Genomic DNA, 56870 nt, shown 5'->3' with positions numbered 1-56870 from the left:
GCCCGAACCGAGCGCAGCGAGGGAGGACGTCGAGACCACCCCCACCGACGCACCCGCCGACACCGAGCTCATCGCCCCCGCCGACGACACGCGCGTCCTACCCCCGACCGAGGCGAGCGCTGAGGACGACGACACCCCGGCCCCGCCCGAGGCCGCCGCCCCCGAGTCCTCCGAGCCCCGGCCGACCCTCGCCGGCCACTTCCGGCGGCGGCGCTCGAAGCAGCGCGCGGCGGACCCGGCTCCCGACCCGACCCCGGACGCCGACCTGGACGCCGACCCCGCGATCTGGGAGCCGAGCGGCCGGGCCACGGAGGAGCCGGCACCGAGCGAGGCAGACGTACGCCGCCCCTCGCCGCTGCAGCGCCTCGCCGACGTACGCCTCCCGGCGCTGCCCGGTCACCTCGCGGCCGCGATCACCGGCGCGGTCACGGGCCTGGTCGGCGTGCTCCTCGTGATCCTCGCGCAGGTGCTGACCGAGGCGATCCGCGGCACCGACAACGCCGGCGCGGCGGGGATCTTCCTGGTGATCGGGATCATCGCGCTGAGCGTCGCCGTCGGCGCAGCCGTGCTGCGCGCCTGGGGTCAGACCGAGACGCTGAGCATGTCGTTCCTCGGCGTCGGGCTGGTCGTCGTGGTCGTCATGCTGTTCCTGCTGCCGGTGATCTTCAGCTGGGTGATGATCCCGGTGGTCCCGGTGCTCGGCGCCGGCACCTTCGCGCTGAGCTGGTGGGTGAGCAACCGGATGGGGCCGGAGGCGAACCGGATCAACGACGAGCGGTGGCCGGAGACGCACCGCTGAGGCGGCGCTCCCCTAGAGCTTCGCCGCCACCAGCTCCGCGATCTGGACCGTGTTCAGCGCGGCCCCCTTGCGCAGGTTGTCGTTGCTGATGAACAGCGCCAGGCCGCGGTCGTCGGGCACGCCGGGGTCGGTACGCAGGCGGCCGACGTACGACGGGTCCTTCCCGGCGGCCTGCTGCGGCGTCGGGATGTCGGCGAGCTCGACACCGGGGGCACCGCCGAGGATCTCCCGTGCCCGCTGCGGCGTCATCGCCTCGGCGAACTCCGCGTTGATCGCCAGCGAGTGACCGGTGAAGACCGGGACCCGCACGCAGATCCCGCTGACCGCCAGCTCGGGCAGGCCGAGGATCTTGCGCGACTCGTTGCGCAGCTTGTGCTCCTCGTCGGTCTCGTCGAGGCCGTCGGGGACGATCGACCCGGCGAGCGGGACGACGTTGTACGCGATGGGGCGCTGGTACTTCACCGGCTCCGGGAAGGCGATCGCCTCACCGTCGTACGCCAGCTCGCGCGCCTTGTCGCCCGCCGCGGCCACCTGGCCGGCCAGCTCGTCGACGCCGGCGACGCCCGACCCGGACACCGCCTGGTAGGTCGAGGCGATCAGCCGGGTGAGACCGGCGGCGTCGTGCAGCGGCTTGAGGACCGGCATCGCCGCCATGGTGGTGCAGTTCGGGTTGGCGATGATCCGCCTGCCCGACAGGGCGAGGTCGATGGCGTCGGGGTTCACCTCGCTGACCACCAGCGGGACCTCGGGGTCCATCCGCCAGGCCGAGGAGTTGTCGACCACCACGACGCCGGCCTCGGCGAAGCGCGGCGCGAGCGCCTTCGACGCGGTCGCACCGGCGGAGAACACGGCGATGTCCAGGCCGCTCGGGTCGGCGGTCTCGGAGTCCTCGACGGTGACCTCGCGGTCGCCGAACGGCAGCACGGTCCCGGCGGACCGGGCCGAGGCGAAGAACCGGATCTCCTCGACGGGGAACTCGCGCTCGACCAGGATCTGGCGCATCGCGACACCGACCTGCCCGGTGGCACCGACGACACCCAGACGTACGCCGCTCATCGGCCGGACCCGCCGTACACGACCGCCTCGACCTCGGAGGAGTCCAGGTCGAAGGCGGTGTGGGCCGCGGCGACCGCGGCGTCGACGTCGGCCTCGTCCACGATGACCGAGATCCGGATCTCCGAGGTCGAGATCATCCCGATGTTGACGCCAGCGGCGGCGATCGAGGAGAAGAACTTGGCGGTCACGCCCGGGTGCGAGCGCATGCCCGCCCCGACGAGGGAGACCTTGCCGACCTGGTCGTCGTAGAGCAGCGACTCGAAGCCGATCTCCTCGCGCAGCTCGGCCAGGGCCTGCATCGCCGCCTGCCCGTCGCTGCGCGGGAGGGTGAAGGAGATGTCGGTACGGCTGGTCGCGACCGCGGAGACGTTCTGCACCACCATGTCGAGGTTGATCTGGGCCCCGGCCAGCGCCTCGAAGACACGGGCGGCGAAGCCGATCTTGTCCGGCACCCCGGTCAGGGTCACCTTGGCCTCGGAGCGGTCGTGGGCGACCCCGGCGATGATCGGTGCTTCCATGCTGGCCTCCTGGTGGGCCTCGTCGGTGATGCTGCCCGCGACGACAGTGCCCTCGAGGCGGCTGAACGACGAGCGGACGTGGATGGGGATGTCGTAGCGGCGGGCGTACTCGACGCAGCGCAGGTGCAGGATCTTGGCGCCACAGGCGGCCATCTCCAGCATCTCCTCGTACGTCACGCGGTCGAGCTTGCGCGCGGACGGCACGATCCGAGGGTCGGCGGTGAAGACCCCGTCGACGTCGGTGTAGATCTCGCACACCTCGGCGTCCAGCGCCGCCGCCAGCGCGACGGCGGTCGTGTCGGTGCCGCCGCGCCCGAGGGTGGTGATCTCCTTGGTGTCCTGGCTGACCCCCTGGAAGCCGGCCACGATCACGATGTGGCCCTCGTCGATCGCCTTGGAGATGCGCCCCGGCGTGACGTCGATGATCTTGGCCTTGCCGTGGACGGCGTCGGTGATGACGCCGGCCTGGGAGCCGGTGAAGGACTGAGCGGTGAAGCCGAGGTCGGCGATCGCCATCGCGACCAGTGCCATCGAGATCCGCTCACCGGCGGTGAGGAGCATGTCCAGCTCACGCGCCGGTGGCAGGGGGCTCACGCCCTCGGCCAGGTCGAGCAGCTCGTCGGTCGTGTCGCCCATCGCCGAGACCGCGACGACGACGTCGTGCCCCGCCTTGCGGGTCTCCACGATCCGCTGCGCGACGCGCTTGACGGCGGCGGCGTCGGCGACGGAGGAGCCGCCGTACTTCTGCACCACGATGCCCACGGGTGGACCAGCCTTCTCGACTCGGGGTTCTGCTGTGACCGCGGTCGATTCTACGAGGGGGTCAGCGGGAGGGCGGTGCGCTGTCCAGAACCGAGGACGCCACGTCGACCAGCTCGTCCTCACCCTCGATCTCGGCGTCCAGCGCCGAGTGCGAGACGACCGAGAGCAGCGCGTTGAGCGCGGCTCCGGCGAGGTTGCCCCACGAGCTGACGTAGGAGAACTGCCACCACCACAGCGCCTCGCCCACGTCGCCGTTGCGGTAGTGCCGCAGCCCGTTCTCCAGGTCGGCGACCATCGTCGCGAGGTCGTCGGAGAGCTGGCTCTCCACGATCTCGGGCTCGTAGGGCTCGAAGACGAAGCTGTACGTGTCCACGTCGCCCAGCAGCTCGGCCAGCCGCAGCCGCAGGTCGTCGACGTCCGCCTCGGGCCCCACGTCGGGCTGGAAGCGCTGGCGCGGCGTGAACTCGCGCTGCGCCCCCAGCCGAGCGCCCGTCAGCAGGACCTGGCTGATCTCGACCAGCAGCAGCGGGACCGCCGTGCCCGGGGTCGCCTCGCGGGCGATCGCTCGCAGCGCCTGGAGGAAGTCCGCCACCGAGGCGGCGACCTCCTCGGCCAGCTGGCGCGACTCCGCGTCCAGCGCCGTCTCCCCTTGCGTCACCGTGTCCTCCTCGCCGCGTCGCTCACTGGGCTGCCCGACGTCCCGCGAACGCTCGGCCGAGCGTCACCTCGTCGGCGTACTCGAGGTCGCCGCCCACCGGCAGTCCACTGGCCAGTCGGGTCACCGTCAACCCCATCGGGTCCAGCATCCTTCGGAGGTACGTCGCGGTGGCGTCGCCCTCGATGTTCGGGTCCATCGCCAAGATGATCTCCTGCACCACCGAGTCGTTCAGCCGTGCGAGGAGCTCGCGGATCCGCAGCTGGTCGGGGCCGATGCCCTCCATCGGCGAGATCGCCCCGCCCAGCACGTGGTAGCGGCCGCGGAACTCGCGCGTGCGCTCCACCGCGACGACGTCCTTCGCCTCCTCGACCACGCAGATCACCGCGTCGTCACGGCGCGGGTCCCGACAGATCCGGCACTGCTCGTCCTCGGAGACGTTGCCGCAGATGCTGCAGAAGCGCGCCTTCTCCTTGACCACGAGCATCGTCTCGGCGAGGCGGCGCACGTCGACCGGGTCGCTGGCCAGCAGGTGGAAGGCCAGCCGCTGGGCGCTCTTCGGCCCGACCCCGGGCAGCCGCCCGAGCTCGTCGATGAGGTCCTGCAGGGCGCCTTCGTACAACCTAGAAGCCGATCCTGGGTCCGCCACCGCCGGGCAGCTCGCCCGGCGCGGCACCCGGGCCGGCGTCGCCGAGGCCGCCCGTGACGTCGCCGAGCCCGCCGGCCAGCGGTCCGAGCTTCTCCTGGGCCAGCGCGTCCGCCCGCGCCTTGGCGTCGCGGTAGGCGGCGACCACCAGGTCAGAGAGGTCCTCGAGGCTCTCGGCGTCGGAGCCGTCGAACGTGCCGGGGGTCAGGCGTACGCCGGTCAGCTCGCCGGTGCCCTTGACCGTCACCGCCACGCCGCCGCTGCTGCCCTCGACCTCCGCCTCGGCCAGCTCCGCCTGCGCCTGCGCCAGGGCCTCCTGCATCTGCTGGGCCTGAGCCATGAGGGCGTTGAGGTCGAAGCCCTCGCCGAACGGGTTGCCAGTGTCGGTCATGGTGCCTTCCGGTGCTGATCGGGACAGGTGCGTCCCGGGTCGGGGTCTGGTCGAGTGTGGCTCATTCGTGCGGGATCTCCTCGATCACCGTCGCACCCAGCTCCCGGGCCAGCAGCTCGGCCCCGCTGACCGAGCTGTCGTCGGCCGCCGGGTCGGAGGGGTCCCAGTCGGAGTCGGCAGGGCCGTCGTCCTCGCGCTCGCCCGGCGCGGGGCGATCGCCGTCCGGCCGTCTCGTCGGCTGGATGCCGGCCCGGGCCTGCTCGGCCGCGGGCGACGCCGGCGGCGCCGACGTCGGCACCGGCCTCGGTGCTGCTGTCGACGGCTGAGTCGGATCTGCGGGTGGCTCGCGGTCGCCGACCGAGGGCCGGGTGACCACCGGGGCCGGCTCGGCCCCGGGCTGGACGGAGGGGTCGGTGACCCCCTCGACCTTCCAGTCCGCGCCGACCTCGTCGATCAGTGCCTGGCGGAGCAGCTCGTCGTTGCCGCCGTCGAAGAACCGGTCGTGCGCCCCCGCGCTGCGGAACCCGAGCGTCAGCGTCGTCCCCTCGACCCCCACGACCTGGGCGTTCTGGCTGAGCAGGATCCAGGTGAAGCGCCGGGCCTCGGCGACCCGGTCCAGCAGCGCGGGCCAGATCCGGCGTACGTCGGCCAGCGTCAGGCCGGGGGCAGCGACCGTCGTGGTCTCGGCAGGCTCGACCTCCGGGGGTGGCGGGCTCGGGTCAGCCGGCGGGCTGCTGGTCTCGACGGGCTCGACCGCCGTGGGCCGCGGCCCACGGTCGGGCTCCGTGGGGTGCGAGCTGCTGGTCTCGACAGACTCGACCTCCGGGGACTGCGGACCGGGGTCAGCCTCCGCGGCTCGCGGCTCGCGGTCGGCTGCTGGGGGACGCTCGACGTCGGGGCGCCGCTCGGGCTCGGGTCGGCCCTCGCCCCAGGGGCGCGGGTCGGGCCCGTCCTCCTCCGGCGCCTCGTCGGCGAGGATCGGGGCCGGGTCGGGCTCGGCGGCGGGCGTACCGGCAGGACCCTGGGCCGCCACCACCGGGGGCGGCTCGGCGGCGCGGGCGGGCTCCATCGCCGCACGAGCGGCCGCGGCACCGGACGGGGCGGGCATGCCGCCCGGGCTGACCCGCCGCTCCAGCCGGTCCAACCGGGCCGCGAGCCCCTCGGACCCGTGGTCGGCGCCCGGCAGCAGGACACGGGCGCAGATCAGCTCCAGCAGCAACCGCGGTGCGGTGGCGCCGCGCATCTCGGTCAGCCCGGCGGCCACGAGGTCGGCGGCGCGCACCAGCTCGGCCGCGCCGAACCGCGCGGCCTGGTCGACCAGACGCTGGGTGGAGTCCTCCGGACCGTCGATCAGGCCCGAGGAGGCCGCCTCGGGCACCTGGGCCACCACGACGAGGTCGCGCAGCCGGCGCAGCAGGTCCTCGGTGAACCGTCTCGGGTCCTGCCCGGCCTCGATCACCTTGTCCACCACGCCGAAGACCGTGCCGCCGTCGGCCGCGGCGAACGCGTCGACGACCTCGTCGAGCAGGTTGTCGGGCGTGTAGCCGAGCAGCCCGGTCGCCAGCTCGGTGGTCACCCCGTCGGGACCGGCGCCGCCGAGCAGCTGGTCGAGCACCGAGAGCGTGTCCCGGGCCGAGCCGGCGCCGGAGCGCACCACCAGCGGCAGCGCGGCGGCGTCGATGCGTACCCCCTCCTGCTCGCAGAGCGTGGCGAGGTACGCCGACAGGGTGCGCGGCGGGATCAGCCGGAACGGGTAGTGGTGGGTGCGCGACCGGATGGTCGGGAGCACCTTCTCGGGCTCGGTGGTCGCGAAGATGAACTTGAGGTGCGGCGGCGGCTCCTCGACCAGCTTCAGCAGAGCGTTGAACGCCGCCGAGGTGACCATGTGCGCCTCGTCGATGATGTAGACCTTGTAGCGGTCGCGCACCGGAGCGAAGTAGGCCTTCTCCCTCAGGTCGCGCGCGTCGTCGACACCGTTGTGCGTCGCCGCGTCCATCTCGATCACGTCGATCGACCCCGGCCCGCCGCGCGCGAGGTCGCGGCAGGACCGGCACTCCCCGCACGGGTCGGGGACCGGCGCTCTCTCGCAGTTCAGCGCACGCGCGAGGATCCGCGCACTGGTGGTCTTGCCGCAGCCGCGCGGGCCGGAGAAGAGGTACGCGTGGTTGACCCGGTTGGCCGCCAGCGCCGCCCGCAGCGGCTCGGTGACGTGGTCCTGGCCGATCACCTCGGCGAAGGTCTCCGGCCGGTAGCGGCGGTAGAGCGCGAGGGAGGGTTCCACGATCTGCACACTAGTCATGACCACCGACAACCAGCAGGGGGAGGAACCGATGGGCTCCATGACACGGAGGACCGCGCTGCTCGGCTCCGGAGGGGTCGCCACGGCGCTCGCCGCCGGGCTCGCCGGCACCGCCCGGGCCGGCGCCGCCGTACCGACCACAGCCGCGGAGCTGGAGGCGACGTACGACGTCACGCTCGGCCTGTGGGCCGAGCGCCTCGGGTCAGGGCGCCGGCTGACGCACCGGCCCGACCGGCGCTTCCCGATGCTCTCCACCTTCAAGGTGCTGGCCGCCGCGGCCGTGCTGCGCACCGGGACCGACCTCGACGAGGTCGTGCGCTACTCCGACGCCGACGTCGTCGAGAACTCGCCGGTCACCGGCGAGCGGCGCCGGATCTCGTACGCAGACGCGATCGACGCCGGCCTGCGCTACAGCGACAACACCGCCGGCAACATCATGCTGGACCGGATCGGCGGCCCCGCCGGGCTCACCCGCTTCCTGCGCGACACCGGCGACCGCACCAGCCGGCTGGACCGCACCGAGCCGACCCTGAACGAGGCGCTGCCCGGCGACGAGCGCGACACCAGCACGCCCCGGGCGATCGCGGCGTCGTACGCGCGCCTCCTGCTGCGCGACACGCTCTCGGATCGGGACCGCTACCTGCTGCGCGCCGTGATGCAGGGGAGCACCACCAGCGTCACGAAGCTGCGCGCGGACCTGCCGACCGGCTGGTGGGCGGCCGACAAGACGGGCGGCGGGGCGTACGCCACGCAGAACGACGTCGGTGTGCTGTTCACCCCCGCCGGGGACCGGATCGTCTTCGCCGTCCTGACCCGGACCGACGACCCGGACCGCACCGCCGACCCGGCGCTGATGGTCGACGCCGGCCGGCTGATCGCGTCCCGACTCGGCTGAGGCGTCCGGGCAGAAGAAGGCCCCCCGCGCACCCGACAGAGCTTGGTTGCCCTTGCTGCCTTCCGGCCCTGGGGGAGTTCGCCTAGGTGTCGCCGCACGGGGGGTTGGCACGAGTGTAGGGAGCGTGCGCGGCGAGGGCCAACCAGCCACGATTCGGCGCGGGGCCGCCCGTGCCGGTAGCCTCTCCGGCGGAGGATTCGCCTAGTGGCCTATGGCGCTCGCTTGGAAAGCGGGTTGGGTTAACGCCCTCGCGGGTTCGAATCCCGCATCCTCCGCCATGCGGCCGCGGTTTCCCGCGACCGCGCGACGCCTGCTTGACCCTGACGCAGCGTCAGGGCCGCACGCTGCGGGCATGACCACCACCGCGGCCGTCGAGATCACCGGCCTGACGAAGGCGTACGGCCAGCACCAGGTGCTGACCGGCGTCGACCTGACCGTGCGTGCCGGCACCGTGCACGCCCTCCTCGGCGCCAACGGCGCCGGCAAGACCACGCTGGTGAGGATCCTCGCCACGCTGCTGCGCGCGGACGACGGTCACGTCGTCGTCGCGGGCCACGACGTCGCGACGCACCCGCGGCTCGTGCGCGAGACGATCAGCCTGACCGGGCAGTTCGCCGCCGTCGACGAGATCCTCACCGGCCGCGAGAACGTGTCGCTGGTCGCCCGGCTGCGCCACCTCCCCACCCCGGGGGCCGTCGCCGACGAGCTGCTCACGACGTTCGGCCTCGTCGAGGCCGGCGGTCGTCGGGCGTCCACGTACTCGGGCGGGATGCGCCGCCGGCTCGACATCGCGATGAGCCTGGTCGGTCGACCGGAGGTCCTGGTCCTCGACGAGCCGACCACCGGGCTGGACCCGCAGGCCAGGCACGAGGTGTGGCGGACCGTCCGTGAGCTGGCGGAGACCGGTACGACGGTGCTGCTGACCACGCAGTACCTCGAGGAGGCCGAGCAGCTGGCGGACCGCGTGTCGATCCTGCACCAGGGCACCGTGGCGGCCGAGGGCACCGTCGCCGACCTCAAGGCGCTGCTGCCGCCGGCCGAGGTGACGTACGTCGAGAAGCAGCCGAGCCTCGAAGAGGTGTTCCTGGCCGTCGTCGGCACGGCCAGGGCGGGGGCAGAGCGATGAGCGCGGCGTACGCCCTCGGTGACGTCGTCACGCTCACCGGCCGCTCGCTGCGCCACGTCACGCGCAGCCTGGACACGATCATCACCACTACGGTCATGCCGGTCGCGTTCCTGCTGCTGTTCGTCTACGTCTTCGGAGGGGCCGTGGAGGCCGGGTCGGCGACCGGGTCGTACGTCGACTACCTGCTGCCCGGCATCCTGCTGATCACGGTGGCGACGGGGGTGTCGTACACCGCGTTCCGACTCTTCGTCGACGTCAAGGGCGGGATCGTCGAGCGGTTCGCGTCCATGCCGGTCTCGCGCGCGGCGGTGCTGTGGGCGCACGTCCTCACCTCGCTCGTCGCCAACGCGCTCTCGCTCGTGATCGTGCTGGTCGTCGCGCTCGCCATCGGCTTCCGCAGCGGTGCCGGCGCCCTCGCGTGGCTGGCGGTCGCCGGGATGCTGCTGGTGTTCACCCTCGCGCTGACCTGGGTGGCGGTGATCCCCGGGCTGACCGCGTCGTCCCTCGACGGCGCCACGGCGTTCTCGTACCCGCTGATCTTCCTGCCCTTCCTCAGCTCGGCGTTCGTGCCGACCTCCGGCATGCCGGGACCGGTCCGCTGGTTCGCCGAGCACCAGCCCGTGACCTCGATCGTCGACACCCTGCGTGCACTGCTCGCCGAGCAGCCCGTCGGCGACGACGTCTGGGTGGCGCTGGCCTGGTGCGCCGCGCTGCTCGTGGTCGCGTACGTCGTCGCCGTGCGGCTGTTCACGCGGAAGCTGGGCTGACCAGTGCGGTCGGAGCAGGATGGTCCGGTGCTGAGCATCGGGCAGCTGGCGACGTACGCCGGCACGACCGTGCGCGCGGTGCGGCACTACCACGCCGTCGGGCTGCTGCCCGAGCCACCACGGGACCACTCCGGCTACCGGACGTACGACGCGGCGACGGTCGTCCAGCTGGTGCGGATCCGCACCCTCGCCGAGGCCGGCGTACCCCTCGCTCGGGTGCGAGAGGTGCTCGACGCCGGTCCGGCCGAGTTCGCGCGCGCGATCGACGGCGTCGACCGCCGGCTGCGAGCAGAGATCGAGGAGCGGCGGCAGCACCGCCGGCGCATCGCCGCTCTCACACCGGGCGACGGTCTCGCCCTCCCGGCCGAGGCCACGGCGTACGTCGAGCGGCTTCGCGGCCTCGGCTTCTCCGAGGCCTTCGTGGACGGCCAGCGAGACGCCTGGGTGCTGATCGCTGCACGGATGCCCGAGCAGATGCCGGTGTACATGAGGCTGAAGGACGCCCAGCTCGACGAGCCCCGGACCCTGGAGCTGTTCCGCCTGCTCGATGCCGCGATCGACGCCGACCCGGCCGACGGCGACGCCGACCTGCGCCGGATCGCCGACGAGCTCGTGTCCCTCTCCGAGGAGGACGACGCCCACCCGCCCCTCGACGGGCCCGACGTGATGCCCGAGGAGCTGGCCCGTCTGATCGACGCCTTCATGGTCAAGAGCATGCCGCGGGGCCGGCGACTCCTCGAGCTGATCGAGGCGCGGGGCTGGAGCGGGGTCAGCCAGATGGAGCGCACCCCTGACGCTCAGGGCTGAGGCGTCCGCTCCCGGGCCTCCTCGACCCATCCCTTCGGCTCCGGCTCGGCACCGTGCCGCTCCTGCTCGCGCGGCGAGGGGTCGAAGAAGATCCGGATCCGCTCGAAGCCCTTGTGCCGCTGGGCCTTGGCGTACGCGGTGTACGCCCGCTTGTCGGCGTCGGTGAGCTCGACGGAGTCGGTGAACGGCGTCAGCAGTGCGCGCGGCCACAGCCGCTTGGCCAGGACGACGTTGATCTGGACGCCGATCACCGCCATCACCGCGGCGATGTAGATCAGCGCCAGCAGCCCCAGGGTCAGGGCGAACACCTTGTTGACGTCGCTGGCGCGGTTGATCACGTGGGTGACGTACGCGCTGCCGCCGCGCTGGAGCACCTGCCAGAGGACCGCGGTGACCAGCGCGCCGGGGACGAGCTGGAGCCAACCCAGCCGCTGCGGTGTCGCGACGTTGGTCAGCACGGCGAAGACCGCGGCGATCAGCACGACCGCGACCAGGTCGAAGAGCACCCGGACGCCGACGTTGAAGTTTACGCCGAAGACGTCGGCGTTCGCCGCGACGCTGCCCAGTGAGGCCACCGCGATCACGACGAGGCCGGCGAGCATGAACAGCCAGGTGCTGTGCAGCCGGGCCAGGAACGGGTTGGGCCGCGAGTTGCGCGGGACGGCCCACGCGACGTAGATCGCGTTCTGCGCCGCCTGCCCGAGACCGAGCACGCCGTACAGCGAGGTGAAGGAGCCGATGACGACCGCGACCGTGCTGCCGGAGAGGCCCTCCGGCGTGCCGAGCTGGGTGCCGACGATCGGGAACTGGCTCAGCGTGGAGTCCAGCACCTGCTTCTGCAGGTCGGGGTTGCCCTGCAGCACGAAGCCGAGGATCTGCGACGAGATCAGCAGCAGCGGGAAGATCGCGGCGAAGGTGTAGTACGTGATCGTCGCGGCGAGGTAGTTGCTCTGGTCGTCGAAGAACTTGTACGTCACCGCGAGCGGGAACCCGATCACCGTGTGGCGGCGCTGGAAGCCGTCGAGACTGTCAGCGACTCCGGCCACGCACCCAGCCTAGGCCGTGACGCACGACACCAGCGTCTTTAACCTCTCGTTCACATTCGGTAACGCTGGCGCAAGACAGAAGAGGTCGACTACCGGTCGACGGGTCGGAACACCGCCCCGGCTCCCCGGGCCCACGAGGCCCTGCCCTGGAGGAGACACCATGACCGAGCTCGCCATGATCCGTTCCGCTGCCCGAGGCCCCGAGGGCGCGGACCGCCCCGACCGCACCATCGCCGCCCGCGAGCGCGCCAACCGCACCATGTTCGGCCTGCACCAGCTGCTCCTCACGCGCCCCGAGCTGCGAGGCGTGCACGCCCCCGCGGACTTCGCCGCCGACGCGATCCGCTGGTCGGTCTGAGGGTCGGGTCGCGTCGATTGCGGTGGGTGGCTACCTCACCGGGTCTCGACGTCCTCCCTCGCTAGCGCTCGGTCGGGCTCGACCACCGGTGGTTGTCAGCGGCGCCCGGTCTTGAACAGACCGCGCACGACCTCGCGGGCCGCGGTCCGCATCGCCTGCTTGAACGCCGTCGACCCGACGACCTGCTCGACGACGCTCTTGTCCTTGCGGGGGTGACCGGAGCGGCCAGAGGGCCGGGGCGCCGTGCGCGCGGCCTCCTTGGCGCGCTCGGCCTCCGCCTTGGCCTCGGCGGCGGTGTCGGCGTCGGCCTTCTCGGCGGCCGCGGCGGCGTCCAGCTTCTTGCCCAGCAGCTCGCGGGCGGACTCCCGGTCGACGGGCTCGGCGTACTTGCTCCACAGCGGCGAGCCCTTGACGGCCGCCTCCATCGTCTCGGGCGGCGCGGCCGCCATCAGCGACTCGGGCGCGCGCAGCCGGGTCCAGGCCACGGGAGTGGGAGCACCGCGCTCGTCCATCACCGTCACCACGGCCTCGCCGATGCCGAGCCCGGTGATGACAGCGCCGAGGTCGTCGTACGACGAGGTGGGGTAGGTGTTCACGGTCGCCTTCAGCGCCTTGGCGTCGTTCGGCGTGTGCGCGCGCAGCTGGTGCTGCACGCGCGAGCCGAGCTGGGCGAGCACCTCGTCGGGGACGTCGGTCGGCGACTGCGTCACGAAGAACACCCCGACACCCTTCGAGCGGATCAGCCGGACGGTCTGCGCGATCGAGTCCAGGAACGCCGACGAGGCGTCCTTGAACAGCAGGTGCGCCTCGTCGAAGAAGAACACCAGCTTCGGCTTGTCCACGTCGCCGACCTCGGGCAGGTCGTGGAACAGGTCGGCCAGCAGCCACATGAGGAAGGTCGAGAACACCGCAGGGCGGTCCTGCAGCGCCGGCAGCTCGACCAGCGAGACCACGCCGCGACCGTCGTCGGCGGTCCGCAGGAAGTCGGCGGTCTCCAGCTCGGGCTCGCCGAAGAACGCGTCCGCGCCCTGGTCGGAGAACGCGATCAGCTCGCGCAGCAGGACACCGGCGGTCGCCGCCGACAGCCCGCCCAGCTCCTTGAGGTCGGCCTTGCCGTCGTCGGAGGTGAGGTACGAGATCACTGCCCGCACGTCCGCGAGGTCGAGCAGGGCCAGGCCGTTGGCGTCGGCGTAGTGGAAGACCAGGCCCAGCGAGCTCTCCTGGGTGTCGTTGAGGCCGAGCACCTTCGAGAGCAGCGTGGGACCGAAGGCGGACATCGTCACCCGCAGCGGCACCCCGGTGCCCTGCCCCCCGAGCGCGAAGAACTCGACCGGGAACGCCGTCGGGGTCCACTCCTGACCCACCGACGCGGTGCGCGCGGTCAGCTTCTCGCTGGGCTCGCCCGGCCGCGAGACGCCCGACAGGTCGCCCTTGACGTCGGCGGCGAAGACCGGCACGCCCTGGGCGGAGAGCTGCTCGACGAGCATCTGCAGGGTCTTGGTCTTGCCCGTACCTGTCGCGCCCGCGACGAGACCGTGCCGGTTGAGCATCGCGAGCGGGATGCGCACCCGCGCGGAGGACGGCTCGTCGGCGGTGAGCATGAGCCCCCCGAGCTCGAGGGCGGCGCCCTCGAAGGTGTAACCCTTCTCGACCTGGTTCACGACGTCGGCACCGGCGGAGGTGGGATCGCTCATGGGCGAGAGCCTAGGACCAGCGGCGGCGGACGGCTCCGACCTGCTCATGGTTCGTCCCTATGATGGCGCGGTGATCTTCAAGAGCGTGGGGGACCGACGCCCCTATCCGGCGCACGCCCTGGACGCCAAGGACTGGGCCGCGCTCCCGCCTCGCCCGGTCCGGCTCGACGAGCTGATCACGACCAAGGACACGCTGCAGCTGGACGCCCTGCTCGACGAGGACTCGACGTACTACGGCGACCTGTTCGCCCACGTCGTGTCCTGGGACGGCGACCTCTACCTCGAGGACGGGCTGCACCGTGCGCTGCGAGCGGCCCTGCAGCAGCGCAACGTCCTGCACGCCCGCGTCCACCAGATCGCGGGGTGAGCGCGACGATGAAGGCTCAAGGTCGTACGGCGGTGGCGCTCGGCGCCGGCCTCGTGCTGTTCGTGCTGATGGCCGTCTTCGGCTGGCAGCGGCTGACCGCGCCGCTCCCCGGTGCGGCGGAGACCGCGCAGGCGCCCTGCCAGGTCTACAAGACCAAGAAGAAGGTCGTTCGCAAGGAGGTCACGGTCAGCGTCTACAACGGCACACGGAAAAGCGGCCTGGCCGACGACACGATGGCGGTCTTCGAGCGTCGCAACTTCGTCGTCGGTGCCGTGGGCAACGCCCCTGACGACGCGGCCGACATTCAGGGGGTCCAGGTCCGCACCACCGTCGACGACGACCCGCGCGCCGAGCTCGTCGCCGAGCAGTTCACCCCGAAGGCCCAGATCGAGACCGTCGGCGAGGCGCTCGGACCGGGCATCGACGTCATCCTCGGCCCGGACTTCACGAAGCTGAAGAAGAAGGCGCCGACGACGTACGTCCTCCCCGACCCCGAGCGCACCTGCGTCGACCGCGCCACGCCGACCGCGCAGCCGACGGCCTGACCTGCCTCAGCCCCTCGGAGCGGACCGCGGCCGTTCCTCGGCGGACCAGCGCGCCAGCCGCCCGTGCAGCGAGACGGTCCGCAGCCGCTTCTCGGTGGTCTCGCGCTCACGCCGGGTGGTGACGACGAGGATGTCGTCGCCGCGCTTGAGGACCGTGCGTCGCTCGGGCACCAGGGTCGTCCCGTCCCGCACCACCAGCGAGACCGACGACCCCCGGGGCAGCCGGAGCTCCCCCACCTCGACGCCGTGCATCCGCGACTTCGCGGAGATGGTGATCTGCAGCAGGTCCGCGGCGATCCGCTCCAGCGGCGCGGCCTCGACCTCCAGCTCACGCGGCTCGCTGCGCTGGGCGACCCCGAGCAGCCGAGCCACGAGCGGCAGGGTCGGACCGGTGACCAGCGTGTAGACGACGGCCAGCACGAACACGATGTTGAACAGCCGCCCCGACCCCTCCACGTCCTCCGAGAGCGGGATCGTGCACAGCACGATGGGGACGGCTCCGCGCAGACCGGCCCAGCTGAGGAAGGCCAGCTCGCGCACCGGCATCGGCTGGACCACCGAGACGAGGAAGACCGAGACCGGGCGGGCGACGAAGGTCAGCACCAGTCCGGCAACGACGGCCAGCAGCACCGTCCGGAGGTCGATGGCGCCCGGCGAGACGAGGAGCCCCAGCATCACGAAGAGCCCGATCTGCGCGATCCAGGCCAGGCCCTCGGAGAAGGAGCGGGTCGCGACCCGGTGGGGCAGGTCTGCGTTGCCCAGGACCAGCGCGGCGACGTACACCGCGGCGAAGCCCGACGTGTGCAGCGTGGACGCACCGGCGTACGCGAGGACGGCGAAGGACAGCACCGCCAGCGGGTAGAGCCCCGACGAGGGCAGCGCGACCCGGCGCATCATCCACACGCCAGCGAAGCCGACGACCAGCCCGATCACCACGCCGACGCTCAGCTCGGCGACGATCAGGCCGAGGAACCCCCAGACCGAGTGGCTGCCGCCGACCGAGATCGCCGAGACCAGGACGACGGTCGGGGCGTCGTTGAGGCCGGACTCGGCCTCCAGCGTCCCGGTCAGCCGGCCCGGCAGCGGGACCCGGCGGAGCACCGAGAAGACCGCCGCCGCGTCGGTCGGTGAGGTCACCGCGCCGAGCAGCACCGAGATCTCCCACGACATCGAGAGGACGTAGTGGGCGAACAGCGCCACCACCAGCACGCTGACCCCGATCCCCACCGTGGCCAGCGCGATCCCCATCCGCAGGACCGGCCGGATCTTCGTCCACGGGGTCGTCAGACCGCCCTCGGCGAGGATCACCACGAGCGCCGCGAACCCGAGCGCGTGGGCGAGCTCGGCGTCCTCGAACCTCAGCCCGAAGCCCGCGTCACCGAGGGCGACGCCGATGCCGAGGTAGAGCAGCAGGCTCGGCAGCCCGACACCGACCGAGACCCGGATCGCGGCCAGCGCGATCAGCAGGACGCCCGCGCCGACCAGCAGGAACTGGTCGAGGGTGTGGACGTCGAGTGTCACGGGCAGGGCACCTCGGCGGTCGTCTGTCAGGACCTCCAGTCTAGTAGGGGTCCCGTGCCCTCGTGACCGCCCGGCGTCACGTGGGACGCACGACCCTCAGCTCTCGGCGACCCGCTGAGCGAGCTCGGCCACGACCTGGTGGCTACCGGCGAGGTGCCACCGGTGTCCACGGTGCTCCACCACGAGGGTCGTGCCGCCGGCGCCCTCCACGAGAGCCACCCCGGGCCACCAGTCCCACGGCAGGCTCGAGTGCTGCGCCCAGCCGCCGAGGCGGCCCGTCGCGACACCGGCGAGGTCGACCGACCCGGAGCCCAGCACCCGCGGTGTCGCCACCGCCGAGACGATCCGCAGCCAGGGCTCGCGGACGTCGGCGTCGGCGACCGTCGTGGGGTGGATGTACGACGCGAGGCTGACCTGGTCGAGGTGTCGGTCCTCCAGCGCCGCCAGCGGCACCCCGTTCAGCGTCGTACGGCGGCCGCGCACCCCGAGCCAGGTCTCGCCGGCACTCGGCTGGTGCACGGCCCCGACGAGCACGCCGTCCGTGTCCACCAGCGCGATCGCGCTGCACCAGTACGCCAGGCCCGAGGCGTAGTTGTACGTGCCGTCGACCGGGTCGACGTACCAGGTCCGGCCGCTGGTGCCCTCGTGGCCCGCGCCCTCCTCGCCGACGATGCCGTCGTCGGGGCGCAGCCGCCGCAGGGCGGAGACGACGTACTCCTCGCAGGCGTGGTCGGCGGCGGTCACGACGTCGGAGACCGACGTCTTGGTGTCGACGTGGAGGTCGGACTCGGTGCGCATGCGCGCGGCCAGCGCACCGGCCTGCTCGACGAGGTGGGTCGCGAGCGCGGCGTCGTCGACGTCGGGCGGGGGTGGGGTCGGGTCCTCGGCCACGAGGCCGACTCTAGGCAAGCCGCTCGGCGAGGGCGCGGCCGAGGTCGCGCCCCGACCGCCAGGCGGTCTCCACCTTCGGGCTCGGCCCCCAGCCGTCGCCGCAGACGCCCAGGCGGCCGTCGAGCAGGAAGCGCTCCTCTCGCTCACCGGCGGGCTTGGCGTACGTCCAGCGGTGGACGTAGGTCGAGGTCGGCACGTCGACGTCGAGGTGGCGCCGCAGCGCGTCCAGCATCTCGGGCTCGGCCGCCGCAGGATCCTCCAGGTGGTCGACCGCGAGCGCCGCGGTCGAGTGCGCCACCAGCACCGGCGCGTCGTCGCCGCGACGGCGACCGTCGTCGGCGACCCAGTCGAGAGCGGCCTCCTGGTTGACGAAGGCACCCTCGAAGCGGGCGTCGGGCGAGCCGTCGTCCCAGGTCCGTCGGGCGAACCGCGCGGCCAGCGCGAGGACGGGCTCGTACGTCCGGTCGAGCCGGTCGGCGACCGGGCCCGGCTCCAGCAGCCGCCTCGCCTGCGGGTCGGGCATCGCGAGCACGACCGAGGACGCCGGTGCGTCGTTGACGGTGGGCCGACCACCCTCGAGGGTGACCCGTCGTACGTCGGTCCGGACGACGTCGAGCCCTGCCGCCAGGTGCTCGACCAGCGACCGGGTGCCGTGCGGCGTCCCCCACCGCGTCGGGCCGGTCTTCGCCTCGGGCGCGCTGCCCGCCTCCAGCACCGTGAAGGTGTCGGTCCACTCGCGTGCGAGGGCGGCTGATCGCCAGTCTTCGACGACGGCGGCGAAGTCGGAGTCGTCGCCGACGGTGAAGTACGACGCCCCCAGGTCGACCGGACGGCCGTCGAGCGTTCTGCTGGCCATCCGCCCACCCGGCCGGTGCCCGCGGTCGAGCACGCGCACGGGAAGGCCCGCGGCAGCGAGCTCCCGAGCGCACGCGACCCCAGCCAGCCCGGCACCCACCACGACCACCGGCTCCATGCCGCGCAGCCTGGCACGGTCGTGTGCTGGAGCGGTCGCCAGGGCAGCCACTGCAGCACACGACTGCTCAGCGCGGGGGTCGAACGTCCACGATCCGCCGCATCTTGCCGACCGAGCGCTCGACGGTGCCCGGGGCGACCGCCTCGACGGCGACCGAGACACCGATGGAGGCCTTCACCAGCCGACGCAGCTCGGCACCCGCGGCCGCTGCCTGGTCGCCGGTCACCGACTCCCGGTGCTCGACCACGACCGTCATCGAGTCCAGCGTGCCGGTGCGCTCGAGGCGGCACTGGAAGTGCGGCGACAGCGCCGGCACGGCCCCGAGGATGAGCTCCTCGATCTGGGTCGGGAACAGGTTCACCCCGCGCAGGATGATCATGTCGTCGGTACGCCCGGTGATCTTCTCCATGCGTCGCATCGGGCGCGCGGTGCCGGGCAGCAGCCGGGTCAGGTCGCGGGTGCGGTAGCGGATCACCGGCATCGCCTGCTTGGTCAGCGAGGTGAAGACCAGCTCGCCTTCCTCGCCGTCGGGCAGCACCTCGCCGGTGAGCGGGTCGACCACCTCGGGGTAGAAGTGGTCCTCCCACACGTGCAGCCCGTCCTTGGTCTCGACGCACTCGTTGGCGACCCCGGGCCCCATCACCTCCGAGAGCCCGTAGATGTCGACCGCGTGGATGTCCAGGCGCTGCTCCATCTCGGCGCGCATGTCCTGCGTCCACGGCTCGGCACCGAAGATGCCGACCTTCAGCGATGTGGCGCGCGGGTCGATCCCCTGCCGTTCCATCTCCTCGACCAGCGCGAGCATGTACGACGGCGTCACCATGATGATGTCCGGCTCGAAGTCGCTGATCAGCTGCACCTGACGCTCGGTCATCCCGCCGCTCACGGGGACGACGGTGCAGCCGAGCTTCTCGGCTCCGTAGTGCGCGCCCAGACCGCCGGTGAACAGGCCGTAGCCGTACGCGTTGTGCAGCACGTCGCCCGGACGTCCGCCGGAGGCGCGGATGCTGCGGGCCACGACGGTGGCCCAGGTGTCGATGTCCTCGCGGGTGTAGCCGACCACCGTCGGCCGGCCCGTCGTACCGCTCGAGGCGTGCACGCGGACGATCCGCTCGCGCGGCACGGCGAACATCCCGAACGGGTAGTTGTCCCTCAGGTCGTCCTTCGCGGTGAACGGCAGCCTCGCGAGGTCCGCCAGCTCGCGCACGTCGTCGGGGTGGGCACCGACCTCGTCGAACGCGCGCCGGTAGTGGGCGACGTTGTCGTACGCGTGCCGCACCGTCCACCGCAGCCGCTCGAGCTGCAGCGCGCGGAGCTCGTCGACGCTCGCGCGCTCGACCGGCTCGAGGTCCGCAGGGTCAGGGGTCAGGTCGAGCATCGCAGGGCTCCTCCCACGGCTGGGCAGAATTACCGACCGATCGGTCAGCAATAGTGGCACAGGTCACGGTGCGGCGCCATCTATCGTCGGCGGCGTGCGAGCGGTGGTGTACGACGAGTACGGCGCGGCTCCGCGCGTGGCCGAGGTGCCCGACCCGGTCTGCGGACCGGGCGACGTCGTCGTCGAGGTGCACGCGAGCGGCGTGTGCCGCTCGGACTGGCACGCCTGGCGGGGACACGACCCCGTACCCCTGCCGCAGGTGCCCGGGCACGAGTGGGCCGGTGTCGTCGTCGAGACCGGCGCCGCCGTACGCCGCGTCCGCGTCGGGGAGCGGGTCACCGCGCCGTTCGTCTGCGGTTGCGGGGTCTGCGCGCTGTGCCGCGCCGGGGACGCCCAGGTCTGCGAGGACCAGCAGCAGCCGGGCTTCACGATGCCGGGCTCGTACGCCGAGCGGGTGCTGGTCCCTGCCGCCGACACCAACGTGGTGGCGCTGCCCGACGAAGTCACGACGAGCTCGGCGGCCGCCCTCGGCTGCCGGATCGCGACGGCGCACCGGGCGGTGGTCGCGCACGGCGGGCTGGGCGAGGGCCAGTGGCTGCTCGTCCTCGGCTGCGGTGGCGTCGGCCTGTCGGCGGTGCTGGTGGCGCGCGCGGTCGGGGCGCACGTGGTCGCCGTCGACGTCTCGGCGGCGGCCCGCGAGCGCGCCCTCGAGCTGGGCGCGGACCTCGCCCTGGACGGTACCGACCTCGCCGCGGTGGCCGCGCGGGTCCGGGACCACTGCGGCGGCGCCCACGTCGGGCTGGACGCGGTCGGCTCCGCCGCCCTGGTGCGTACGTCGCTGCACAGCCTGCGGCCGCGCGGACGTCACGTGCAGGTCGGTCTGCTGCTCGGCGACGACGCGGCTGCGTCCGTCCCGATGGACCTGGTCGTCGCGCGTGAGCTGGCGGTGCTCGGGTCGCACGGGATGCCTGCGGTGGACTACCCCGCGCTGCTCGACCTGGTCGCGACCGGCCGGCTCGACCCGGCGGCCCTCGTGGGACGCGTCGTCGGGCTGGAGGCCGCGGGACCGGCGCTGGCGGCGATGGACGAGCCGGCGGCGCAGGCCGGCATCACCGTGGTCGACCCGCGGGTCTGAACGAGTCCGTCAGCGGTAGACGTACTGGGTGATCGCCGAGGCGGCGTCGTCGGCGCCGGTCTTGAACTGCAGCGGCACCGCACCCGCCGCGCCGGCCGGGACGGTCACGGTGAAGTGCGAGTCGGACTCGTGCTGCAGGTTGGCACCGTTGAGCGCGCCGAACAGCACCTGCGTGATCGCGCCGAGGTCGGTCCCGGTCACCGTGAGCACGGTCCCCCCGGCCGCGGGGCCGCTGGTCGCGGACACCCCGGTCACCCGCGGCCCGGCGGGGGTGGGCGGGGCCGTGGGGGTGGGGGTCGTGCTCGGCGGCGGCGTCGACGGCGCCGCGCTCGGTGTCGGCGTCGTCGGGGTGCTCGGGGTCGGCGTCGGGCTGGACGTCGCGGTGGACGTCCGGCCGACGTTCGCGCTCGCCGGTGAGGAGTCACCGGAGACCGAGCGGAGGTTGAGGAAGAGCAGCGCCACGACCGGGACGGAGACCAGCAGGAGGCAGGCGGGGGCGATCACCCGACGGGTGAGGTGCCGCTCGCCGGAGAAGCGACGGACACCGGACGGAGGGTCGACCGGACGCTCCAGGTCGTTGCGCTCGTCCTGCTGCTCGTCCACGTGTCCACCTCCCGGGGTCCTCGAACCGACGGGAGGAATCTACCGAACAGCGAAGATTATCGCTTGCGAGCCAGGAAAGCGTGCATTGCCTCTCGTGCGGCATCGGAGCCGAAGAGCCTCGCGGAGAGCGTCGCCATCTCCTCGGTGCCGGCGTCGATCCGCGCCAGCAGACCCGCGTTGAGCAGGGCCTTCGTCTCCGCGAGGCCCTGCGGCGCGGCCTCGAGCAGGTCGGCGCAGGCCGCGGCGACGGCGGTGTCGAGGTCGTCTCCGGGGACCGCTCGGGTGACCAACCCCATCGCCTCCGCCTCGGCCGCCCCGAAGGTGCGGCCCGACAGGAAGGTGTCGGCCGCCGCCCGGCTGGTCAGCCGGGGCAGGACGCTCAGCGAGATCACGGCGGGCGCCAGCGCCAGCCGCGACTCGGTGAAGGCGAAGGTGACGTCCTCGGCACAGACGACGACGTCGCTCGCGGCCACCAGCCCGAGGCCTCCGGCGCGTACCGGACCGGCCAGCCGGGTGACGACCGGCTTCGGGTGCGCGACGATCGCCCGCTGCATCGCGACCATCGCGCGCGCCCCGTCGGCCATCCCGTCCGCGCTCGCCTCGGAGAGGTCCGCCCCCGAGCAGAAGACCCGGTCCGCCGAGCGCAGCACCACCACGCGCGCGTCGTCGGCGGCGGACGTACCCAGGTGGTCCATCAGCTCGCCCACCAGCTGCCTCGACAGCGCGTTGCGGTTGCGCGGCGAGTCCAGGGTGATCGTCCCGACCCCGTCCGCCACCTCGTAGTGCACCAGCTCGTCGCTCATCTGCCTGTCCCCTTCGTGTTGAGTGGTGCCCCCCGCTGGGTCGAGTGGTGCCTGCTGCCGGCGTGAGTACGGGTTCTGCGCGCCGACGCCAGCAGAACACACCACTCGAGCCGGCAGCAGGCACCACTCAACCTGCAGGTGCGGCCCACCGGCTAGTACGACTTCGGGAGGCCGAGCGAGTGCATGGCGACGAAGTTGAGGATCATCTCGCGGGAGACCGGGGCGATCCGGCCGGCGCGGGCGGCGACGAGGAGGCCGGCCATGCCGTACTCCTGGCTGATGCCGTTCCCGCCGTGGGTCTGCACCGCGCGGTCGACGGTGTCGCAGGCGGCCTCGGCGGCGGCGTACTTCGCCATGTTCGCGGCCTCGCCGGCGGCCATCTCGTCGCCGGCCTCGTACAGCGCGGCCGCCTTCTGCGTCATCAGCCGCGCCATCTCGATCTCGATGTGCGACTGCGCCAGCGGGTGCGCGATGGCCTGGTGGCCACCGATCGGCTGACCGAAGACCTCACGCTCCTTGGCGTACGACGCCGCCTTCGCCAGCGCGTGCCGGGCGAGGCCCGTGGAGAACGAGGCGGCCATGATCCGCTCGGGGTTCAGCCCGGCGAAGAGCTGCGAGAGGCCGCCGTTCTCGTCGCCGACCAGCGCGTCGGCGGGCAGCCGCACGTCGTCGATGAAGAGGGTGAACTGCTTCTCCGGCGACACGATCTCCATCGGGATCGGGTTGGCCTCGAACCCCTCCGCGTCGGTGGGGACGACGAACAGGCAGGGCTTGAGCTTGCCGGTCCTCTCGTCCTCCGTGCGCGCGACGATCAGCACGTTGGCGGCCTCGTCGATGCCCGAGACCCAGATCTTGCGACCGGTCAGCACCCACTCGTCGCCGTCGCGGCGCGCGGTCGTGGTGATGTTGTGCGTGTTGGTCCCGGCGTCGGGCTCGGTGATCCCGAACGCCATCGTGCCGGTGCCGTCGCACAGCCCGGGCAGCCACTTCTGCTTCTGCTCCTCGGTCCCGTACTTCGCGATCACCGTCCCGCAGATCGCGGGGCTGACCACCATCAGCAGCAGCGGGCAGCCCTGCGCGGCGAGCTCCTCGCAGACCGCCGCGACGTCACCGATGCCGCCGCCCCCGCCGCCGTACTCCTCGGGGATGTTGATCCCGAGGTAGCCCGCCTTCGCCACCGCCATCCACAGGTCGGTGGTCTTGCCGCCGCCGCGCGCCTGGGCGGTGAAGTACTCGCGCCCGAACGTGCCGGCCAGCTTGAAGACCTGCTTGCGCAGCTCCTGGCGCTCCTCGGTCTCGCTGAACCCCACGACGGTGCTGTCCACTGCGTCACTCATCTGCTGCTGCCTCTCCCTCGGTCTGTGCTTCCACGACGGCCAGGACCTCGCCGGAGGCGACCTGCGCCCCGACGCCGACGGCCACCTCGGTGACGGTGCCGGCGGTCGGCGCCGTCACCGTGTGCTGCATCTTCATCGCCTCCAGGACGAGGACCGGCGCACCGGCCTCGACCTGCTGGCCCTGCTCCGCCCGGACGGCCACGACGGTCCCCGGCATCGGCGCCACCAGGCTCCCCGACGCCAGCACGTCGGCCGGGTCGACGAAGCGCGGCACCAGCTCCAGGCGTACGTGCCCGGCAGCGGTGTCGACGTCGGCGACGGCGTACGGGTCGCCCGGCGTCCCGCTCAGCGTGACGTCGTACGTCGCCTCGTCCTTCTCGACGCGCAGGGAGAGCCGGCCGGTCCACTCGCCGAGCACCTCGACGTCGGCGCTCGGGAACCCGACGCCCCCGTCGCGCGCGGGCAGGAAGTCGACCGCCAGCTCGTCCTCGCCGGTCGTCCACGTCGTGCGCTGCGGCTGGGAGACGACGTTGCGCCACCCCGACGGGATCCGGCCCTGCACGCTGCGGGTGTCGGCGACCGCGCGAGCGCGGACGACGGTCGCGGCGTGGGCGGCACCCACGACGTCGACGTCCGACCCGCTCAGGTCGAAGTCCTCCAGGAACCCGGTCGAGAGCGGTCGGTCGAGGAACTCCTCGCTGCGCAGGATCCGCACGAGCAGGTCGCGGTTGGTCCGCACCCCGTGGATCCGGGCCCGCGAGAGCACGCCGGCCAGCTTGCGGGCCGCCGTGCGCCGGTCCGGGCCGTGGGCGACGACCTTGGCCAGCATCGCGTCGTAGTACGTCGACACCTCGTCGCCGGCGGCGTACCCCGACTCCACGCGGACCCCCGCTCCGGACGGGATGTCGAACGCCGTCAGCAGACCGCTCTGCGGGCGGTAGTCGGCGCCCGGGTCCTCGGCGTAGAGCCGCACCTCGATCGCGTGGCCGGCCGGGTCGAGTGCCTGAGTGGTCGCCAGAGCCGCCACCTCAGCACTCGACCCCTCTGCCACGGCGAGCTGCAGAGCCACCAGGTCGACACCGAAGACCTCCTCGGTGACCGGGTGCTCGACCTGGAGCCGGGTGTTCATCTCGAGGAAGAAGAACCGGTCGTTCGCCTCGTCGTAGAGGAGCTCGACGGTCCCCGCGCCGCGATAGCCGATGGACGCCGCGGCGTTGCGGCCCGCCTCGTGCAGCGCGGCGCGCGTCGCGTCCGGCAGGTCCGGGGCAGGCGCCTCCTCGACGACCTTCTGGTGGCGGCGCTGCACCGAGCAGTCGCGGTCGCCGAGCACCAGCACGCCGCCGTCGTACCCGACGACCTGGACCTCGACGTGGCGGCCGCTATCGACGTACGGCTCGACGAAGACGGTCCCGTCGCCGAACGCGGAATCGGCCTCGGACCTGGCGGCGGCGATCTCGTCCTCGAGCGCGGCGAGCGAGCGCACGACGCGCATCCCGCGCCCGCCGCCGCCCGCCGAGGCCTTGACCAGCAGCGGCAGGTCGGCCTCGGTGGGGGCGTCCGGTGCCTCCAGGACGGGTACGCCGGCCTCGCGCACGATCTCCTTGGCCCGCACCTTCGAGCCCATCGCCTCGATCGACTCCGGCGCGGGCCCGACCCAGGTCAGCCCGGCGTCGACGACCGCGCGAGCGAAGCCGGCGTTCTCGGAGAGGAAGCCGTAGCCGGGGTGCACCGCGTCGGCACCGGCTCGACGTGCGGCGTCGATCAGCAGGTCGGCGCGGAGGTACGTCTCCCCCGGTGTGCTGCCGGGAAGACGCACGGCGTGGTCGGCCTCGGCGACGTACGGCAGCCCCGCGTCGGCGTCGGAGTGCACCGCGACGGTGTCGATCCCGAGCTCGCGGCAGGTGCGGAAGACGCGCGAGGCGATCTCCGCGCGGTTGGCGACGAGCAGACGGCTGATCATGACGGTGCTCCCTTCAGTTTCGACTGCTCCCGTTGCGACCTCGTGCCTCGGTCGCAGATCGCGCTCAACCTCGTCTCGCCCACGCGCTGAGCTCCTTCGTCGCTCATCACTGCTCGCTTGATCACAGCCGGAAGACGCCGTAGCCGCGGGCGCCCTCCCAGGTCGTGCCGGCGATCACGGACAGGCAGATGCCGAGGACGGTGCGGGTGTCGCGCGGGTCGATGACGCCGTCGTCGTACAGCAGCCCGGACAGGAACTGCGGCACCGACTGCTCCTCGATCTGCTGCTCCACCATCTGCTTGATCCCGGCGAAGCCCTCGGCGTCGAAGGTCTGGCCCTTGGACTCCGCGGACTGGCGGGCGACGATCTCCATCACCCCGGCGAGCTGCGCCGGCCCCATCACCGCGGACTTCGCGGACGGCCAGGTGAACAGGAAGCGGGGGTCGTACGCCCGCCCGTTCATGCCGTAGTTCCCCGCGCCGTACGACGCCCCGAGGATCACGGTCAGGTGCGGCACGGAGGAGTTGCTGACGGCGTTGATCATCTGCGCGCCGTGCTTGATGATCCCGCCCTGCTCGTACTCCGCGCCGACCATGTAGCCGGTCGTGTTGTGCAGGAACAGCAGGGGGGTGTCGACCTGGTTGGCCAGCTGGATGAACTGCGCGGCCTTCTGCGCCTCCTGGCTGAACAGCACTCCCTGCGCGTTGGCGAGGATGCCGATCGGGTGGCCGTGGAGGCGCGCCCAGCCGGTGACCAGGGACGGCCCGCAGAGCGGCTTGAACTCGTCGAAGACCGCACCGTTGCTCGGACTGACGCCGTCGCAGATCCGCGCGATCACCTCACGCGGGTCGAACGGCTCCTTGAGGTCGTCGGGGACCAGGTCGAGCAGCGTCTCCGGGTCCTCGGCCGGCTCGGTGTACGGGGTCTCGACGCGCTCGCTGGCGCTCGCTGCTCGACCACCCGCTGCCCGGGTGGTCGAGCCCGACCGAGCGCCAGCGAGGGAGGACGTCGAGACCTCCCGGCGGCCCAGCCGCGCCACGATCCGCCGCCCGATGCGCAGCGCGTCGTGCTCGTCGGCGGCGAGGTAGTCGGCGAGCCCGGAGGTCTTCGCGTGCATCGACGCACCACCCAGCGACTCGTCGTCGGACTCCTCGCCGGTGGCCATCTTCACCAGCGGCGGCCCGCCGAGGAACACCTTCGCGGCGCCGTCGACGAAGACGGTGTAGTCGCTCATCCCGGGGATGTACGCCCCGCCCGCCGTCGAGTTGCCGAACACGATCGCGATCGTCGGCTGCTTGGCGGCCGAGGACCGGGTGATGTCGCGGAAGGTCTTCCCGCCCGGGATGAAGATCTCCTTCTGCGTGGGCAGGTCGGCGCCGCCGGACTCGACCAGGGCGATCGTCGGCAGGTTGTTCTGCGCGGCGATCTCGTGGGCCCGGAAGGTCTTCTTCACCGTCCAGGGGTTGCTCGCGCCGCCCTTCACGGTCGGGTCGTTGGCGACGATCATCACCTGGCGCCCCTCGACGACCCCGATCCCGGTGACGACGCTCGCGCCGACCGCGAAGTCCGACCCCCACCCGGCCAGCGGGGAGAGCTCGAGGAACGCCGATCCCTCGTCGACGAGCAGCTCGACCCGCTCGCGCGGCAGCAGCTTGCCGCGGGAGCGGTGCCGCTCGACGTACCTCTCCCCGCCGCCGGCGACCGCCTTCGCGTTCTCGGCCTCGATGCCGGCGATCTTCTCCAGCATCGCCTCGCGGTAGCTCATCGCAGGTGCCCCTCTCGCCGGGTCTCGACGCGCTCGCCGGCGCTCGCTGCTCGACCACCTACGTCACAGGTGGTCGAGCCCGAAGCGAGCCCTGCGAGCGAGGACGTCGAGACCCCCGCACCCGACCGCAGGCCGCCACCGGGGTAGATCGAGCTCCTCACGACGTGTAGCCCAAGAGCTTCGCGGCGAGATCCGTCAGCACCTCGGTCGCGCCGCCGCCGATGGGGAGGATGCGGGCGTCGCGGTAGTGCCGCTCCACCTCGGTGCCGTGCATGTAGCCCGTCCCGCCGTGCAGCTGGACCGCCTGGTCGCAGACGTACGTCGCGGCGTCACAGGCCGTCTGCTTGGCCAGGCAGGCCTCGGCGATCACGTTCTCGCCGGCGGCGTGCCGTGCGGCGACCGCCCGGGCGTACGTCCGTGCCACCTCGACCTGCCGGTGCATCTCGACCAACCGGTGCCGGACCACCTGGCGGTCGGTCAGCGGGCGGCCGAACGTCTCGCGCTCCTTAACGTACGCCGCCGTCAGCGCCAGCGAGCGCGCGGCGATGCCGTAGGCGTGGACGGCGAGCCCGATCCGCTCGACGACGAACTGCTCGGCGATCTGGTAGAAGCCGGTGTTCTCGTCACCGACGAGGTTCGCGGCCGGGACCCGCGCGTCGACGAAGGACAGCTCGGCGGTGTCGGAGCAGTGCCAGCCCATCTTGCGCAGCGCCCGGTCGACGGTGAAGCCGGGTGTGCCCTTCTCGACCACCAGCAGGGAGACGCCGCCGTGGCCGGGGCCGCCCGTCCGCACCGCGGTGGTGACGAAGTCCGCGCGGACGCCGGAGGTGATGAAGGTCTTCGCCCCGTTGACGACGTAGGAGTCGCCGTCGCGGACCGCGCGGGTCGTGATGCCCGCGACGTCCGATCCGCCACCCGGCTCGGTCACCGCCAGCGACCCGATCGTGTCCCCGGCCAGCGTGGGGCGTACGAACCGCTCGACCTGCTCCGGCGTCCCGCGCGCCGCCAGGTGTGGCAGCGCGATGCCGGCCGTGAACAGGGCGGAGGCCAGCCCGGAGGACCCGCCCGCCTCGAAGAACGCCTCCTGCGCGGCGATGGTGTCGAGGATGTTCCCGCCCTGGCCGCCGACCTCCTCGGGGAAGGACAGCCCCAGCAGCCCGGACTTCGCCGCCGCCTGGTGCAGCGAGCGCGGCACCTCACCGGCGTCCTCCCAGTCGTCGAGGTGCGGGGTCACCTCGCGCTCGACGAAGCGGCGGGTGCTCTCGCGCAGCGCCTCCTGCTCCTCGGTCCAGGTCGTGGTCATCCGATCAGCCCTTCCGGTACGTCGACGAGCCGGGCGCGCAGGTGCTCGCCCAGCCCCTTTGCCTGCGGGTCGAACCGGGTCGAGGCAGCGACGCCCTCGCCCAGCAGTCCCCTGATCAGCACGTTCACGCCGCCGAGGTGCGGCAGCGGGTAGACCTCCACGTCGAGCTCGGCCGCCTCCGGCAGCAGCGCGCGGACCCGGCCCGGGGTGATCGTGCCCAGCAGCCAGGCGACGCGCGCGTCGCGCTTCGGCCCCTGGCGCACCCACAGCCCGACGTTCGCGTCGCCGCCCTTGTCGCCCGAGCGGGCGTGCACGAACGTGCCGAGCGGGAGGCGGGTGGACGGCGGAGTCGGCGCCGGTGGTTGCGCGCCGCCGTCGGGTGCGGGGGTCTCGTCGTCCTCGCTCGCTGCGCTCGCTTCGGGCTCGACCACCCGCGCAGCCCCCGCCTGACCACTGGTGGTCGAGCCCGACTGAGCGCTAGCGAAGGAGGACGTCGAGACCCCCGCCGCCGACGCACCCGCATCGACCACCGCGGGGTCCGGCACGACGATCTCCTCGCCGCCGACGTGGACGATGTGCGCGACCTCGGCCCGGTCGACGTACGCCGGGCGGTAGACGCCGTACGGCGACGCCGCGCCGGGCGGTGCGGTCATCGTGAAGCCCGGGTACGACGCCAGCGCCAGCTCGACCAGGGCACCGCTGAAGGCGCGGCCGACGACGTTCGCGTCGACGTCCTGCACCGCGACGCGCAGCAGCGCCGAGCCGGCCTCCTGCGAGTCCGCGTCCGGCTCGGGCAGCCGCGCGGAGGTCCACACGACGGTGGTCGGGCGCGGGTCGAGGCGCGCCTCGAGCTGCTCGCGCACCCACGCTTCCTTGGCCGGCGCGTCGAGGCCGGTGATCACCAGCTCGGCGGCGTTGCGGAAGCCGCCGAGGGTGTTGACGCTGACCTTGAGCTGCGCCGGCGGCGGGCCACCCCGTACGCCGGAGATCCGCACGCGGTCGGGGCCGCCTGTGGTCTCCGGGGCCAGCCGGACCGAGTCGAGGTCGACGGCGACGTCGGGGTTGAGGTAGGTCGAGGTCTGGATCTCGTACATCAGCTGCGCGGTGACCGTGTCCACCGTGACCGCACCGCCGGTGCCGTCGTGCTTGGTGATCACGCTGGACCCGTCGGCGTCCAGCTCGGCGACCGGAAAGCCCAGCGGGGCAGCCCAAGAATCCACACTGCGCGGCAGGTCGAGGAAGCCGGAGAAGTTGCCGCCGGTCGCCTGCGCCCCGCACTCGATGACGTGCCCGGCGACGACCGCGCCGGCGAGTGCATCGTGGTCCGACGGCGTCCAGCCGTGCGCGGCGATCCCCGGGCCCACCACCACCGACGCGTCGGTGACCCGGCCGGTGACGACGATGTCCGCGCCGCGGGTCAGCGCCTCGGCGATGCCGAAGGCCCCGAGGTAGGCGTTGGCGGTCAGCGCCCCGTCCAGCCCGAGCTGGGCGGCACGCGGGCGCAGGTCGTCGCCGTCGACGTACGCCACGCTCGGCGCGAGACCGAGCCCGGCGGCGACCTCCTCGATGGCCGTGACGAGCCCGGAGGGGTTGAGCCCGCCGGCGTTGGCGACGACCTTGATGCCGCGCTCCAGGATCTCGCCGAGGCAGTCCTCGAGCTGGCGGACGAAGGTGCGGGCGTAGCCGCGCGAGGCGTCCTTCATCTGGTCGCGGCCGAGGATGAGCATGGTCAGCTCGGCGAGGTAGTCCCCGGTGAGGTAGTCGATCGGCCCGCCGGTGACCATCTCCCGCATCGCGGTGAGCCGGTCGCCGTAGAAGCCGGAGCAGTTCGCGACCCGTACGCTCACGAGCGCTTCCTCCCGGGTCCGGGCGGGCCCGCGAAGGCCTGCGCCACGTCCAGCCAGCGGTCCGCGTCGGCACCGTGCGCCTCCAGGGCGAGGTCGTCTCGGTGGCGGCGCTGGGTGACCAGCAGGCAGAAGTCGTACGCCGACCCGGTCACGGTCTGTCGGGCGTCCTCCGGGCCCCAGGCCCAGACGTCGCCGGACGGAGCGACCAGGGTCACCGCGAACTCCTCGGCCGGCGGCTCGAGCCCGCGGGCGCCGAAGGCGAAGTCGCGGGTGCGCACGCCGATGTGCGCGACGTGGCGGATCGCGTCGGTCGGCTCGTACGCCAGCCCCAGCGCGTCGGTGACGTCGAGGCCGTGCGCCCAGGTCTCCATGAAGCGGGCGGTCGCCATCGAGGTAGGCGACATCGGCGGGCCGAACCAGGGCAGCTTGGTGCCCGACGGGACCGAACGCAGCGCGTCGGCAAGCGAGGCCCGCCCCGTACGCCAGCGCGCCAGCAGCACCGCCGGGTCGCCGGCACCCCACGCCTCGGCCTGCGCGTCGACGAAGCGGTCCGGGTCGCCGACGGCCTCGGTCACCACCGCGTCCCAGCCCTCCTCGTCGGTCGCCGCCAGCGTGGCCACGTGGTCGGTCCAGGCCAGGTGGGCGACCTGCGTGGCGACGTCCCAGCCCGCGGCCGGGGTCGGCGTGCGCCACGCGCCGGCGTCGAGGTCGGCGACCACCGCGTCGAGGCGGTCCCCCTCGGCGGTCAGGTCGGCGAGCACGGACTCCAGGACGCTCATCCCCAGCTCACCTCAGCCCCTCCTCGAGGACGACGGCCCAGCGGTCGAGGATCTTGCGGCGGCGGAAGCCGTCGTCGGCGAGGGTGTTGGCCAGCCCGAGGCCGCGGCACAGGTCGAGCGTGGCCTGGACGAGCTCGCGCACGCCGGGCTCCGACTCGTCGGCGCCGAGCACCTCGACGGTCAGCCGGTGGGTCTCGCGGCCCAGGCGCTGCTCGTACGCCGCGACCGCCTCGTGCAGGGCGTCGTCGGTGCGGGCGGCGACCCACAGCTCGAGTGCGGCCGCGAAGACCGGGCCGGCGAAGTGGTCGCCGAGGATCGTGAGCACCGCGCGGATCCGCTTCTTGCCGCGCGGCAGGTCCTCGATGGCCTCGGCGAGCACCGCGGTCCGCTGCTCGCGCAGGTGCTCGACCGCGGCCAGCACCAGCTGGACCTTGGTCGGGAAGTGGTGCAGCTGCGCACCGCGGCTGACGCCTGCCCGCTGCGAGACGAGCGTGGTGGAGGTGCCGGCGTACCCCTTCTCGATCAGCAGCCCGACCGTCGCGTCCAGCAGCCGCTGTCGCATCGCGCGCGAGCGCTCCTCCTGCGGGACTCGGGTCGTGGTGGGCACGGCGGCGATGCTGCCCCCGAACAAACAAACAGTCAAGCCTGACTCTATTTTCGTCGACCGAACCTCGCGTCGGTCGCCGTCACGACCGGCGCCGCGCGAGCACCTCCCGGTAGATCTCGCTCAGCTGGTCCACGGTCTCGTCCCACGTCGGCAGACCGACGGGGCGGGGACGGTGCGGCCCACCGCGGCTCTCGGTCGCCTCCAGCTCAGCCGCCAGCACCTGGGCGAGCTCCCGGTCCGTGACGCCGACGGGCACACCGGTGACCAGCCCCTCCTCGACCAGGTCGCCGGTACCGGCCACGTCGAGGCCGACGACCGGCAGCCCGAGGGTCAGGGCCTCCATGACGCCCACCGGGTGCGCCTCGTACGTCGACATCGAGGCCATCACGCTCGCCTGCGAGAGCTCACGGGTCATGGCCGCCCGGTCACCGGGGGGCAGGTGCCGGATCGAGACGGCGTCGTCCAGTCCGAGGGCGGTCACGAGACCGCGCAGCGTCGACTCGTACGGCCCGACCCCGAGGATCACCAGCTCCGCCCCGGGCAGGCGCGCACGCACGTGCGGCATGGCGCGGACGGCGAGCTGGTGGCCCTTGTACTCCTCCAGCCGCCCGCTGGAGACGATGCGCCCCGGGACCGGATCGATCGGCCCGACGGGAGCGGGCAGCGCGCCACCGTTGCGGATCACGCGCATCCGCGACGGGTCGACCCCGAGCGGTTCGGCGAAGTGGCCCACCTCGAACCGGCTGACGGCGATCAGCTGCTCGGCGCGGCGGACGAGCGGCGCGATCAGGCGCCAGTGGGCGGTACGCGTCGCGGCCCGCGCCGAGCTGACCGCGCCACCGCTGTGGAAGGTCAGCACGAAGGGCGTGCGCGACGCCGTCGCGGCCGCCATCGCCGTCGGCGCCACGAGCGTGTGCACGCCCTGCACGTGGACGAGGTCCCAGTCGCCGCTGCTCACCACCCGGGCCAGTCCAGGGGAGACGTAGTAGTCCCGGTCCCGGGGCCAGGCGCGACGGCGGAGGACGTCGTACCCGTCGATGCGCTCGGCGGCCGGCAGCTCCGCACTGCGGTCGGTGGTGAGGACGGTGACGTCGAACTCGCCGCGCTCGGCCAGCCTCGCGCTCACCTCGGCGACGTGGGTCTCGGTCCCCCCGGTCTCGGGGAGGAAGCGGTGCACCACCTGGAGGATCTTGGGTCGCCGCGCGCTCACGTTCGGATCCTGCCACGTGCAGCGGATGCGGGACGGCCTGAGGCACAGTGACCTCGTGAACGCCGCGTCCGCCCTCGCCCCTCTCCTCGCCCCCGCTGCCGACACGGCCATCGGCAACGCCTCGGACCCGCAGCTGCTCGTCGCCGCCCTGGCCGGGATCGCGACCGTCGTCCTCACCATCGTGTGGGCGAAGTTCCACCCGCTCTTCGGCCTGATCTCGGGTACGGCCGTCCTCGCCGCGGTCGCGCTCGTCCCGCCCGCCGACGCGCTCGACAGCTTCGTGGCGGGACTGGGCTCGACCTTCGGCAGCGTCGGCCTGCTGATCGCGCTCGGCGCGATGCTGGGCAAGCTGCTCGCCGACTCCGGCGGCGCCAACCGGATCGTCGACACCATCGTCGACCGGGTCGGTCCGCGCACGCTGCCGTGGGCGATGGCGCTGATCGCGGCGATCATCGGGCTGCCGATGTTCTTCGAGATCGGCGTGGTGATCCTGGTGCCGATCGTGGTGCTGGTCGCGCGGCGCACGCACTCCTCGCTGATGCTCGTCGGCATCCCCGCCCTCGCCGGGCTCTCCGTGCTGCACGGGCTGGTCCCCCCGCACCCCGGACCGATCACGGCGATCGACTTCCTCGGTGCCGACCTCGGCTACACCCTGATCTTCGGGCTGATCGTCGCCGTGCCGACGCTGGTCGTGGCGGGCCCGCTGTTCGGTCGCGTGGCCGACCGGTGGGTGCCCGTGCACGCCGACGCCGTGGCCTCCGACGGGCACGCGATCCACGGCGCCGACGAGGGCGACGGGACCAGCGGCGAGTCCGGCGGTGCCGCGGCGGAGCGGCAGCGCTCCGGCGACGGCGGCTCGGAGGAGGACGAGGCCGCCGCCGTACGCGCCGCGGCCGGTGCGACCCGGCAGCCGACCTTCGCGCTGGCGATCCTCAGCATCGTGCTCCCCGTGCTGCTGATGCTGATCCGCGCGGTCGGCGAGCTGACGCTCTCGGAGGGCTCCGGCACGCGTACCTTCCTCGACTTCATCGGGGAGCCGTCCTTCGCACTGTTCATCGGAGTGCTGGTGGCGATGGTCGCGGTCGGGAAGACCTCCGGCATGAACCGTGGCCAGATCAACGCCTCGCTCGGCGCCGGCCTGCCCGGCGTCGCCTCGATCATGCTGATCGTCGCCGCCGGCGGAGGCTTCAAGCAGGTGCTCTCCGACTCCGGCGTCGCCGACGTGATCGGCGAGCTCGCGAAGGGGTCGGGCATCAACGTGCTGCTGCTCGGCTGGCTGGTCGCGGTCGGGATCCGGCTGGCCACGGGCTCCGCGACGGTCGCCACCGTCACCGCCGCCGGCATCGTCGCCCCGCTCGGTGCCGGCCTGGACGCCCAGCACCTCGCGCTGCTGGTGCTCGCCATCGGCGCCGGGTCGCTGTTCTTCAGCCACGTCAACGACGCCGGCTTCTGGCTGGTCAAGGAGTACTTCGGACTCACGGTCTGGCAGACCATCAAGTCCTGGTCGGTGATGGAGACCGTCATCTCGGTCGTCGCGCTGCTGCTCGTGCTGGTGCTCGGCGCGATCGTGTAGGGGTAGTCCCTGACGTTCCGGTGGACCCCTGTCCTCTTTGTCCGCGCGAACGTCCTGGACTACCGCCGTACGCTCCACCCGTGACGACGCAAGCGCTCCCCGGCGGCGCGGTGCACGAGCTGCCCGCGGACCTCGAGGCCGAGCTGCTCGCGCATGCCGACGCGCTCGCCGCCTGGCGCGACATCACCGTGCTGGCCCGCAACGAGTTCATCTGCTGGGTGGAGGACGCCAAGCAGCAGAAGACCCGCGAGCGACGGGTCCGGCGGACCCGGGAGGAGCTGGAGGACGGCATGCGCCGACCGTGCTGCTGGCCCGGCTGCGCCCACCGCGAGCGCACCGGGAAGGCCTAGGCCGGGGCTAACGCCCCATCGCGAAGAACTCCGGGTTCGGCTGCATCGCGGTCAGGTGCGCCATCCGGTTCGACAGGGCGAAGAGTGCGGTGATCGCCCCGACGTCCCAGATCTCGTCGTCGTCGAGACCGGCGTCCCGGGCGGCTGCCAGCTCGGTCTCGCCGAAGGCGGCGGAGCCGGTCGTCAACGACAGCGCCAGGTCGACGATCGCGCGCCGACGGGGGTCGAGCTCGACGCCGCGCGGGTTGGTGGCGACCCGGTCGGCCAGCTCGGGCTCCTTCGTACGGATCCGCAGGATCGCGCCGTGCGCGACCACGCAGTACGTGCAGTCGTTGACCGCCGAGCTCGCGACGACCACGAGCTCGCGCTCGGCCTTGGACAGTCCGTCGTCGGAGTCCATCAGCGCGTCGTGGTAGTCCAGGAACGCCCGCAGCTCCCGTGGGCGCCTGGCCAGCGCCCGGAAGACGTTGGGCACGAAGCCGGACCTCTCCGCGATCGGCGCGATGCGCTCGCGCAGGTCGTCGGGCATCTCGTCCAGCTCGACGTGCCCGAACCGGCTCACCTCGTGGGTCATCGTCATCGTCCGCCTCGTGTGCCTGAGTGGTTGCTCCGGCGACCACTCCAGCACACGACCCGACACCAGCAGAAGGGACGATGGGTGCGATGAACCTCGTGCGTGGCGCCCTCGCCGACCTGCGGACGGTCGGACCGCGCCCACCGACCCGTACGGCAGCGGCGCGCGCCGCCGTGACGATGACGCTCCCGCTGCTCGCGCTCTGGGCCACCGGTCGGCTCGACCTCGGGGTGTACGCGACCTTCGGGGCGTTCACGGCGGTCTACGGCGGCGCGTCGAGGTACGACACCCGCTGGCGCGCCCAGGTCGCCGGCGGCACGGTGCAGGTCGCCGCCGTCGCGACCGGGTGCGTGGTCTCGGCCGCGTCGGGATCGCCCTGGGCGGTGGTCGCGGCGACCGCGGTCTGGGCGCTCCTCGGTGCGATCGCCTCGGACCGGTGGCGCTGGGTGCCGCCGGGCCCGCTGTTCGTCGTGTTCGCCGTCGGCGCGACCGGGTCGGTGCCGATCGGGTGGGACGGCGTCCCGCCCGCCGTCCTCGCCGCCCTGGCCCCGGCCGTGCTCGCCGTCGCGCTGGGGGCCCCTCGAGGTGCGCCGTCTCCCCCACACCGGCCGCCCCCACCTGCCGAGCCCGCCACCGCCCCACCGTCGCCGGCTGCACGCCGTGCGCTGCCTGGTCGTCGTCGCGCTGGCCGGCGGGCTGATGACGGCACTGGGCACGGAGCACGCGTACTGGGCGATGGTGTCAGCCGTCGTCCCCTTCGCCCGCCCGGGCCTGCGCACCCAGCTGACTCGCGGCGCCCACCGGATCCTCGGCACCCTGGCCGGGGTGGCCCTCGCCGCGCTGCTGCTCGCCCTGTCGCCGCCAGCGCTGGTCACCGTGCTGCTGATCGGCGTGCTGCAGGGCCTCACCGAGCGTGTCGTGACCCGCCACTACGCGGCCGCACTGGTCCTCATCACCCCGCTCGCGCTGCTGGCCATCCAGCTCGCCCACCCCGAGCCCGTCGGCGACCTGCTGGCGTCCCGCCTGCTCGAGACCGTCGCCGGCGCCGCGATCGGCATGGCCGCCGCGGTGCTCACCCGTGAGCGCCGGCCTGGCACGGTGGGGGCATGACTTCGACGTACGACCTCAACGACGGCACCACCCTCCCCGCGGTCGGCTTCGGGACGTACCCGATCGACGACCCGGACGTGCTCGTCTCGGCGCTCGCGGTCGGCTACCGGCTCCTCGACACCGCGGTGAACTACGAGAACGAGGAGGTCGTCGGCGAGGCGCTGCGCCGCACCGACGTGCCCCGCGACGAGATCGTGGTCGCGACGAAGATCCCCGGACGCCACCACGCGTACGACGACGCCCGCGCCTCGATCCGCGCCTCGCGCGAGCGGCTCGGCGTCGAGCGGACCGACCTGCACCTGATCCACTGGCCCAACCCGAGCGTCGACAAGTACGTCGAGGCCTGGCAGGCGCTGGTCGACGCCCAGGCGGCCGGCGAGGTGCGCACCATCGGCGTCTCCAACTTCACCCCGGCCCACCTGGCCCGCATCGTCGACGCGACCGGCGTGACGCCGGCGGTCAACCAGGTCGAGATGCACCCGTACTTCCCCCAGGTCGAGCTGCGCGCGGCGCACGCGGAGCTCGGCATCCGCACCGAGGCCTGGAGCCCGCTGGGCAAGCGGCAGGCGCCGTTCACCGAGCCGCCGGTCGCCGACGCGGCGCAGGCGCACGGCGTCACGCCGGGGCAGGTGATCCTGCGCTGGCACCGGCAGCTGGGCAGCCTGCCGATCCCGAAGGCGTCCTCGACCGAGCGGCAGCGGGCCAACCTCGACCTCGGCGGCTTCGAGCTCACCGAGGCCGAGGTCGCCGCGATCACCGCGCTGGGCCGCGAGGACGGCCGCCTCTTCGGCGGCGACCCCGACACCCACGAGGAGATGTAGCTACAGCTCGCCCTTCCCGAGCCGGTCCGCGATGTGCTCGGCCTGACGGATCGCCAGCGCGACGATCGTCAGGGTCGGGTTGGCGGACGCGCCGGTGGTCATCTGCGAGCCGTCGCTGACGAACAGCCCCGGCACGTCGTGCGCCTCGCCGTACCTGCCGACGACACCGTCCTCGGGCCGCTCGCTCATCCGGCAGGTGCCGAGGTTGTGGGTGGAGGGGTACGGCGGGGTCCGGTGCGTCGCGTCGGCACCCACCGACTCGTAGAGCAGGTCCGCGCGGCCCCACGCGTGCTCGCGCATCGCGACGTCGTTGGGGTGGTCGTCGAAGTGCACGTCCGGCGCCGGGAGCCCGAACGGGTCGAGGACGCCCGCGTTGAGCGTCACGCGGTTGGACTCCTGCGGCATGTCCTCACCGACGATCCACATCCCGGCGGTGCGGGCGTAGGCGTCCATCACCTCGGTGAACTCCCGGCCCCAGGTGCCGGGGTCGACGAACGCGGCGAGGAACGGCACCCCGAGCGACAGCGTCTCCATGTAGTAGCCGCCGACGAACCCGCGCGAGGTGTCGAGACGCGCCTCGTCGGCGATGATCCCGGCCATCGTCTCGCCGCGGTACATCCGCACGTCGCGGTCGAAGCGGGCGTACGCCGACGCGGTGAGGTGGCGCATGTAGTTGCGGCCGACCTGCCCCGAGGAGTTGGCCAGGCCGTCGGGGTGCAGCCCGCTCGCGCTCATCAGGAGCAGCCGCGGCGACTCGATCGAGTTGCCCGCGACGCAGACGACCGAGGCCGCCTGACGGTGCAGGGTGCCCTCGGAGTCGACGTAGAGCACCGCGTTCGCGCGGCCCTGGGCGTCGTGGGTGACCTGCACCGCCTGGCACTGCGTGCGCAGGTCGCACTTGCCGGACTCGACGGCGCGCGGGATCTCCCGGACGGCGGTGCTCCACTTCGCGGTCGACTTGTCGCCCTGGAAGTTGAAGCCGTCCTGGATCGAGGCCGGGCGGCCGTCGTACGGCTCGGCGTTCGTGGCGTACGGGCCGGTCGCGTAGTACTTGTAGCCGACCTTCTCCGCGCCGTTGGCGAAGACCTTGTAGTTGTTGTTCGCCGGCAGCGGGGGGCGGCCGTGGCGGTGGGTCGAGCCCATCGCGATCTCGGCCTTGTCGTAGTACGGCTCCATCTCGGCCAGGGTGATCGGCCAGTCGAGCAGGTTCGCCCCCTCGACGTCGCCGTAGTACGTGCGCGTCTTGAACTCGTGCTCGTGGAAGCGCGGGGTCGCGCCGCTCCAGTGCGTCGTCGAGCCGCCGACCGCCTTGACGATCCAGGCCGGGAGGTTGGGGAAGTCGCGGCTGACCCGCCACGAGCCCGACGTGGTCCGCTGGTCGAGCCAGGCCATCTGGTTGAACGCGGCCCACTCGTCGTTCTCGTAGTCCTCCGGCTTGAGCCACGCTCCCGCCTCGAGGACGACGCACGGGACGCCGCGCCGGGTGAGCTCGTACGCGACGGTGCCGCCGCCCGCGCCGGAGCCGACGACGACGACGGCCTCGGTGTCGTTCTCGATGGGGGTGCCGAACTGACTCGTGCTCATCGTCGTGTCCTCTCAGGCCTTCGCGGTCGGCTGGTCGGCGTCGGCCACCGGCTGCAGGGCGTCGGGGCCGTCGTACTCCTCGATGCGGGGGTCGGGCAGCCAGTCGAGGTCGTCGAAGCCGCGCTCGACGTAGCCGCCCTTGTCGTAGGACGCGCCCTCGTAGCCGAGGAGGTCCCACACCTCGTGGTCGTTGTAGAGCGTCACGACGGTGACGCCGCGGACGAAGGCGAAGAACTCGGCGTCCTCGATGGAGCGGAGGTAGGCCGACGCCGCCTCCGAGTGCGGGTCGGCGAGCGCCTCGGTGTCCAGGTTTGCCAGGCCGTGCTCGAGAGCGAGCCGGTGCCAGAGGTCCTCGTCGAGCTGGCCGAGGATGGTGTCCGCGGTGCGCTCGTACGGCGCGTCGGGGAAGGACGGGTGCGGGTACGCCGCGCGCAGCAGCGAGACCAGGGCGGGCTTGAGGTCGGCCACGGGTGCCTCCGGGAGCAGGGACTGTGATGGCGGTCACTGTGACACCGGCCGTCGACGACCCCCAAGAGGCGTTCTCGCGGGGCGATAACCCTCGGCTCAGTGGCGCTGCGCGCGGGCCCGGAAGTGCCGGCTCACCCGCGACGCGCAGGCGCGCAGCGTCCGCTCGACCTCGGCGCGCCCGGTGCGCAGCCGTTCCTCCGGAGCCGAGATCGCCACCGACCCGAGCAGCGAGCCGCTGGCGGCCCGTACGGCGGCGGCGGCGCAGGTGGCGCCGGCCTGGAACTCGCCGTACTCCCAGGCGACACCGCGGTCGGCGACCGTCGCCAGCTGGTCGAACAGCTCGGCGTGCGTGGTGATCGTGCCCGGCGCGAAGCGCGGCATCGGCTCGGGGTCGAGGTGGCGCAGCCGCTGCTCGTCGTCCATGCCGGCCAGCAGGATCTTGCCCAGCGCCGTGGCGTGCGCGGCCTCGTGGAAGCCGAACGCCAGCGGCTGCAGTCGCGGGTGGGCGGGACTGTCCGCGGTGAGCACGACGACGATCTGCGAGCCGCGGTGCAGGGCGAGGTACGCCGCGGCGCCGAGCTCGTCGTGCAGGCCGGTGATCTCGGCGCGCACCTCGCGCGAGACCCCGATCTGCTCGTGCAGCGAGACCCCGAGCGCGTGCAGCTTGTAGCCGAGCTCGAACCGCTTCCGCTCGCGGATGTGCACGAGGTAGTCACCGTCGATCAGCTCGCGCACCAGGCGGTAGACGGTCGGCACGGGCAGCCCCGTCCGGTCGGCGATCTCGCGGGCCGTGGCACCGCCGGCGGACGCGACCGCCTCGAGGATCTCCAGCGTCCGCGCCGCGGACCCGGGACGGCTCGCGTCGCGCGCGGGGGCCGCTGGCGCGTCGAGACCGCTCATGCTGCGCAATGTACGTCGGGCGTTCTCACCGGACGAGAGGACGACGTGTCGGCGTCTCGCCGCGGCTGGCACAGTCGGCCCCATGATCCTGATCTGTGTGAAGTGGAAGCTGAAGTCCGAGTACGCCGACGAGTGGCTCGAGCTGTCCAAGGAGTTCACCGAGGCGACCCGCGCCGAGCCCGGCAACCGGTTCTTCGAGTGGTCCCGCAGCGTCGAGGACCCGGACGAGTACGTCCTCCTCGAGGCCTTCGACGACGACGCGGCCGGCGACCACGTCAACTCCACGCACTTCAAGAAGGCCCAGGCCGACCTCCCGCAGTACGTCACCGAGACACCGCTGGTCCGCAACATCCAGGGTCAGCCCGACGAGTGGGACCGGCTCGGCGAGTTCGAAGTCTGAGCCGGAGCAGGGCCGGGGTCAGCCCAGCCGCAGCACGCTGACCAACCGCCGCGCGGCCTCGCCGCCCTCGGACTCGGCGAGGTCGAGGGCCCCGGGGACGTCGAGCCCGTCGCGCAGGCGGTCGAGGACGGCCGTCACGGCGCCCTCGCCGGAGCCGGGTCGCCCCGCGGCGGCGTAGAGCCGCTCGAGCCTGGCCTCGGCGCCGGCCAGGTCCGCGGGGTCGTAGTCCCACGGCTCACCCACCGGCCGGTCGACGAGGAGGGTGCGCAGCGCTGCGGGCTCGACCGAGTCGAGCACCTCGTCGACGAGCACCAGGTTGCCGGTGGACTTGGCCATCTTCGCGCCCCCGACGCGCACCTCGCCGACGTGCAGCACGGAGCGACCGAACGGCGCGACACCGGTGGCCGCCTCCACCATCGCGGACTGGTAGGCGTGGTGCGGGAAGCGCAGGTCCTCGCCGCCGACCAGCACGTCCACGCTGCTGCCGAGCACCGCGAGCGCCATCGCCGCGCACTCGGCGTGCCACCCGGGCCGCCCCCACCCCCACGGGCTGGGCCACGCCGGGTGTCCTTCGGGGGACGGCCGCCACACGGCGACGTCGAACGGGTCGTCCTTCGCCGCGTCGCCCGGGTCGTCGCCGTACGCCGCCGACAGCGCGAGCGCCTCCTCCCGGTCGAGACCAGTGGCTGCGCCGGCCCCGCGGAACCAGACCGTCCCGTCGCGGACGTACGCCGCCCCCGCGTCCAGCAGCGCCTGCGCCAGCAGCTGGACCGCGTCCACGTGGTGCCGGGCGCGCGGCTGGGCCGCCGGACGGGCCACCCGCAGCGCGCGCATGCTCGCGTCGAACACCGCCTCCTGGCTCAGTGCCAGCTCGTCGTAGTGCCGGCCGCGCTCGGCGGCCGCCGAGGTGAGGACGTCGTCGACGTCGGTGACGTTGCGGCACACCTCGACCCGGGCGCCGGTCGTCTCCAGCGTCGCGGCGAGCACGTCGGCCCACACGAACGTGGCGGCGTGACCGAGGTGGGTGACGTCGTACGGCGTGATCCCGCAGACGTACACCCGGGCCCTGCCGACCGCGGCCACCGCTCGTCCGTCGAGGCGCAGCCACGTCGTGGGGGCGGGGGTACGTCCCACGCGCTGGGCCGGGTCGACGGTGCCGGAGGTCATCCTCGGGGTCATCGCAGGCATGTGGGCATCCTCGCACTCGACGACCTCGACGCGGACGTGGCCACTGACTACAGTCCCACTGCAGTGCAGCGATGCGAAGGAGCGCCGATGAGCCGCTGGATCCCCGTCCTCGTCCGGGCCGAGGACTACGCCGAGGTGACCGCACTGGTCGCGGCCCGGGAGAGCGACCGGAGACCGGAGACCTGGCCGGCTGACCCCGAGCCGCTCACGGTCACCGACCTCGACCCCGCGCCCGCGTCCCGGTCCTCGAAGGCCGACGACGCACTCGCCTCGTACCCCTCCTGGCCGGAGAGCGCACTGCGCCGCCTCGCCGGCAGCGACGTCGTCACCGCCCAGCGGTGGGCGCGAGCGATGGACGTGTGCGCGGCAGCGCAGCCCGACGACCCGTGGCGCACGACGACCCAGATCGCTGAGCTGTCCCAGATGAGCGTGACCGAGTGGCGCGACGCGCCGCGCAAGATCTCGCGCCACCTCAAGGCCAACTACCGCGACCTGCCGTCCTGGCGCGGTCACCTCGCCTGGCCGCTGCTCGCGTGGGGCCTCTCGCGCGGCAGCGAGGTCAGCTGGGCGATGACGCCGGCGACCCGCGAGCGCTGGCGGCGGGTGCGCGACGTCTGACGTCGGGTCCATGATGTGGCCGTGCAGCAGGAGGAGTACGAGCTCGGCACCGACGGTCCGCGGCTGATCCTCGTCGGGGTCGACGGCTCCGAGACCTCGATCCGGGCCGGGTCGTTCGCCGCGGGTGTCGCCCGCCGCGAGGGCGCCGAGCTGCTGGCGGTCTTCGTGACGCAGTCCCCTGCCTTCGCCGGGAGCACGCCCGGCGGGGACCCGTCGGCGGCCTACCGGGGGGAGGAGATCGAGGAGATGCGGCAGCGCGTCGAGGAGGGGGCGGCGTACGTCGGCCACCCGATCCGCTTCCGCACCGCCCACGGCGACCCGTTCTCCGAGCTGACCCGCATCGCCGAGGAGGAGCGCGCCGACTCCGTCATCGTCGGCGCCTCCGCCTCCGCCGGCCACCGCTTCGTCGGCTCGCTCGCCGTCCGGCTGGTCAAGGCGGGCCGCTGGCCCGTGACCGTGGTGCCGTAGGCCGCGCGGCCGCGCCCGATGCAGGCGGTCAGCCGAGCGAGGCCACGAGCGTGGCGGTGGCGAGAGCCACGGCGAGGACGACCTGGAGCCACCGTGTCCGACGCAGCACGGCGACGTGCTCGCGCAGCAGGGCGCTGGGCAGGAAGTACGGCGCCGTCGGCCCGGCCGCCACCCGCACGTCCAGGTCGAGGTCCTCGGCCAGCAGCGCCGCCCGGAAGACGTGGTACCCGTTGGTCACCACCACCGGCGATCGACCGGCGCCCCGCTCCTGCGCCAGAGCCAGCGAGAGACGCAGGTTCTCGCTCGTCGTGCGCGCCTGCTCCTCGGCGACCAGACGGTCGGCCGGGGTGCCGTGACCGGCCAGCCAGTCGACCATGGCCCGTCCCTCCGACATCTCCTCGTCCCTGCCCTGCGCGCCGGAGCACACCAGCCACGGGTCGCCGCCGCGGGCGACGGTCTCCTCGCGCACGCGCTCGGCCGTCTCCAGCCGTGCCCGGAGCAGCGGAGGCACCCGCCCGCGGACGACCCGTGAGCCGAGCACGACCACGACGTCGACGTCGCCGGTGGTGGGAGTGCGGCCGTAGCCGCGGCCGACGAGGACCAGCGCGATGAACACGGTCGCGGCGTACGACACCAGCACCGAGACCACCAGGACCACGGTGCGCAGCACCTCGCCCGCCGTCAGGACGACGCCGGCGCCGACGACCACCAGTGCGGCGGCGCCGAGGCCGGCCAGCAGCGAGAGCAGGTTGCCCAGCGACCGGCCCTCCTTGCGCAGCATCACCAGGCCGTTGCCGACCAGATAGCCGGCGGCCACGACCTGGGAGGCCACCAGCGTTCCCAGGACGGGGGCCAGCAGCGCGATGCCCTCGGTCCCGCCCAGCTCGTTCAGGCCGCGCAGCGCGGCGAGCAGGCCGACGTACGCCGCGAACGCCAGCAGGCTGACCGCGCGCACGGTCAGCAGCGGGCGCCGGCGGCCCGAGCCGCGGTCGTGCTCGAGCAGGGCGAGGTCGCGGGAGTCGACCATCGCCATGCCGGTCAGCCTCCCGGACAGGCCGCGATGATCCCCGCGGACGATCAGGACCAGGCTGAGAACCACCCACACCAGGCCGACGAGGCCGAGCGCCACGCCCACCGGCCCCTCGACACGTTCCCGCACCGTCCACAGCAGCCACAGTCCGCCCAGGCCGCCGAGGGAGTGCGCGAGCGTGCGCAGCGGTCCCGGCCGGCGGTGCTCGGGCGTCACCGGACGCACCGAGGTCGCCCAGCGTCCGACCGTCCGGCCGCGGGTGAGCACCGGGAGCACGAGCAGGAGCAGCGCGCCCGGCACGACGTCGAGCCACACGCTGGCGCCCACGTCGGTCGTGCCCTGCTCGACGGTGCCGCCGGCGAGCGCGGCCCGGACGGCCCCGCCACCCAGGAGCAGCACGAGGGAGACCAGCAGCAGGACGAAGACGTCGACCGCACCCGCGACGAACCTCCTCGTGGCCGTCACGGGCCGGCCCGAGACCGGCGCCCGCCGCCGCGACCCCACCACCCGTCGCGCGAGCGGCCCGGCGAGGGCTCCCAGGGCCGCTCCGGCGGTGTTGGCGATCAGGTCGTCCACGTCGAAGAGGCGGTACGCGCAGTCGAAGACCCCGAGCGTCCCGGTCAGCTGCACCAGCTCGACGCTGAGCGAGACCCCCAGGCCGACGAGGGCGCCGACCGCCACCCGCCGCCGGCGCACGAGCAGTGCCACGCCGACGCCGAGGGGTACGAACAGCGCGACGTTGAGCGCCACCTGCAGCAGCGCCGGGTCGCGCAGCAGCCCCGGTCCCGGCGCCGCCGTGAGGTCACCGAGGAAGGCGAACGGCCGCAGCTGGGGGCGAACCGGGTTCCGGCAGGGGTCGCCGGACGGGACGGGCAGCACGGTGTACGCCCACAGCGCCACGACCCACAACACCCCGGCCGCCGTGGCCATCGCGGCCCGCACCCCGAACTGGCCCCGGGCGCGGTAGCTCCAGGCGACGTACGGCACGAAGAGCACCACCAGCAGCGGCACCGTGTAGACGACGGCCAGGACGGCCGAGCCGATCGCGTCGTTCACCGGGCGAGGTCCAGCTGCGTCGCAATGCTCACGTGGCACCAGTCTGCCGTACGGGCGCGACCTCAGGCAGCGAGCAGCCCCCGCGAGGCCAGCACCGGTCGTACGCCCTCGGCGAACCAGTACGCCTCCTCGACGTGGGGGTAGCCCGAGAGCACGAACTCCTCGATGCCGAGCGCGGCGTACTCCGAGACCAGGCTCGCGACCTCGTCGTGGCTGCCGACCAGCGCCGTGCCCGCCCCGCCGCGGACCAGACCGACACCGGCCCACAGGCCGGGGTGGATCTCCAGGTCGTGCGCGTCGGTCGCGGTGGCGCCGCCGTGCAGGGCGCGCATCCGCTGCTGGCCCACGGACTCGCTGGCGGCCAGCGCCGCCTGGGCTCGGGCGACGTCGGCGGGGTCGAGCCCGTCGAGCATCTCCTGCGCCACCGACCACGCCGCCTGCGAGGTGTCCCGGGTGATCACGTGCAGCCGGATGCCGAAGCGGAGCGTGCGGCCCGCGGCCTTCGCGAGGGCGCGCATCCGCCCGATCTTCTCCGCCACCGCGGACGGCGGCTCGCCCCACGTGAGGTAGACGTCGACGTGCTTCGCCGCGACCGGACCCGCCGGCCCGGAGGAGCCCCCGAAGTACAGCTGCGGGACCGGGTCGGGCACGTCGCGCACCCGCGCGTCGGCGACGTCGTAGTACTCGCCCGAGAAGTCGATGCCCTCGGTGCCCCACGCCCCGCGCAGCACGGTGAGGAACTCGTCGGTGCGCGCGTACCGCTCCTGGGCCCCGTACGACGCCGGGTCGCCGAACCTGCGCTGCTCGGCGGGCTCGCCGCCGCTGACGATGTTGAGCAGCAGCCGGCCCTCCGAGATCCGCTGGTACGTCGAGGCCATCTGCGCCGCCAGGGTCGGGTGGATGCTGCCCGGGCGGAACGCGACGAGGAACTTCAGCCGTCGTGTCTCGCGGATCAGTGCGGCCGTGGTCAGCCAGGCGTCCTCGCACCAGGTGCCGGTGGGGGTGAGGACACCCGAGAAGTCCAGCTGCTCGGCGGTGCGCGCGACGTGGGCGAGGTAGTCGATCGTCGGCGGCCGGAACTGCGCGGCCGACCCGGCGGCGGCGCCGCGCTGGCCGACGCCTCGCGGCACGGAGTGGCCGCCGCCGACCAGCGAGCGGCTGTCGCCGGTGGTGGGAAGGAACCAGTGGAAGTCGAGGCTCACGACGCTGCCTTCCCGGTGGCGCGGGCCACCGTGTCGTTGAAGTCGGTGGAGAACCAGTCGGCCAGGCGGGGGTGGCCGCTGACCTGCTTCTGCGCCGCGAACGCGTCCCACATCTCCTGCTCGGTGGCGATCACGGACCCGTCGACCGGTCGCGGCGTGAAGGTCTTGCGCTCGACCGCCGCATCGGTGACGGAGCGGTCCAGCCCGGTCTCCTTCGCCCAGGCGGCCGACCACTGCGGCTTGTGCTCTCCGGCCCACCGCTGGGCGGCGGCGAGGCGGCCGACGTAGTCGGACATCGCGGCACGGGTCGCCTTGTCGTGCAACGCGTCGTCGCCGGCGACCTGGAAGTTCAGCCCGTTGACCAGGCCCTTGCCGTTCGCGACCACGCGGGCGCCGGCGTCCTGCTCGGCCTGGGCGGTGAACGGGTCCCAGATCGCCCAGGCGTCGACGGACCCTCCCTTGAACGCCGCCAGCGCCTCGGTCGGCTGCAGCCAGACCGGGGTGATGTCGTCGAAGGTCAGGCCGACCTTCTTCAGCTGGGCCAGCAGCGAGTAGTTGGCCGAGCTGCCCTTGGCCAGGGCCACCTTCTTGCCCTTCAGGTCCGCGATGCTGCGCACGGTGCTGCCCCTCGGCACGACGATCGCGTCGCCGTACGCGCCCTGGTCGTACGCCGAGATCGCCCTCAGCTTCTTCTTCTGGTCGATCGCGAACAGCGGAGGCGTGTTGCCGACGCCGCCGAGGTCCACCGCGCCGGAGCTGACGGCGTCGAGCAGCGGCGGGCCGGAGGTGAACGGCTTCCAGTCGATCTCGTACGGCGTGTCCAGCTCGCCGGCCGCGCTGAGCAGCGCCTTGGAGCCGCCCTTCTGGTCACCGACGACGAGCGTCACCTTGGCCAGGTCGACCGACCCGTCGGAGCGCACGGCATCGGCGTTGCTCGACCCGCCGCACCCCGCGAGCGCGGGGACGGCGAGCAGGACGGCGGCCAGGGGGCCCAGGAGGCGGGCAGGGGTTCTCACGGTGGATCTCCTCGGATCGGTGACGGGGACGGACGGGTTCGGGGTCAGGCGCTCGCGCGGGTGCGCTCGCCCACGCCGAGCACCTCGAGCAGCTCGGCGCGCAGGTCGGTGAGGTCGGCCGGGTCGCGCGGCCGGGGACGCCGCACGTCGACGGCGTGGCGGATCCGGCCCCGGTCGACGACGAGCACCCGGTCCGCGAGGGTCAGCGCCTCGTCGATGTCGTGGGTGACGAGCAGGACGCCGGGGCGGTGCTCGCGCCACAGGGAGAGGACGAGGTCGTGCATCTCCAGCCGGGTGAGCGCGTCCAGCGCGCTGAACGGCTCGTCGAGCAGCAGGAGCCCGGGGGCGGTGACCAGCGCACGTGCCAGGGAGGTCCGCTGCGCCTGCCCCCCGGACAGCGTGAGCGGCCACGCGTCCGTCTTCTCGGACAGGCCGACCTCGGCCAGCGCGCGGCCGGCGCGCTCGCGGCGCTCGGCCCTCGAGCCGTCGCGCAGGGCGAGGGCCACGTTGTCGAGGACCCGCTTCCACGGCAGCAGCCGCGGCTCCTGGAAGGCCACCGAGACCGGCCCGGTGACCTCGACGGTGCCGGCGTCGGGCCGGTCCAGCCCGGCCAGCGACCGCAGCAGGGTGGACTTGCCCGAGCCGCTGCGGCCGAGCAGGGCCACGAGCTCGCCCGGCCCGACGGTGGCGTCGAGCCCGTCGAGGACGACGTGGTCGCCGAAGCGGCGGGTCAGTCCGGACACGCGCGCCGCGGGTGTCGTCGTACGCAGTGTGGTGGTCAGGCGAGTCGCCATGCGAGGGCCTTCCTCTCGATGAGCCGGACGGCTGCGTCGGTCGCCAGACCGAGCAGGCTGTAGACGATGAGGCCGCCGACGACGACGTCGGTGCGGCCGAAGGACGCGGCGTCGGTCACGAGGTAGCCGATGCCACTGGTGGCGTTGATCTGCTCCGCGACGATCAGCGAGAGCCAGGCGACGCCGAGGCTAAGCCGCAGCCCGACGAGGAACGACGGGAGGGCCCCGGGTGCGACCACGTGCCGCAGCCGGCCCCACCAGGAGAGCCCGAGGACGCCCGCGGTCTCCACGAGCTTGCGGTCCACGCCGCGGATGCCGGCGACGGTGTTGACGTAGAGCGGGAAGGTCACTCCGAGGGCGATCAGCGCGATCTTCGGCGCCTCGTCGATGCCGAGCCACAGCACCAGCAGCGGCAGCAGCCCCAGGTGCGGGACGGTGCGCAGCATCTGCATCGGCGGGTCGACCGTGTCGTCACCGATCCGGGAGAGGCCGGCGACGACCGCCAGCACGACGGCGACGACCGCGCCGAGGGCGAAGCCGATCACCACCCGCTGCAGCGACACCCCGGTCGCCGCCTGCAGCGTGCCCTTGTGCCACTCCTCGACCATCGCGCGCAGGATCTGCGCGGGCGGGGCGAGCTTGTCGGGCGACAGCACCCCGGTGGCGGAGGCGAGCTGCCACAGGACGAGAAGCGCGACCGGGCTCGCCGCTCGGCGGACGAGGGCGGACCCGCGGCGGGGCCGACGGGGACGGCGCAGGCGGGCGGCGACGCGTGGGGGCGGCTCGGCGACCGGGGAGTACGGGCTCACCGCACTACTATTACATACTAAGTCACTAGACTTTATGAGGTCCTTGTCACGCGGGTCGCCCGCCGACCGGTCTCAGCGGTTCACCCAGCGGGGCGCCCGCTTCTCGGCGAACGCCGTCAGCCCCTCGACCGTGTCCTGGCTGGTGAGCAGCCGGTCCAGCGCGTCGGTGCGGGCGGCCACGGCGTCGAGCGGGTCGGCGTACGCCTGCGCCTCGGCCATCGCCTGCAGCGACACGGCCACCGACGTCGGCGACCCGGCGAGCACCTCCGCGGCCAGCTCGCGGGCCACCTCGAGGGCCGTGCCGGCCGGCGCGACCCGGTTGACCAGGCCCCGCCGCTCGGCCTCCTCTGCCCCCATCCGCCGCCCGGTGAGGATCATCTCGGTGGCGACCTTGGCGGGCAGCTGCCGCGGCAGGCGTACGACACCGCCGGCGGCGGCGTAGAGCCCCACCCGGACCTCGGTGAGCCCGAGCGCCGCGTTCGCGTCGGCGACCACGAGGTGGCAGGCGAGCGCGGTCTCCAGCCCGCCGCCGAGGGCGTAGCCGTTGACCGCGGCGATCACCGGCTTCGTCAGGTGCCGGGCGGTGAGACCGGCGAACCCGCTGAGCGCGAAGTAGGTCTCCCCGGTGGCCGCGGTGTGCGCGAGGTCGTTGCCGGCGCAGAAGGCGTCCGTGCCCGCGCCGGTGAGGATCGCGACCCACAGGTCGGGATCGGCCTCGAAGGCGTCGAAGACCTCCTCGAGCTCGAGGTGGGCCGGTGGGTGCAGCGCGTTGCGCACGTCGGACCGGTCGATGGTGACGACGAGCAGGTGGTCCTCACGCTCGACCCGGACGAACTCGTACGAGTCCCGAAACCCAAGGGCCCGCGCCGGCCGTAGCGCGTCCATCCGCGCCTCGGAGGTGGTCACCCGGCTGCCCTCGGCGAAGGTGCGGACGTAGACCCGCCGCCCCGCGGGCTGCTCGCCGGACAGCAGCTCGAGCACCTCGTCGTCCTCTGCGAGCCCGGTGCCGAGGAAGCGCTCGCCGGTGGTCTCCAACCGGCCGACCACGATCGCGCCCCGCGTCCCGTCCTTGGCGTGGGTGACCGTCCAGGTCTCGACAGTGGCCCAGCCGTCGGGCCGCTCGCTGACCGGCACCGCCGGCCGGGCGTCGATCTCGCGCTGCAGCGCGGCACTGCCGTCCTCGCGCCAGGGAGCGGGGTCGGTGGAGTAGACGCCGGTGGAGTACTTCGAGAGCATCCCGCCGTTCGCGCCGACGAAGCCGGTGCTCCCCCGCCGGGCCCGGCAGCGGCGTACGACCTCGGCGATCGCGTGCATCGAGTAGTTGTTGCCCGCGCCGCCGAAGAACGGCAGCCCACCGGTCACCGTGAGCCCGCGCGGGTCGTCGGGGGCGAGGCCGAACGCGTCGGTGATCGTGGTGACCGCGACCGGGAAGCAGGAGTAGAGATCGAGGTGGTCGACCTCGCCGATCCCGACCCCGGCCTGCTCCAGCGCCGCCCGGGTCGCCGCTACGGCCGCAGGGCTGTGACTGAGGTCCTCCCGGTCCATCAGGTCGCGCTCGCGCAGGTCGGCGTGGCCGTGCAGGAACACCCACCGGCCCTCCGGGACCCCGAGCTCGCGCGCGACCGCCACCGAGGTGAGCACCACCGCCGCCGCCTGGTTGACCTGGTCGCGCGCCACCAGGAAGCGGGTGTACGGGTCGGCGATCGGCCGGTTGCGCTCGGTCGGCGTCGCCAGCTCCTCGGCGGTGCGCCGCTCGGGCGCTGCCGAGTTCGGGTTGCCCGCGGCGACCTCGGTGAACGGCGCGAACAGACGACCCATCTGCTCGGCGTACTCCGCACGACCCCTCCCCTGCTGCGTGCGGCGGGCGTTCTCGAACAGGGCGTACTGCACCACGGGCGCCCGGACGCCGTGGGCCACCGCGCGCACCGAGGCGATCCCGCGCAGGCCGTAGCCGCGGTCCTCGAGCTGGCCGCCGACCTCCTCGGAGAAGTCCGGGGCGTCGTCGGTGCCCGCCAGGTGCCGGGTGGTCGAGATCGCCTCGGCACCGACCAGCAGCACGTCGTGTGCGCTCCCCGCGGCGACAGCGCGGCACATCTCGGTGACCAGCGCCTGCGGGCTCTGCCCACCGGTGACCTCGAGGACGGCACGGGCCGGGTCCGCACCGACGCGGGCCGAGACCGAGCGCGGGAAGTTGTCGGAACGTCCCAGCCTCGCCTGCGCCACCGGCGTCGAGGTCTCGAACTGCCGGGTGCCGGCGACGACGTCGAGCCTCGCCGCGACGACGGCCGGGTCGGCGCCGGTGTCGGCGAGCGCCTCCCGCGCCGCCGCGGCGCCCAGCTCGACCGGTGAGAGGCCGCGGTAGTCGTCGTCCTCGATCCGCTCGGAGGCCTCACCGACCCCGATCAGGACGGGGGTGCTCGGGTCGAGGTCGTCCAGGGAGCTCATGCCCCCACTCTCGCGGCGCCTCAGGCGGCGCCCATCACCAGCCCCTCGATCGTGTGCTTCTGCACGATCGGCTCCAGCGCCTCGACGACGGGGCAGGCGAGGTGGGCGCGGACCTGCGCAGGGAGCCCGTCCCAGTACGTCCGGGTCACCGCGAGGTCGTGCTGGTCGCCGTTGGTCGCGTCCGGGCCGTCGACGCCGAGCACGAGCACCGGCCGCGACTTCTCGGAGTGGTTCGTGGTGCCGCGGTGGATCGTGAGCGCGGACCGCGCCGAGACGTCGCCGCGCTGCGGGTACTTGCGCACCGCGCGCTCCTCGTACCGCGCGTATCGCTCCCGGGGCGGGAACATGCCGTGGTCGAAGTCCGGCTCCTCGTCGAGCTGAGTGCCGAGCGCGATCTCGAAGGGCCCCATGTCCTCCGCGGTGTCCACGGCGGTGAGGTTGAAGGCCAGCGAGTTCAACCGGCCCTCCTCCCGGGTCACCTCGGGCATCGCGAAGTCGCGGTGCCAGGGCTGGTCGACCGCCCCCGCGAAGGGGATGTCGAAGCCGAGCTCGACGATCCGGTAGTCCGGACCGAGCACCGCCTCGCACACGCCGGCGACCCACGGGTGCGTCACCAGCTCGACGAAGCCGCGCAGCTGCTCGGGGTGGATCTCGACGTACCAGCGGTGCGGGCCGCGGCCCACCGCCCCGTCCTCGCGGCCACGCGCCTCCGCGAACGCCGCCTCGATGTCTTCGCGCACGGTGTCCACCCAGTCGACCGGGAAGGCGCCCTTGAGGGCAGCGATGCCGTCGGTGCGGATGAGGTCCAGGGCCTGCTCGGGTGTCGTCATGACTGCAGTTTGCAACGTGGCAATGCCACGTGGCAAGAGTCCCGCTACGCTCGCGGTCGTGACCGCCAGCCTCCGAGACGTCGCCGCGAGGGCAGGGGTGTCGGTCCGTACGGTCTCGAACGTCGCCGCCGGCTCGGACCTCGTGGCGGCGGCGACCCGCGAGCGCGTCCAGCGCGTGATCGACGAGCTCGGCTACCGACCCAACGCGGCGGCACGACACCTGCGCGGGGGACGGTCCGGCCTGATCGGCCTGGTGCTGCCCGAGCTGTCCTCCCCCTACTTCGCCGAGCTGGCCGACCACGTCGTCCGTGCGGCGGCCGACCGTGGCCGGATGGTCCTCGTGCAGCAGACCGACGGGGAGGCGGAGCAGGAGCGCCGGCTGCTGACCGGCGTACGCGGCCAGAGCGTGGACGGGGTGCTGATGAGCCCGTGGGGGCTCTCCCCCGCCGACCTGCGCGCCGAGCCCGGCTCGTCGCCGGTCGTGCTGCTGGGCGAGCAGGATGCCGAAGGCCTGCTCGACCACGTCACCGTCGACGGCGAGGCGGCCGCACGTGAGGCGACGCAGCACCTGCTGGCGGCTGGTCGGACCAGCATCGTCGCCGTCGGCGACCAGCCGCACCTGGGCAACGGCACGGCCGAGCGCCGGGCCGCGGGCTACCGCGCCGCGATGACCGCGGCCGGCCTGGAGCCGAGAACGGTCGCCGTACGCCGGCTGCACCGCAGCGACGGGGCGGACGCCGTGCGCGCGCTGCTCGAGCGTCCGCAGCGGCCGGACGCGGTCTTCTGCTTCTCCGACCAGCTGGCGCTGGGCGCCCTGCGGGCGGCCATGACCGCCGGGCTGCGCGTGCCCGACGACCTGGCCGTCGTGGGCTTCGACGACGTCGAGGACGGCCGGTACGCCACGCCGGCCCTCACCACCGTCGCCCCCGACAAGGCGGCGATCGCGGAGGCTGCGCTCGAGCTGCTGACCTCGCGCATCGAGAGTCCCGAGCGACCGCCCCAGCGGGTGCTCGCGCCCTACCTGCTCCGCGTCCGGGAGAGCTCGGCCGCAGCGACGCCGCCGGACTCTCAGCCGACCTCTCGGCCCGGGACGCGAAAGCCTCGGAAGGTCACCTCCCGGCGGGGGACGAACCCGAGTCGGGCGTAGAGCTGCTGCGCGCGGGTGTTGCCCGACACCGCGTGCAGGAAGGCGCACTCGCCCCGGGTCGCCGCCCGTGCCGCGAGCGTGCCGACCAGAGCCGCGGCGAGGCCCTGTCCACGTGCGTGCGGCGCGGTGCAGACGGCGCTGATCTCCTGCCACCCGGGGGGGCGCAGCCGCTCGCCCGCCATCGCGACGAGCTCGCCGCGGCGTCGTACGCCGAGGTAGGTGCCCATCTCGATCGTCCGCTCCCACCACGGCCCCGGCTCGGTCACCGCGGCGAGAGCCAGCATGTCTCGCACGTCCGTCGCCCCGAGCTCGACGAGCTCGCCGTCGACCGCAGCGACGGCAGGTCGAGCGCCGGAGTGGACCATCTGGACACCGTTCGTCGCGAACACCGGCTCCCAGGTCTCAGGCGGAGCGGCCGGAGCGCTGAACATGTCGGCGAACCCACCCGGACCCAGCAGCGAGGCGAGGTCGTCCCAGTCCTGCTCGGTCGGCTCGACCGGGACGGACACGAAGGTCGCCACACCGGGTGCGTAGCGCAGCGCGCGACCCGAGGCCTGCGCCAGGTGGGCGTGCGCACCTCGCAGCGACTCCCCGACCGGTTCGTCGAGCGGCTCGTCGCCAGGTCTGCTCACGGTGCCATCCACCTCGACATCATCGCCGTGAAGGCGGAGTCGTGGATCGACGGCCTGACCCGAAACCCTGCTGACGTCCGTCGCCGGCACCGAAGAGCTGTTGCGCGCCTGTAGGGATTCGAACCCCAAACCTTCTGATCCGTAGGCCGATCCGGGGCTGTCTGGTGCCGCCCAGACGCGCTTCGAGACGACACCACTCTGGTGACAAATATGCAGGTCAGCGGGGGTGCCACGCAAGTGTCGGGCAATGGCGCGAAGAGTCGTCGTAGGTCGGGGAGCGGGCATCTTTGGGCTCAACTTGAGCCGTAATTGAGCCGATCGGTACGTCACGACGGCAGGACTCTTGGACACCTTCTCGGGTCCGCAGGCATCAACCGCCAGCCCTGACCAGCCACCCAATACGCGTCCCGGGGTGCGTCTGGTGGGGGTCCGGCGATCCCCGCTGCAGGAGTCCCCACGGATGCGGTTACCACTCGTAAGCATCCTGTCCCCCATCGCGGGCGGAACTTTCGATTCAGACACCGACCGCACGAAGTCGACGTACCTTCGCACCGAAGAAGGGAGTGTGCAGTTGAGCGGGTACACAGTCATTGATCTGGAGACCACGGGGCTCTTCCCAAAGAAGCACGACCGGGTAGTGGAGATCGCGATGGTCTTCGTCTCCGACACCGGCGAGGTACAGGGCAGTTGGTCGACCTTGATCAACCCAGGCCGCGATGTCGGGCCGACTCACATCCACGGCATCACTGCCCGAGAGGTTCTCCGCGCACCAACCTTCCAGCAACTCGCGCCGTTGATCATCCGATCCATTGCCGGCCGGACCGTCGTCGCGCACAACGCCCGGTTCGACCTCGGCTTCTTGGACTACGAGTTCGACCGCTCGCAAGCCGGAACGGTCCCGCCAAGCCCAGGCCTGTGCACCATGCAGTGGTCATCGCACTTCCTGAGCGGCGCGTCGCGAAAGTTGCGCGACTGCTGCGCCGCCGCTGGCGTTTCCCACCACGACGAGCACTCCGCACTCGGGGACGCGACCGCTACGTCCGGCCTGCTGCGCTACTACCTGCAGCGAGCCGAAACTCCGCTGCCGTGGAGCAGGCTCAGCACTTCCTCGCGCAGCCACCGCTGGCCGGTCGTCCCCGACCCCCTGCCCGAGGTTTCCTTCGTCCAGCGGAGCTCGTCGCCGCCCCGCCCCGACGCGTGGCTGGACCGCATCAGCAGTCACTTGCCGCGGAACGATGACCCACTCGTCGATGCCTACCTCGACGTGCTCGAGAAGGCGATGCTCGACCGTTACCTCTCCGCCCACGAGGAAGCCGAGCTGATCGCCGTCGCCACGAGTCTCGGGCTCGCGCGCGACCAACTCTCCGCCCTGCACGCGAGCTACCTCGATTCTCTCGCCGCGGCCGCACTAGAAGACGGAGTTGTGACTGCGGCCGAACGCGAAGAACTCGACGCCGTGGCGGCGATGCTGGGCCTGCCCCGCCGACTTGTCGATATCGCGTTGCGCCGGACGACGCCACGCCTCAGTGGACCGACGAGTAGCGGATCTTTGGCGCTTCAGCACGGCGACCGGGTCGTCTTCACCGGGACGCTGAGCACCCCACGCCAGGACTGGGAAGCGAGAGCCGCTGGGGCCGGCCTGATCTGCGGAGGCGTAACCCGCGACACCAGGGTTGTCGTGGCCGCGGACCCCGACTCACAAAGCGGGAAGGCGGCCAAGGCGCGCTCCTACAACATCCCCGTCGTCAACGAGACCACATTCAGCAGGATGCTCGACGCGATGAACGGCGTCAGTTGAGTAGTGCGGCCGTTCATACGATTCGCCCCTGAGACGCCTCAGGCGAACGTCGAAGGAGGTGGCCAGGGCAGAGCGATCAAGCCCTTGCATCAATAGACGGTGCAGCTGCCGACCAGTCGCAGTTCCAGGGGAAGTCGGCGGCCAGATATCGGCGAGCGTTGGACGTTGTCGAACCCTTTCGAAGGCGGCTGCTGAGCTGGGCAAACGCGCAATCTGCTGATGTGAGCGTCGTTTGCTGGCGTTGGCTTATCCCGAACTTTTTGCGGACTAGTTGCGGACTAGATCCGGGATCGCGGCACCGCTGTCACACCGCTGCCGGCGTCGCCTTGACGGCAGAATCGCCGAGCCGTGTTGGTTGCTAGCTCCGCAACTCGACCCGCGTCAAGGCCGAGGCTCTACCGCAGGTCTCGAGCGCCAAGGTCGACCGACGTCCGCAGGAGCCTCGCTCGCATGGTCCGCAAACCGGTGCGCGGCTAGGTCCAGCGCAAGTGGGTCTTGATGCCGTCCTTGCTGACGTACACGAAGATGTCGCTGAAGGGCTCGATAGCGCTGGCAAGCTCGTCGATGCAAGCCCCGACTAGGTCCACTGCGTCGGGTTCTGGGCATCCGAGCTGAACGTGTCGCCCGTGCGGGTTCTTCCGACGGCGCGCCGAGAACTCGATGTCGTGGGTGACAACGACTGCGTCCTTCGCGGCGGCGTAGACCGAAACGTCGTCGTCGGCCGCGTCAGGGATGCCAGCTGCAGCCACGGTCCAAGCTTCATGGCCACTTGCGACCAGCGTCGTAACGAGTGCTGCGTCGACGTCCTGATCGAGGACGAACCTCACGCTGAGGCCAGGCCTCGAACTGCCTCTACGTCATCGGGTGTCAGTGCAGGGTAGGACTCAATGATCTCGGCCGCGCTGCGCCCGCGCTCAAGGAAAGCCTGGACCGTCTTGACCGGGACTCGCGTGCCGGCGATGACCGGCTTCGAGCCGTGCACGCCGCGGCGACGCTCGATCTGCCCTCGATGCTCTTCTGCGCGGGCGCCAGCACCGAGTACCGCTGCGCGCAGCGGTCGCAGGTCGAGGACCTCGCTAATCGCGATCTGGCCGGGATCGGCCGCATCGCTCCACGTCCCGTCGGGCAGCTGAAAGTGCACCCGATTACCGGCGAGCGCGAATCGCACCTCAGTCACTCCGAAGTCCAGGCTGCGTAGATGCGCGACGATCTGT

55 protein-coding genes, 1 tRNA gene and 1 other RNA gene (1 of these 57 running past the window's edge) are annotated in these 56870 nt (G+C 72.8%); 19 read left to right on the top strand and 38 right to left on the bottom strand.

The genetic code is table 11. The features are described 5' to 3' along the window. Positions 1-799: hypothetical protein (locus IEX42_RS11925; RefSeq protein ID WP_373286190.1), on the top strand; the 799-nt coding region annotated here is incomplete at its 5' end. Between the two features lie 12 nt (positions 800-811). Here the strand turns inward: IEX42_RS11925 and IEX42_RS11920 are convergent. The 6 genes from IEX42_RS11920 to IEX42_RS11895 all read right to left on the bottom strand — a co-directional run bounded on the left by IEX42_RS11920 (position 812) and on the right by IEX42_RS11895 (position 7126). Then, on the bottom strand, positions 812-1855 hold the full coding sequence (locus IEX42_RS11920; protein WP_188779963.1) for an aspartate-semialdehyde dehydrogenase: 1044 nt from the start codon (positions 1853-1855) through the stop codon (positions 812-814). Then, positions 1852-3135, bottom strand: coding sequence for an aspartate kinase (locus IEX42_RS11915; protein WP_188779962.1), 1284 nt, complete (start codon positions 3133-3135; stop codon positions 1852-1854). The genes IEX42_RS11920 and IEX42_RS11915 overlap by 4 nt, the downstream gene beginning before the upstream one ends. Before the next feature lie 61 nt (positions 3136-3196). Next, entirely contained in the window at positions 3197-3793 is a 597-nt protein-coding gene (locus IEX42_RS11910; RefSeq protein ID WP_188779961.1) for a DUF5063 domain-containing protein, read from the bottom strand. 22 nt (positions 3794-3815) lie between these two features. Next, entirely contained in the window at positions 3816-4412 is a 597-nt protein-coding gene (recR, locus tag IEX42_RS11905) for a recombination mediator RecR (RefSeq protein ID WP_188779960.1), read from the bottom strand. Position 4413: 1 nt separating this feature from the next. Then, a complete protein-coding gene (locus tag IEX42_RS11900; RefSeq protein WP_188779959.1) occupies positions 4414-4827 on the bottom strand; it encodes a YbaB/EbfC family nucleoid-associated protein in 414 nt (137 codons plus the stop codon). Between the two features lie 61 nt (positions 4828-4888). Continuing rightward, positions 4889-7126: a DNA polymerase III subunit gamma and tau gene (locus IEX42_RS11895; RefSeq protein ID WP_188779958.1), complete on the bottom strand. Its 2238-nt coding sequence runs from the start codon at positions 7124-7126 to the stop codon at positions 4889-4891. Here IEX42_RS11895 and bla point away from each other — a divergent pair. Continuing rightward, positions 7125-8021, top strand: a complete 897-nt coding sequence (gene bla, locus IEX42_RS11890) for a class A beta-lactamase (RefSeq protein WP_188779957.1) — start codon at positions 7125-7127, stop codon at positions 8019-8021. The two genes, IEX42_RS11895 and bla, sit on opposite strands and share 2 nt — an antisense overlap. A 15-nt stretch (positions 8022-8036) precedes the next feature. Here the strand turns inward: bla and ffs are convergent. Beyond that, positions 8037-8127, bottom strand: an RNA gene (gene ffs, locus IEX42_RS11885) — signal recognition particle sRNA small type. Positions 8128-8211: 84 nt separating this feature from the next. On the opposite strand from ffs, the gene IEX42_RS11880 reads away from it, so the two are divergent. The 4 genes from IEX42_RS11880 to IEX42_RS11865 all read left to right on the top strand — a co-directional run bounded on the left by IEX42_RS11880 (position 8212) and on the right by IEX42_RS11865 (position 10721). Next, positions 8212-8299: transfer RNA gene (locus tag IEX42_RS11880), tRNA-Ser, on the top strand. Between the two features lie 74 nt (positions 8300-8373). After that, a complete protein-coding gene (locus IEX42_RS11875) occupies positions 8374-9147 on the top strand; it encodes an ABC transporter ATP-binding protein (protein ID WP_188779956.1) in 774 nt (257 codons plus the stop codon). Continuing rightward, positions 9144-9914, top strand: a complete 771-nt coding sequence (locus IEX42_RS11870; protein ID WP_188779955.1) for an ABC transporter permease — start codon at positions 9144-9146, stop codon at positions 9912-9914. The genes IEX42_RS11875 and IEX42_RS11870 overlap by 4 nt, the downstream gene beginning before the upstream one ends. Positions 9915-9941: 27 nt before the next feature. Next, on the top strand, positions 9942-10721 hold the full coding sequence (locus IEX42_RS11865; protein ID WP_188779954.1) for a MerR family transcriptional regulator: 780 nt from the start codon (positions 9942-9944) through the stop codon (positions 10719-10721). Here IEX42_RS11865 and IEX42_RS11860 read toward each other — a convergent pair. Next, the gene (locus IEX42_RS11860) at positions 10712-11767 is read right to left on the bottom strand and encodes a YihY/virulence factor BrkB family protein (RefSeq protein WP_188779953.1); all 1056 of its coding nucleotides are present in this window, start codon (positions 11765-11767) and stop codon (positions 10712-10714) included. The two genes, IEX42_RS11865 and IEX42_RS11860, sit on opposite strands and share 10 nt — an antisense overlap. 160 nt (positions 11768-11927) lie before the next feature. Here IEX42_RS11860 and IEX42_RS11855 point away from each other — a divergent pair, with 160 nt between their 5' ends. Then, a complete protein-coding gene (locus tag IEX42_RS11855; RefSeq protein WP_188779952.1) occupies positions 11928-12125 on the top strand; it encodes a hypothetical protein in 198 nt (65 codons plus the stop codon). A 95-nt stretch (positions 12126-12220) separates the two neighbouring features. Here the strand turns inward: IEX42_RS11855 and IEX42_RS11850 are convergent, their stop codons facing one another. Then, positions 12221-13819 (bottom strand): helicase HerA-like domain-containing protein, encoded by a 1599-nt coding sequence (locus IEX42_RS11850; protein WP_188779951.1) that lies wholly within the window; start codon positions 13817-13819, stop codon positions 12221-12223. A gap of 70 nt (positions 13820-13889) precedes the next feature. On the opposite strand from IEX42_RS11850, the gene IEX42_RS11845 reads away from it, so the two are divergent. Continuing rightward, positions 13890-14186 carry a type II toxin-antitoxin system VapB family antitoxin gene (locus IEX42_RS11845; RefSeq protein WP_188779950.1) on the top strand — a complete coding sequence of 99 codons (297 nt, stop codon included), beginning with the start codon at positions 13890-13892 and terminating at the stop codon, positions 14184-14186. Beyond that, positions 14183-14731 (top strand): LytR C-terminal domain-containing protein, encoded by a 549-nt coding sequence (locus IEX42_RS11840; RefSeq protein WP_188779949.1) that lies wholly within the window; start codon positions 14183-14185, stop codon positions 14729-14731. The genes IEX42_RS11845 and IEX42_RS11840 overlap by 4 nt, the downstream gene beginning before the upstream one ends. 6 nt (positions 14732-14737) lie before the next feature. On the opposite strand, the gene IEX42_RS11835 is transcribed toward IEX42_RS11840, so the two are convergent. From IEX42_RS11835 to paaK, 4 genes are all read right to left on the bottom strand, one after another. Beyond that, on the bottom strand, positions 14738-16252 hold the full coding sequence (locus IEX42_RS11835) for a potassium/proton antiporter (protein ID WP_188779948.1): 1515 nt from the start codon (positions 16250-16252) through the stop codon (positions 14738-14740). 96 nt (positions 16253-16348) lie between these two features. Next, complete coding sequence (locus IEX42_RS11830; protein ID WP_229660814.1) at positions 16349-17143, bottom strand: inositol monophosphatase family protein; 795 nt, start codon at positions 17141-17143, stop codon at positions 16349-16351. A 10-nt stretch (positions 17144-17153) separates the two neighbouring features. Beyond that, on the bottom strand, positions 17154-18116 hold the full coding sequence (locus tag IEX42_RS11825) for an NAD(P)/FAD-dependent oxidoreductase (protein WP_188779947.1): 963 nt from the start codon (positions 18114-18116) through the stop codon (positions 17154-17156). Between the two features lie 67 nt (positions 18117-18183). After that, entirely contained in the window at positions 18184-19494 is a 1311-nt protein-coding gene (paaK, locus tag IEX42_RS11820; protein ID WP_188779946.1) for a phenylacetate--CoA ligase PaaK, read from the bottom strand. A gap of 94 nt (positions 19495-19588) precedes the next feature. Here paaK and IEX42_RS11815 point away from each other — a divergent pair, with 94 nt between their 5' ends. Further along, on the top strand, positions 19589-20629 hold the full coding sequence (locus IEX42_RS11815; protein ID WP_188779945.1) for an alcohol dehydrogenase catalytic domain-containing protein: 1041 nt from the start codon (positions 19589-19591) through the stop codon (positions 20627-20629). A gap of 9 nt (positions 20630-20638) precedes the next feature. Here the strand turns inward: IEX42_RS11815 and IEX42_RS11810 are convergent, their stop codons facing one another. From IEX42_RS11810 to IEX42_RS11765, 10 genes are all read right to left on the bottom strand, one after another. Further along, the gene (locus IEX42_RS11810; protein WP_188779944.1) at positions 20639-21232 is read right to left on the bottom strand and encodes an IPT/TIG domain-containing protein; all 594 of its coding nucleotides are present in this window, start codon (positions 21230-21232) and stop codon (positions 20639-20641) included. A 56-nt stretch (positions 21233-21288) separates the two neighbouring features. Continuing rightward, entirely contained in the window at positions 21289-22035 is a 747-nt protein-coding gene (locus IEX42_RS11805; RefSeq protein ID WP_188779943.1) for an enoyl-CoA hydratase-related protein, read from the bottom strand. A 152-nt stretch (positions 22036-22187) separates the two neighbouring features. Next, positions 22188-23372: an acyl-CoA dehydrogenase family protein gene (locus IEX42_RS11800; RefSeq protein ID WP_188779942.1), complete on the bottom strand. Its 1185-nt coding sequence runs from the start codon at positions 23370-23372 to the stop codon at positions 22188-22190. Beyond that, entirely contained in the window at positions 23365-25332 is a 1968-nt protein-coding gene (locus IEX42_RS11795) for an ATP-binding protein (protein ID WP_188779941.1), read from the bottom strand. The genes IEX42_RS11800 and IEX42_RS11795 overlap by 8 nt, the downstream gene beginning before the upstream one ends. A 121-nt stretch (positions 25333-25453) precedes the next feature. Beyond that, positions 25454-27097: an acyl-CoA carboxylase subunit beta gene (locus IEX42_RS11790; protein ID WP_188779940.1), complete on the bottom strand. Its 1644-nt coding sequence runs from the start codon at positions 27095-27097 to the stop codon at positions 25454-25456. Positions 27098-27254: 157 nt separating this feature from the next. Continuing rightward, positions 27255-28400, bottom strand: a complete 1146-nt coding sequence (locus IEX42_RS11785; RefSeq protein ID WP_188779939.1) for an acyl-CoA dehydrogenase family protein — start codon at positions 28398-28400, stop codon at positions 27255-27257. After that, a complete protein-coding gene (locus IEX42_RS11780) occupies positions 28397-30247 on the bottom strand; it encodes an acyclic terpene utilization AtuA family protein (protein WP_188779938.1) in 1851 nt (616 codons plus the stop codon). The genes IEX42_RS11785 and IEX42_RS11780 overlap by 4 nt, the downstream gene beginning before the upstream one ends. Then, on the bottom strand, positions 30244-31026 hold the full coding sequence (locus tag IEX42_RS11775; protein WP_188779937.1) for a TIGR03084 family metal-binding protein: 783 nt from the start codon (positions 31024-31026) through the stop codon (positions 30244-30246). Before IEX42_RS11775 ends, IEX42_RS11780 begins: the two co-directional genes overlap by 4 nt. 7 nt (positions 31027-31033) lie before the next feature. After that, on the bottom strand, positions 31034-31633 hold the full coding sequence (locus tag IEX42_RS11770; protein WP_229660813.1) for a TetR/AcrR family transcriptional regulator: 600 nt from the start codon (positions 31631-31633) through the stop codon (positions 31034-31036). Between the two features lie 79 nt (positions 31634-31712). After that, positions 31713-32843, bottom strand: a complete 1131-nt coding sequence (locus tag IEX42_RS11765; RefSeq protein ID WP_188779936.1) for a glycosyltransferase family 4 protein — start codon at positions 32841-32843, stop codon at positions 31713-31715. A 109-nt stretch (positions 32844-32952) separates the two neighbouring features. Between IEX42_RS11765 and IEX42_RS11760 the strand changes: the two genes are divergently transcribed. Then, complete coding sequence (locus tag IEX42_RS11760) at positions 32953-34416, top strand: GntP family permease (RefSeq protein WP_373286201.1); 1464 nt, start codon at positions 32953-32955, stop codon at positions 34414-34416. Between the two features lie 80 nt (positions 34417-34496). Further along, positions 34497-34766 (top strand): YdeI/OmpD-associated family protein, encoded by a 270-nt coding sequence (locus tag IEX42_RS11755; protein ID WP_188779935.1) that lies wholly within the window; start codon positions 34497-34499, stop codon positions 34764-34766. A 7-nt stretch (positions 34767-34773) separates the two neighbouring features. Here IEX42_RS11755 and IEX42_RS11750 read toward each other — a convergent pair whose 3' ends face one another. Continuing rightward, on the bottom strand, positions 34774-35346 hold the full coding sequence (locus IEX42_RS11750) for a peroxidase-related enzyme (protein WP_229660811.1): 573 nt from the start codon (positions 35344-35346) through the stop codon (positions 34774-34776). Positions 35347-35925: 579 nt separating this feature from the next. On the opposite strand from IEX42_RS11750, the gene IEX42_RS11745 reads away from it, so the two are divergent. Together IEX42_RS11745 and IEX42_RS11740 are read left to right on the top strand one after the other, a co-directional pair. Beyond that, complete coding sequence (locus IEX42_RS11745) at positions 35926-36450, top strand: FUSC family protein (protein ID WP_188779934.1); 525 nt, start codon at positions 35926-35928, stop codon at positions 36448-36450. Beyond that, complete coding sequence (locus IEX42_RS11740; RefSeq protein WP_188779933.1) at positions 36447-37271, top strand: aldo/keto reductase; 825 nt, start codon at positions 36447-36449, stop codon at positions 37269-37271. Before IEX42_RS11745 ends, IEX42_RS11740 begins: the two co-directional genes overlap by 4 nt. Here IEX42_RS11740 and IEX42_RS11735 read toward each other — a convergent pair whose 3' ends face one another. The 3 genes from IEX42_RS11735 to IEX42_RS11725 form a co-directional block, all read right to left on the bottom strand. Next, positions 37272-38855: a GMC family oxidoreductase gene (locus tag IEX42_RS11735; protein ID WP_188779932.1), complete on the bottom strand. Its 1584-nt coding sequence runs from the start codon at positions 38853-38855 to the stop codon at positions 37272-37274. Between the two features lie 12 nt (positions 38856-38867). Continuing rightward, positions 38868-39323 carry a hypothetical protein gene (locus IEX42_RS11730; protein WP_188779931.1) on the bottom strand — a complete coding sequence of 152 codons (456 nt, stop codon included), beginning with the start codon at positions 39321-39323 and terminating at the stop codon, positions 38868-38870. A gap of 96 nt (positions 39324-39419) precedes the next feature. Then, positions 39420-40223 (bottom strand): IclR family transcriptional regulator, encoded by an 804-nt coding sequence (locus IEX42_RS11725; RefSeq protein WP_188779930.1) that lies wholly within the window; start codon positions 40221-40223, stop codon positions 39420-39422. Positions 40224-40305: 82 nt separating this feature from the next. Here IEX42_RS11725 and IEX42_RS11720 point away from each other — a divergent pair, with 82 nt between their 5' ends. After that, a complete protein-coding gene (locus IEX42_RS11720; RefSeq protein ID WP_188779929.1) occupies positions 40306-40623 on the top strand; it encodes a putative quinol monooxygenase in 318 nt (105 codons plus the stop codon). A gap of 18 nt (positions 40624-40641) precedes the next feature. Here the strand turns inward: IEX42_RS11720 and IEX42_RS11715 are convergent, their stop codons facing one another. Beyond that, positions 40642-41811 (bottom strand): cysteine--tRNA ligase, encoded by a 1170-nt coding sequence (locus IEX42_RS11715; RefSeq protein WP_188779928.1) that lies wholly within the window; start codon positions 41809-41811, stop codon positions 40642-40644. A gap of 87 nt (positions 41812-41898) precedes the next feature. On the opposite strand from IEX42_RS11715, the gene IEX42_RS11710 reads away from it, so the two are divergent. Continuing rightward, on the top strand, positions 41899-42429 hold the full coding sequence (locus tag IEX42_RS11710) for a hypothetical protein (protein ID WP_188779927.1): 531 nt from the start codon (positions 41899-41901) through the stop codon (positions 42427-42429). A gap of 21 nt (positions 42430-42450) precedes the next feature. Next, positions 42451-42897: a universal stress protein gene (locus IEX42_RS11705; RefSeq protein ID WP_229660810.1), complete on the top strand. Its 447-nt coding sequence runs from the start codon at positions 42451-42453 to the stop codon at positions 42895-42897. Positions 42898-42925: 28 nt separating this feature from the next. Here IEX42_RS11705 and IEX42_RS11700 read toward each other — a convergent pair whose 3' ends face one another. The 7 genes from IEX42_RS11700 to IEX42_RS11670 all read right to left on the bottom strand — a co-directional run bounded on the left by IEX42_RS11700 (position 42926) and on the right by IEX42_RS11670 (position 52079). After that, on the bottom strand, positions 42926-44983 hold the full coding sequence (locus IEX42_RS11700; RefSeq protein WP_188779925.1) for a VanZ family protein: 2058 nt from the start codon (positions 44981-44983) through the stop codon (positions 42926-42928). Between the two features lie 62 nt (positions 44984-45045). Beyond that, positions 45046-46185 (bottom strand): LLM class flavin-dependent oxidoreductase, encoded by a 1140-nt coding sequence (locus IEX42_RS11695; protein ID WP_188779924.1) that lies wholly within the window; start codon positions 46183-46185, stop codon positions 45046-45048. Further along, positions 46182-47201 carry an ABC transporter substrate-binding protein gene (locus tag IEX42_RS11690; protein WP_188779923.1) on the bottom strand — a complete coding sequence of 340 codons (1020 nt, stop codon included), beginning with the start codon at positions 47199-47201 and terminating at the stop codon, positions 46182-46184. The genes IEX42_RS11695 and IEX42_RS11690 overlap by 4 nt, the downstream gene beginning before the upstream one ends. 44 nt (positions 47202-47245) lie before the next feature. Beyond that, positions 47246-47995: an ABC transporter ATP-binding protein gene (locus IEX42_RS11685; protein WP_188779922.1), complete on the bottom strand. Its 750-nt coding sequence runs from the start codon at positions 47993-47995 to the stop codon at positions 47246-47248. Continuing rightward, positions 47980-48804, bottom strand: a complete 825-nt coding sequence (locus IEX42_RS11680) for an ABC transporter permease (RefSeq protein ID WP_188779921.1) — start codon at positions 48802-48804, stop codon at positions 47980-47982. The genes IEX42_RS11685 and IEX42_RS11680 overlap by 16 nt, the downstream gene beginning before the upstream one ends. Before the next feature lie 72 nt (positions 48805-48876). Continuing rightward, a complete protein-coding gene (locus IEX42_RS11675; protein WP_188779920.1) occupies positions 48877-51249 on the bottom strand; it encodes an acetyl-CoA acetyltransferase in 2373 nt (790 codons plus the stop codon). Positions 51250-51269: 20 nt separating this feature from the next. Next, complete coding sequence (locus IEX42_RS11670) at positions 51270-52079, bottom strand: phytanoyl-CoA dioxygenase family protein (RefSeq protein WP_188779919.1); 810 nt, start codon at positions 52077-52079, stop codon at positions 51270-51272. Positions 52080-52137: 58 nt separating this feature from the next. Between IEX42_RS11670 and IEX42_RS11665 the strand changes: the two genes are divergently transcribed. Then, positions 52138-53226 (top strand): LacI family DNA-binding transcriptional regulator, encoded by a 1089-nt coding sequence (locus IEX42_RS11665; protein ID WP_188779918.1) that lies wholly within the window; start codon positions 52138-52140, stop codon positions 53224-53226. Here the strand turns inward: IEX42_RS11665 and IEX42_RS11660 are convergent. Continuing rightward, entirely contained in the window at positions 53148-53858 is a 711-nt protein-coding gene (locus IEX42_RS11660) for a GNAT family N-acetyltransferase (protein WP_229660809.1), read from the bottom strand. The genes IEX42_RS11665 and IEX42_RS11660 overlap by 79 nt on opposite strands. A 571-nt stretch (positions 53859-54429) precedes the next feature. Here IEX42_RS11660 and IEX42_RS11655 point away from each other — a divergent pair. Then, positions 54430-55656, top strand: coding sequence for an exonuclease domain-containing protein (locus IEX42_RS11655; RefSeq protein WP_188779917.1), 1227 nt, complete (start codon positions 54430-54432; stop codon positions 55654-55656). Between the two features lie 473 nt (positions 55657-56129). On the opposite strand, the gene IEX42_RS11650 is transcribed toward IEX42_RS11655, so the two are convergent. Beyond that, positions 56130-56483 (bottom strand): DUF5615 family PIN-like protein, encoded by a 354-nt coding sequence (locus IEX42_RS11650; RefSeq protein ID WP_188779916.1) that lies wholly within the window; start codon positions 56481-56483, stop codon positions 56130-56132. After that, on the bottom strand, positions 56480-56870 hold the 3' portion of the coding sequence (locus IEX42_RS11645) for a DUF433 domain-containing protein (RefSeq protein ID WP_188779915.1). 227 nt of this gene lie beyond the right edge of the window; 391 of the gene's 618 nt are visible here — the last part of the coding sequence; the start codon falls outside the window, past its right edge — the gene reads right to left on this strand; it ends in the stop codon at positions 56480-56482. Before IEX42_RS11645 ends, IEX42_RS11650 begins: the two co-directional genes overlap by 4 nt.

This window comes from Marmoricola endophyticus, assembly GCF_014644415.1.
Classification (GTDB): Bacteria; Actinomycetota; Actinomycetes; order Propionibacteriales; family Nocardioidaceae; genus Marmoricola; species Marmoricola endophyticus.
Note: the sequence above shows the minus strand (reverse complement) of the source record. Positions and strands in the feature narration are given on the sequence as shown.

Coding starts and splice junctions, on each gene's coding strand:
- IEX42_RS11920 (WP_188779963.1), bottom strand. CDS start 1,855: ATGAGCGGCGTACGTCTGGGTGTCGTCGGTGCCACCGGGCAGGTCGGT.
- IEX42_RS11900 (WP_188779959.1), bottom strand. CDS start 4,827: ATGACCGACACTGGCAACCCGTTCGGCGAGGGCTTCGACCTCAACGCC.
- bla (WP_188779957.1), top strand. CDS start 7,125: ATGACCACCGACAACCAGCAGGGGGAGGAACCGATGGGCTCCATGACA.
- IEX42_RS11895 (WP_188779958.1), bottom strand. CDS start 7,126: ATGACTAGTGTGCAGATCGTGGAACCCTCCCTCGCGCTCTACCGCCGC.
- IEX42_RS11875 (WP_188779956.1), top strand. CDS start 8,374: ATGACCACCACCGCGGCCGTCGAGATCACCGGCCTGACGAAGGCGTAC.
- IEX42_RS11870 (WP_188779955.1), top strand. CDS start 9,144: ATGAGCGCGGCGTACGCCCTCGGTGACGTCGTCACGCTCACCGGCCGC.
- IEX42_RS11855 (WP_188779952.1), top strand. CDS start 11,928: ATGACCGAGCTCGCCATGATCCGTTCCGCTGCCCGAGGCCCCGAGGGC.
- IEX42_RS11850 (WP_188779951.1), bottom strand. CDS start 13,819: ATGAGCGATCCCACCTCCGCCGGTGCCGACGTCGTGAACCAGGTCGAG.
- IEX42_RS11825 (WP_188779947.1), bottom strand. CDS start 18,116: ATGGAGCCGGTGGTCGTGGTGGGTGCCGGGCTGGCTGGGGTCGCGTGC.
- paaK (WP_188779946.1), bottom strand. CDS start 19,494: ATGCTCGACCTGACCCCTGACCCTGCGGACCTCGAGCCGGTCGAGCGC.
- IEX42_RS11805 (WP_188779943.1), bottom strand. CDS start 22,035: ATGAGCGACGAGCTGGTGCACTACGAGGTGGCGGACGGGGTCGGGACG.
- IEX42_RS11800 (WP_188779942.1), bottom strand. CDS start 23,372: ATGAGTGACGCAGTGGACAGCACCGTCGTGGGGTTCAGCGAGACCGAG.
- IEX42_RS11795 (WP_188779941.1), bottom strand. CDS start 25,332: ATGATCAGCCGTCTGCTCGTCGCCAACCGCGCGGAGATCGCCTCGCGC.
- IEX42_RS11790 (WP_188779940.1), bottom strand. CDS start 27,097: ATGAGCTACCGCGAGGCGATGCTGGAGAAGATCGCCGGCATCGAGGCC.
- IEX42_RS11785 (WP_188779939.1), bottom strand. CDS start 28,400: ATGACCACGACCTGGACCGAGGAGCAGGAGGCGCTGCGCGAGAGCACC.
- IEX42_RS11775 (WP_188779937.1), bottom strand. CDS start 31,026: ATGAGCGTCCTGGAGTCCGTGCTCGCCGACCTGACCGCCGAGGGGGAC.
- IEX42_RS11750 (WP_229660811.1), bottom strand. CDS start 35,346: ATGACGATGACCCACGAGGTGAGCCGGTTCGGGCACGTCGAGCTGGAC.
- IEX42_RS11740 (WP_188779933.1), top strand. CDS start 36,447: ATGACTTCGACGTACGACCTCAACGACGGCACCACCCTCCCCGCGGTC.
- IEX42_RS11735 (WP_188779932.1), bottom strand. CDS start 38,855: ATGAGCACGAGTCAGTTCGGCACCCCCATCGAGAACGACACCGAGGCC.
- IEX42_RS11725 (WP_188779930.1), bottom strand. CDS start 40,223: ATGAGCGGTCTCGACGCGCCAGCGGCCCCCGCGCGCGACGCGAGCCGT.
- IEX42_RS11720 (WP_188779929.1), top strand. CDS start 40,306: ATGATCCTGATCTGTGTGAAGTGGAAGCTGAAGTCCGAGTACGCCGAC.
- IEX42_RS11715 (WP_188779928.1), bottom strand. CDS start 41,811: ATGCCTGCGATGACCCCGAGGATGACCTCCGGCACCGTCGACCCGGCC.
- IEX42_RS11710 (WP_188779927.1), top strand. CDS start 41,899: ATGAGCCGCTGGATCCCCGTCCTCGTCCGGGCCGAGGACTACGCCGAG.
- IEX42_RS11685 (WP_188779922.1), bottom strand. CDS start 47,995: ATGGCGACTCGCCTGACCACCACACTGCGTACGACGACACCCGCGGCG.
- IEX42_RS11675 (WP_188779920.1), bottom strand. CDS start 51,249: ATGAGCTCCCTGGACGACCTCGACCCGAGCACCCCCGTCCTGATCGGG.
- IEX42_RS11670 (WP_188779919.1), bottom strand. CDS start 52,079: ATGACGACACCCGAGCAGGCCCTGGACCTCATCCGCACCGACGGCATC.